General features: G+C 67.9%; 50 protein-coding genes and 1 pseudogene (2 of these 51 running past the window's edge). 20 read left to right on the top strand and 31 right to left on the bottom strand.

Annotated features, from left to right (window positions below; all coding sequences use genetic code 11):
* Positions 1-471, top strand: partial view of a carboxymuconolactone decarboxylase family protein gene (locus tag LRA89_RS07315; RefSeq protein ID WP_230769621.1) — the 3' portion only. It extends 51 nt beyond the left edge of the window; the window shows 471 of its 522 coding nt (coding positions 52-522); its start codon lies beyond the left edge, outside the window; its stop codon occupies positions 469-471.
* 183 nt (positions 472-654) lie between these two features.
* Here the strand turns inward: LRA89_RS07315 and LRA89_RS07310 are convergent, their stop codons facing one another.
* Positions 655-1,416, bottom strand: a complete 762-nt coding sequence (locus LRA89_RS07310; protein WP_055759154.1) for a sulfite exporter TauE/SafE family protein — start codon at positions 1,414-1,416, stop codon at positions 655-657.
* A gap of 151 nt (positions 1,417-1,567) precedes the next feature.
* Between LRA89_RS07310 and epsC the strand changes: the two genes are divergently transcribed.
* Entirely contained in the window at positions 1,568-2,251 is a 684-nt protein-coding gene (gene epsC / locus LRA89_RS07305; protein ID WP_055759157.1) for a serine O-acetyltransferase EpsC, read from the top strand.
* A gap of 269 nt (positions 2,252-2,520) precedes the next feature.
* Complete coding sequence (locus LRA89_RS07300) at positions 2,521-2,862, top strand: DUF2794 domain-containing protein (protein WP_230769620.1); 342 nt, start codon at positions 2,521-2,523, stop codon at positions 2,860-2,862.
* Positions 2,863-2,915: 53 nt separating this feature from the next.
* Here LRA89_RS07300 and LRA89_RS07295 read toward each other — a convergent pair whose 3' ends face one another.
* From LRA89_RS07295 to LRA89_RS07250, 10 genes are all read right to left on the bottom strand, one after another.
* The gene (locus LRA89_RS07295; protein WP_230769619.1) at positions 2,916-3,941 is read right to left on the bottom strand and encodes a hypothetical protein; all 1,026 of its coding nucleotides are present in this window, start codon (positions 3,939-3,941) and stop codon (positions 2,916-2,918) included.
* Positions 3,942-4,028: 87 nt separating this feature from the next.
* On the bottom strand, positions 4,029-4,916 hold the full coding sequence (locus tag LRA89_RS07290; RefSeq protein WP_230769618.1) for an SDR family NAD(P)-dependent oxidoreductase: 888 nt from the start codon (positions 4,914-4,916) through the stop codon (positions 4,029-4,031).
* A gap of 109 nt (positions 4,917-5,025) precedes the next feature.
* A complete protein-coding gene (locus tag LRA89_RS07285) occupies positions 5,026-5,409 on the bottom strand; it encodes a hypothetical protein (RefSeq protein WP_230769617.1) in 384 nt (127 codons plus the stop codon).
* Between the two features lie 79 nt (positions 5,410-5,488).
* Complete coding sequence (phoB, locus tag LRA89_RS07280) at positions 5,489-6,181, bottom strand: phosphate regulon transcriptional regulator PhoB (protein WP_055759173.1); 693 nt, start codon at positions 6,179-6,181, stop codon at positions 5,489-5,491.
* A gap of 2 nt (positions 6,182-6,183) precedes the next feature.
* A complete protein-coding gene (gene phoU, locus LRA89_RS07275; RefSeq protein WP_055759177.1) occupies positions 6,184-6,885 on the bottom strand; it encodes a phosphate signaling complex protein PhoU in 702 nt (233 codons plus the stop codon).
* 10 nt (positions 6,886-6,895) lie between these two features.
* Entirely contained in the window at positions 6,896-7,678 is a 783-nt protein-coding gene (gene pstB, locus LRA89_RS07270; RefSeq protein ID WP_055759180.1) for a phosphate ABC transporter ATP-binding protein PstB, read from the bottom strand.
* On the bottom strand, positions 7,678-8,889 hold the full coding sequence (gene pstA / locus LRA89_RS07265) for a phosphate ABC transporter permease PstA (RefSeq protein WP_230769770.1): 1,212 nt from the start codon (positions 8,887-8,889) through the stop codon (positions 7,678-7,680). Before pstA ends, pstB begins: the two co-directional genes overlap by 1 nt.
* A gap of 82 nt (positions 8,890-8,971) precedes the next feature.
* Positions 8,972-10,354, bottom strand: coding sequence for a phosphate ABC transporter permease subunit PstC (pstC, locus tag LRA89_RS07260; RefSeq protein WP_230769616.1), 1,383 nt, complete (start codon positions 10,352-10,354; stop codon positions 8,972-8,974).
* On the bottom strand, positions 10,354-11,364 hold the full coding sequence (locus tag LRA89_RS07255) for a substrate-binding domain-containing protein (protein WP_230769615.1): 1,011 nt from the start codon (positions 11,362-11,364) through the stop codon (positions 10,354-10,356). The genes pstC and LRA89_RS07255 overlap by 1 nt, the downstream gene beginning before the upstream one ends.
* Positions 11,365-11,449: 85 nt before the next feature.
* On the bottom strand, positions 11,450-12,652 hold the full coding sequence (locus tag LRA89_RS07250; RefSeq protein WP_230769614.1) for an ATP-binding protein: 1,203 nt from the start codon (positions 12,650-12,652) through the stop codon (positions 11,450-11,452).
* Between the two features lie 127 nt (positions 12,653-12,779).
* Here LRA89_RS07250 and LRA89_RS07245 point away from each other — a divergent pair, with 127 nt between their 5' ends.
* The 4 genes from LRA89_RS07245 to LRA89_RS07230 are packed head-to-tail and all read left to right on the top strand — an operon-like array spanning position 12,780 to position 15,323.
* On the top strand, positions 12,780-13,187 hold the full coding sequence (locus LRA89_RS07245) for a hypothetical protein (protein ID WP_055759196.1): 408 nt from the start codon (positions 12,780-12,782) through the stop codon (positions 13,185-13,187).
* A 5-nt stretch (positions 13,188-13,192) separates the two neighbouring features.
* The gene (locus tag LRA89_RS07240) at positions 13,193-13,462 is read left to right on the top strand and encodes an HPr-rel-A system PqqD family peptide chaperone (protein ID WP_230769613.1); all 270 of its coding nucleotides are present in this window, start codon (positions 13,193-13,195) and stop codon (positions 13,460-13,462) included.
* Positions 13,459-14,322, top strand: a complete 864-nt coding sequence (locus tag LRA89_RS07235) for an HprK-related kinase A (RefSeq protein WP_230769612.1) — start codon at positions 13,459-13,461, stop codon at positions 14,320-14,322. The genes LRA89_RS07240 and LRA89_RS07235 overlap by 4 nt, the downstream gene beginning before the upstream one ends.
* Positions 14,319-15,323, top strand: coding sequence for a nucleotidyltransferase domain-containing protein (locus LRA89_RS07230; RefSeq protein ID WP_230769611.1), 1,005 nt, complete (start codon positions 14,319-14,321; stop codon positions 15,321-15,323). The genes LRA89_RS07235 and LRA89_RS07230 overlap by 4 nt, the downstream gene beginning before the upstream one ends.
* 115 nt (positions 15,324-15,438) lie before the next feature.
* Here LRA89_RS07230 and wecC read toward each other — a convergent pair whose 3' ends face one another.
* The 4 genes from wecC to LRA89_RS07210 all read right to left on the bottom strand — a co-directional run bounded on the left by wecC (position 15,439) and on the right by LRA89_RS07210 (position 19,408).
* Complete coding sequence (wecC, locus tag LRA89_RS07225; RefSeq protein WP_443024947.1) at positions 15,439-16,677, bottom strand: UDP-N-acetyl-D-mannosamine dehydrogenase; 1,239 nt, start codon at positions 16,675-16,677, stop codon at positions 15,439-15,441.
* A 7-nt stretch (positions 16,678-16,684) separates the two neighbouring features.
* Positions 16,685-17,809, bottom strand: a complete 1,125-nt coding sequence (gene wecB, locus LRA89_RS07220) for a non-hydrolyzing UDP-N-acetylglucosamine 2-epimerase (protein WP_230769609.1) — start codon at positions 17,807-17,809, stop codon at positions 16,685-16,687.
* 83 nt (positions 17,810-17,892) lie between these two features.
* Positions 17,893-18,678 carry an SDR family NAD(P)-dependent oxidoreductase gene (locus LRA89_RS07215; RefSeq protein ID WP_230769608.1) on the bottom strand — a complete coding sequence of 262 codons (786 nt, stop codon included), beginning with the start codon at positions 18,676-18,678 and terminating at the stop codon, positions 17,893-17,895.
* 13 nt (positions 18,679-18,691) lie between these two features.
* A complete protein-coding gene (locus tag LRA89_RS07210) occupies positions 18,692-19,408 on the bottom strand; it encodes an HAD-IA family hydrolase (RefSeq protein ID WP_230769607.1) in 717 nt (238 codons plus the stop codon).
* Positions 19,409-19,469: 61 nt separating this feature from the next.
* On the opposite strand from LRA89_RS07210, the gene glmU reads away from it, so the two are divergent.
* From glmU to LRA89_RS07195, 3 genes are all read left to right on the top strand, one after another.
* A complete protein-coding gene (gene glmU, locus LRA89_RS07205) occupies positions 19,470-20,834 on the top strand; it encodes a bifunctional UDP-N-acetylglucosamine diphosphorylase/glucosamine-1-phosphate N-acetyltransferase GlmU (RefSeq protein WP_230769606.1) in 1,365 nt (454 codons plus the stop codon).
* Positions 20,835-20,858: 24 nt separating this feature from the next.
* Positions 20,859-22,682, top strand: coding sequence for a glutamine--fructose-6-phosphate transaminase (isomerizing) (glmS, locus tag LRA89_RS07200; protein ID WP_230769605.1), 1,824 nt, complete (start codon positions 20,859-20,861; stop codon positions 22,680-22,682).
* Between the two features lie 127 nt (positions 22,683-22,809).
* Entirely contained in the window at positions 22,810-24,078 is a 1,269-nt protein-coding gene (locus tag LRA89_RS07195; protein ID WP_230769604.1) for a PQQ-dependent sugar dehydrogenase, read from the top strand.
* 1 nt (position 24,079) lies between these two features.
* On the opposite strand, the gene LRA89_RS07190 is transcribed toward LRA89_RS07195, so the two are convergent.
* Together LRA89_RS07190 and LRA89_RS07185 are read right to left on the bottom strand one after the other, a co-directional pair.
* Positions 24,080-24,919, bottom strand: coding sequence for an endonuclease/exonuclease/phosphatase family protein (locus LRA89_RS07190; RefSeq protein WP_230769603.1), 840 nt, complete (start codon positions 24,917-24,919; stop codon positions 24,080-24,082).
* A 25-nt stretch (positions 24,920-24,944) separates the two neighbouring features.
* Positions 24,945-25,700 (bottom strand): DeoR/GlpR family DNA-binding transcription regulator, encoded by a 756-nt coding sequence (locus LRA89_RS07185; protein ID WP_230769602.1) that lies wholly within the window; start codon positions 25,698-25,700, stop codon positions 24,945-24,947.
* Between the two features lie 219 nt (positions 25,701-25,919).
* Here LRA89_RS07185 and LRA89_RS07180 point away from each other — a divergent pair, with 219 nt between their 5' ends.
* The 4 genes from LRA89_RS07180 (at position 25,920) to LRA89_RS07165 (ending at position 31,813) form a co-directional block, all read left to right on the top strand.
* Positions 25,920-28,724, top strand: a complete 2,805-nt coding sequence (locus LRA89_RS07180) for a TonB-dependent receptor (protein WP_230769601.1) — start codon at positions 25,920-25,922, stop codon at positions 28,722-28,724.
* A 56-nt stretch (positions 28,725-28,780) separates the two neighbouring features.
* On the top strand, positions 28,781-29,956 hold the full coding sequence (locus LRA89_RS07175) for a histidine-type phosphatase (protein WP_230769600.1): 1,176 nt from the start codon (positions 28,781-28,783) through the stop codon (positions 29,954-29,956).
* A 13-nt stretch (positions 29,957-29,969) separates the two neighbouring features.
* Positions 29,970-30,494, top strand: coding sequence for a gamma carbonic anhydrase family protein (locus LRA89_RS07170; protein ID WP_230769599.1), 525 nt, complete (start codon positions 29,970-29,972; stop codon positions 30,492-30,494).
* A gap of 188 nt (positions 30,495-30,682) precedes the next feature.
* Complete coding sequence (locus LRA89_RS07165) at positions 30,683-31,813, top strand: acyltransferase family protein (protein WP_268934901.1); 1,131 nt, start codon at positions 30,683-30,685, stop codon at positions 31,811-31,813.
* A gap of 146 nt (positions 31,814-31,959) precedes the next feature.
* On the opposite strand, the gene LRA89_RS07160 is transcribed toward LRA89_RS07165, so the two are convergent.
* On the bottom strand, positions 31,960-33,477 hold the full coding sequence (locus LRA89_RS07160; RefSeq protein ID WP_230769769.1) for a UxaA family hydrolase: 1,518 nt from the start codon (positions 33,475-33,477) through the stop codon (positions 31,960-31,962).
* Positions 33,478-33,545: 68 nt separating this feature from the next.
* Here LRA89_RS07160 and uxaC point away from each other — a divergent pair, with 68 nt between their 5' ends.
* Together uxaC and LRA89_RS07150 are read left to right on the top strand one after the other, a co-directional pair.
* Entirely contained in the window at positions 33,546-34,955 is a 1,410-nt protein-coding gene (uxaC, locus tag LRA89_RS07155) for a glucuronate isomerase (protein WP_230769597.1), read from the top strand.
* Complete coding sequence (locus LRA89_RS07150) at positions 34,952-36,367, top strand: mannitol dehydrogenase family protein (RefSeq protein WP_230769596.1); 1,416 nt, start codon at positions 34,952-34,954, stop codon at positions 36,365-36,367. Before uxaC ends, LRA89_RS07150 begins: the two co-directional genes overlap by 4 nt.
* Before the next feature lie 123 nt (positions 36,368-36,490).
* Here LRA89_RS07150 and LRA89_RS07145 read toward each other — a convergent pair whose 3' ends face one another.
* The 12 genes from LRA89_RS07145 to LRA89_RS07090 form a co-directional block, all read right to left on the bottom strand.
* Entirely contained in the window at positions 36,491-38,344 is a 1,854-nt protein-coding gene (locus tag LRA89_RS07145) for a methyl-accepting chemotaxis protein (protein ID WP_230769595.1), read from the bottom strand.
* Between the two features lie 79 nt (positions 38,345-38,423).
* Entirely contained in the window at positions 38,424-38,669 is a 246-nt protein-coding gene (locus LRA89_RS07140; protein ID WP_230769594.1) for a hypothetical protein, read from the bottom strand.
* A gap of 44 nt (positions 38,670-38,713) precedes the next feature.
* Complete coding sequence (locus tag LRA89_RS07135; protein ID WP_268795719.1) at positions 38,714-39,697, bottom strand: chemotaxis protein CheB; 984 nt, start codon at positions 39,695-39,697, stop codon at positions 38,714-38,716.
* 58 nt (positions 39,698-39,755) lie between these two features.
* Positions 39,756-40,196: a chemotaxis protein CheW gene (locus LRA89_RS07130; RefSeq protein ID WP_055759248.1), complete on the bottom strand. Its 441-nt coding sequence runs from the start codon at positions 40,194-40,196 to the stop codon at positions 39,756-39,758.
* Between the two features lie 21 nt (positions 40,197-40,217).
* Positions 40,218-40,580, bottom strand: a complete 363-nt coding sequence (locus LRA89_RS07125; RefSeq protein ID WP_055759251.1) for a response regulator — start codon at positions 40,578-40,580, stop codon at positions 40,218-40,220.
* Between the two features lie 26 nt (positions 40,581-40,606).
* Positions 40,607-41,161, bottom strand: coding sequence for a chemotaxis protein CheD (locus tag LRA89_RS07120; protein WP_082448227.1), 555 nt, complete (start codon positions 41,159-41,161; stop codon positions 40,607-40,609).
* Positions 41,149-42,168 (bottom strand): protein-glutamate methylesterase/protein-glutamine glutaminase, encoded by a 1,020-nt coding sequence (locus LRA89_RS07115; protein ID WP_056498017.1) that lies wholly within the window; start codon positions 42,166-42,168, stop codon positions 41,149-41,151. The genes LRA89_RS07120 and LRA89_RS07115 overlap by 13 nt, the downstream gene beginning before the upstream one ends.
* Positions 42,165-43,028 (bottom strand): CheR family methyltransferase, encoded by an 864-nt coding sequence (locus LRA89_RS07110; protein WP_230769593.1) that lies wholly within the window; start codon positions 43,026-43,028, stop codon positions 42,165-42,167. The genes LRA89_RS07115 and LRA89_RS07110 overlap by 4 nt, the downstream gene beginning before the upstream one ends.
* A complete protein-coding gene (locus LRA89_RS07105; protein ID WP_230769592.1) occupies positions 43,025-45,112 on the bottom strand; it encodes a chemotaxis protein CheA in 2,088 nt (695 codons plus the stop codon). Before LRA89_RS07105 ends, LRA89_RS07110 begins: the two co-directional genes overlap by 4 nt.
* A 13-nt stretch (positions 45,113-45,125) precedes the next feature.
* The gene (locus LRA89_RS07100; protein ID WP_230769591.1) at positions 45,126-45,392 is read right to left on the bottom strand and encodes an STAS domain-containing protein; all 267 of its coding nucleotides are present in this window, start codon (positions 45,390-45,392) and stop codon (positions 45,126-45,128) included.
* Positions 45,393-45,415: 23 nt separating this feature from the next.
* Positions 45,416-46,846, bottom strand: coding sequence for a methyl-accepting chemotaxis protein (locus tag LRA89_RS07095; RefSeq protein WP_230769590.1), 1,431 nt, complete (start codon positions 46,844-46,846; stop codon positions 45,416-45,418).
* Positions 46,847-47,014: 168 nt separating this feature from the next.
* Complete coding sequence (locus LRA89_RS07090) at positions 47,015-48,295, bottom strand: MFS transporter (RefSeq protein WP_230769589.1); 1,281 nt, start codon at positions 48,293-48,295, stop codon at positions 47,015-47,017.
* 176 nt (positions 48,296-48,471) lie between these two features.
* Between LRA89_RS07090 and LRA89_RS07085 the strand changes: the two genes are divergently transcribed.
* Entirely contained in the window at positions 48,472-51,111 is a 2,640-nt protein-coding gene (locus LRA89_RS07085; RefSeq protein WP_230769588.1) for a TonB-dependent receptor, read from the top strand.
* Positions 51,111-52,208: a Ca2+-dependent phosphoinositide-specific phospholipase C gene (locus LRA89_RS07080; RefSeq protein WP_230769587.1), complete on the top strand. Its 1,098-nt coding sequence runs from the start codon at positions 51,111-51,113 to the stop codon at positions 52,206-52,208. Before LRA89_RS07085 ends, LRA89_RS07080 begins: the two co-directional genes overlap by 1 nt.
* A gap of 96 nt (positions 52,209-52,304) precedes the next feature.
* On the opposite strand, the gene LRA89_RS07075 is transcribed toward LRA89_RS07080, so the two are convergent.
* Positions 52,305-55,148, bottom strand: coding sequence for a TonB-dependent receptor (locus tag LRA89_RS07075; protein ID WP_230769586.1), 2,844 nt, complete (start codon positions 55,146-55,148; stop codon positions 52,305-52,307).
* 231 nt (positions 55,149-55,379) lie between these two features.
* Here LRA89_RS07075 and LRA89_RS07070 point away from each other — a divergent pair, with 231 nt between their 5' ends.
* Together LRA89_RS07070 and LRA89_RS07065 are read left to right on the top strand one after the other, a co-directional pair.
* Positions 55,380-56,759 carry a pectate lyase family protein gene (locus LRA89_RS07070; RefSeq protein WP_230769585.1) on the top strand — a complete coding sequence of 460 codons (1,380 nt, stop codon included), beginning with the start codon at positions 55,380-55,382 and terminating at the stop codon, positions 56,757-56,759.
* Positions 56,657-57,410 (top strand): annotated as a pseudogene (locus LRA89_RS07065) (ThuA domain-containing protein); its annotated part runs 62 nt beyond the window's last position; the annotation flags it as partial. The gene LRA89_RS07070 and the pseudogene LRA89_RS07065, both read left to right, overlap by 103 nt.

Raw genomic sequence — 57,410 nt, 5'->3', positions numbered from 1 at the left:
CGGCTGAACGTCGGATCGCTGCTGAACGAGACGGTGCTCGATCCACAGAAGAAGTTCGGGACGATGCTCGCCTGCGCGCATGCCACCGGGTACAAGCCGCTGGTGGATGCGGCCGAGGCGGAAGTCGCGGACAAGCTTTCGCCCGAGGCCGCCAATGCGGCGCGCGCGGCGGCGGCGGTGATGGCGATGAACAACGTCTATTACCGCTTCGTCCACCTCGCGAAGAACAAGGAATATGGCAATCTTCCCGCCAAGTTGCGGATGAACGTCATTGCCGCGCCGGGGATCGAGAAGGTCGATTTCGAGCTGTTCAGCCTCGCGGTATCGGCGATCAACGGCTGCGGCATGTGCATCGACGCGCATGAGGACGTGCTCAAGAAGCACGGCGTGAAGGCCGAGGTCATTCAGGGCGCGGTGCGGATCGGCGCGGTGTTGCAGGCAGTGGCGTCGGTCCACGCTGCGGTCGCGTAAAGGAAGATTGGTTCACGCGGAGGCGCGGAGACGCGGAGGGGTTGTGGCTTGTGTGACCTGCCACCTCTCCAGGAACGTCACCCCAGCGCAGGCTGGGGTCTTCCGCGGCTCCTGTATCACGCCAGCCGATAGAGACCCCGGCCTGCGCCGCGGTGACGTTTCTTGGGTAGGGCGCTGCTGCCCTTACGCCAGCGCCTTGTACACACTGTAGGCACTGGTGATCGTCAACACGATGCCGACGAGGATCAGCAGCGTGCGCGCCGGCACGCGCTTGGCGATAATCGCGCCGAACGGGGCCGCGAGGATGCCGCCGATCAGCAGGCCGCTGACCGCCGTGGTGAAGGCGGCGACGCCGAGGTGGATCAGGAAGGTCAGCGATACCGACAGCGTCAGGAAGAATTCGACGGTGTTGACCGTGCCGATGGTGGTGCGCGGGGTCGATCCCTGCACCAGCAGGTTGGAGGTGACGACCGGTCCCCAGCCGCCGCCGCCCGCCGCGTCGAGGAACCCGCCGATCAGCCCCAGCGGGGCGATGACCTTGGGTTCCTTCGGGGTCGGCGGATGGCGCAGGCCGCGCCACAGCAGATACACGCCGATCAGCGCGAGATAGGTCATCACGAACGGTCGCGTCACCGATGCGTCGATCGTCGAGAGCAGATACGCCCCGGTCACGCCGCCGGCGATTCCGGGCAGGACCAGCCGCCAGAACAGTTTCCAGTTGACGTTCCGGTGGAGCGCGTGGCTGATCCCCGACACGCCGGTCGTGAAACATTCCACCAGATGGACGCTGGCCGAGGCGGTGGCGGGCGGCACGCCCAGCACGCTGATGAGCAGGGTCGAGGAAATCACGCCAAACGCCATGCCGAGCGCTCCATCGACGATCTGGGCGGCGAAACCGGCGGCGATGAATTCCGCAAGGCGCGCCCAGTCCAGGTTTTCGAGCATCCGGTGTCCTTCAATGTCGGCGTATGCGCGGCCCGTGATGACGGCAAATGGCAATTCCGACAAGATAGCTGGGGTTTGTTACGCCTACAGCATGGCTTGGCGATGGGCGGCAGCGCTCCTACATGACCCTGACGTGAGAAGGGGACTGCCCATGACGGCGCGGCTGTTGCGCTATCTCGATTCGATCAAGGCGCGCGATCCCGCGCCCCGGTCGCGGCTCGAGATTATGACCTATCCCGGCGTCTGGGCGCTCGTGTATCACAAGATCGCCCACCGGCTGTTCAAGCGGCGGTGGTATTTCGCGGCGCGCGCCGTCAACCACTGGTCGCGCTTCCTGACCGCGATCGACATCCATCCCGGCGCCACGATCGGGCGGCATTTCTTCATCGACCACGGCTTCGTCGTGATCGGCGAGACGGCGGAGATCGGCGACGACGTCACCATCTATCAGAATGTGACGCTCGGCGGGACCAGCCCCGACAATGGCGTCGCGGGCAAGCGCCATCCGACGATCAGCGACGGCGCGATCATCGGGTCGGGCGCGCAGGTGCTGGGGCCGATCGTGATCGGGCCGCGCGCGCGCGTCGGCGCCAATGCGGTGGTGACGAAGGACGTGCCCGAGGCGACGACCGTCGTCGGCATCCCGGCACGTCCGACCGTGGTCGAGGGCGGGCAGGCCGGCAATCCGCGCTTCGTGCCCTATGGCACGCCGTGCCGCGAGATGTTCGATCCGCAGACCCAGCGGGTCGAACTGCTGCGCTGCGAACTCGAATCGCTGCGCAAGCGGCTCGACGAGGTACTCGCCGAACAACAGGACCGCCGCGACCGCGCTTAGGGTCTGTCCTGCGGAGATTGAAGCGTCGTGACGGAGCCGATTTTGATCCGGGGCAAGAAGCGAGGAGCGGAGCGATGCCATTGCATCGTGACCGACGAGCGACGCCGTCCCGGATCAAAATCGGCCCGCCGCAAGGCGGTTGCCCTGTCGTGCCCGCCGGCTGCGTCGCAGGACTTGCAGGTAGCGCCGCTACCTGCTGCGGCCCGCTCCTTGCCGGACGAACACGACAGGGCAATCACGACACTTCAATCTCCGCAGGACAGACCCTAATGGGCACCATTACCCCCTTTCCTGCGCAGCGCGCGCCGGGTCAGGTCGGCTTCGAACGCGCCGAGCTGACCCGCATCCTCGACCTGTACGGCCGGATGGTCGCCGCCGGGCACTGGCGCGACTATGCGATCGATCTGGGCAAGGACGCGGCGGTGTTCAGCGCGTTCCGCCGGGCGACCGAACGCCCCGAGTTCCGCATTGAGAAGCGACCCGGCCTGCGCAACAGGCAGGGCATGTGGGCCCTGGTCGGCGAAGCGGGCGCGGTGGTGAAGCGCGGCCATGAGCTGGGACCGGTGCTGGCCCCGGTCGAGCGGCGGCTGATGAAACTGGTCGACGAATAAAAAACGGCCCCGGTCGCCCGGAGCCGTGAGTGGGGCTTCAAGGAACGGGAACGCTACGCCATCGCCACCGGCGGCAGGCGGTTGCCGAGGTCGCCGAGCAGCGACACCACGCCGCGCCGCATCGGCTGCCAGAACACCGAGAGTGTCAGCAGCGCCGATCCGATGACGAAGGCGGTGAACGCCGCCGACAATTCGACCGCGCCGGCCTGCTGGAACAGCGCGTAGAGCGCGTAGAGAACATAGGCGAGGCTGGAGACGAGCAGCGCGCGACGATCGACCGCCAGCGCGACCACGCCGAACACCACGTAGAGCGCGATCACCACCACCGCCATCGGCAGGGTGACGGTCGGCCCGAACACGCCCAGCAACTGGAACAGCGAATGGGCGATTAGCGGTGCGGCGACCAAGTGGAGCCAGAAGGCGACGTCGCTGCGGCGGGTGCGGCGTTCGCGATCGCTCATGTCCCAGCGCATCGCGGTCACGAACACGCCGATGCCGCCGATCAGCGTGACCGGATAGAAATTCTCGGCAAGCTGCGGAAAGGCGACGACGGCGAGCGCCGCGACGACCGCGACCAGCGCCGCTGCCCCCGCCGCGACGGTGATCGGCACCATGAAGCGTTTCCAGTGCGCCCATGCCGCGCCCGATGCGACCAGCGCGATGCCGGCGAAGATCGCCGCCGTCGCGCGCGGCGAGAGATTCTGCGGATCGGCTTCGATGACGATGCCGAACAGCGTGCCCGCGACGCCGCCGACGAAGGCGAGCAGCAGCAGGATGCTGGGCAACGCCATCCGCCGCCGCGCGGTGAAATATTCGGCGAGGAACCACGCCGCCCCCGCAACGCCCAGCCCCCCGAGCGGCGTCAGGATCGAGCCGCCGATCCATGCCAGCGACACCAGCAGCAGCGCGAGCGCGACCGAGACGAAGATGTCGTTGAACCCGGTCAGCAGCCGGAAATGCTCTTCGTCCACCACCGGCGCGCGGCGCGCGGTGGCGACATGGTCGCGCAACGCATCGGCGGCGGCACGCGACAGCGCGCCTGCCTCCACCGCCGCATTCAGGTCACTCTCGCTGTACATGCCATTACCTCCCTGTATTGGGTGAGTATGACACTGGTGTATTGGTTGTGCAATACAGATTGGGTGCAGTTCGCAAGGAGATTTGGTTCAGCCGAGCTGCCGCAAAATGCTGAGCGCCTGTTCCGCGCCCGATCCGGGGACGATCTCGCCGTGCCGGTCGGTGATCGCCGCCCAGTGCGCGGCGACGCCCTCGGCCGACAGCGTGTCGCCGCTCAGGCGGATACCGGGGGTAAGCGTGACATAAGCGGACTGAAACACCCCCGCGCCGGCACCCACGATCGCCCCGGCGGGAGCGTTTTCGGACACGAGAAAGACGGCGGCGGGAACCACGCTTTCCGGGGTCAGCGCGGCGAAGGCCTGCTCGGGCAGAATATCCTGCGTCATCCGCGTGCCGGCGGTGGGGGCGAGGGTGTTGACGCGAATGTCGTATTTCGCCCCCTCGAGATGCAGCGTCCGGGCGAGGCCGACGATGCCGAGTTTCGCCGCGCCATAATTCGCCTGCCCGAAATTGCCGAACAGTCCGCTGGACGAGGCGGTCATCAGGATACGACCATAGCCTTGCGCGCGCATCGTACCCCATACCGCGCGGGTGGCGTTGGCGGTGCCGGTCAGGTGGACCGCGACGACCGCATCGAAATCGGCGGGGGTCATGTTGGCGAAGCTGCGGTCGCGCAGGATGCCGGCGTTGTTGATGAGGATGTCGATCCGCCCGAACCGGTCGAGCGCCAACGCGGCCATCGCCGCCATCGCGTCCATGTCGGTCACGCTGCCATGATCGGCAAGCGCAGTGCCGCCGGCGGCGGCGATCTCGGCAACCACCGCGTCCGCCGCACCCGATCCACCGGCACCATCGCGTGCGCCGCCCGGATCGTTGACGATCACCCTGGCACCGCGCCGCGCCAGTTCGAGCGCATAGGCGCGGCCGAGCCCGCCGCCCGCTCCGGTGACGATGGCGACACGATCGGTGAACTGCATGGGGAGCACTCCGGTTGTTTTCCGCAACCTATCACCCCGGCTCCCCAACGAAAAGCACCCCGCCGGTCGGGGCGGGGCGCTCTTGCATCGGCGAATGCCGCAGACGGGCTTACTTGCCGCCGGGGTTCCGGCAGCTATCGCGCACGGTGCGCGAACAGACCGGATAGCTGTCCTTGGGCGCCGGGGCGGGGGTCGCCATCGGCGGGGCGAACTGCACGTTGCCCGGTGCGGCCATCGGCTGGCCCGGCATCGGCTGGGCCATCGGCGTGCCCGGTGCCATGCCATCCGCCGGTGCAGGCGGCGGGGGCGGCGGGGGCGGCGGGGTGATGCCATCGGCCGGCGGGGGCGGGGCCATCGGTGCGCCGGGCTGCATCGCCGGGTCCGGCGTTCCCGGCTGCATCGTGCTGTCGGGCGTGGTCGGGGGAGTCGGCGTGGTCTGGGCGACGGCGGCGCTGCCGAGCAGCATGGCGGCCATGAAAGCGACGGTCTTCATCGGAAAAACTCCTTAGCGACTAGCTTCGTTGAGGCTGCGGTCCAAACGAGCAAAGTCGAAAAGGTTTCCCCTCAAGTTTTCATCCCGCCGCGTCGAGGGCATATCCCGCCGAACGCACGGTACGGATAATATCCGGCCGGTCGCCGACATTGATCGCTTTGCGTAACCGGCGAATATGTACGTCGACGGTACGCGACTCGATGTCGGAATCATGGCCCCACACCGCATCGAGCAGTCGTTCGCGTGAGAAAACCCAGCCGGGATGTTCGAGGAAGTGTTTGAGAAGGCGGAATTCCGTCGGCCCGAGCGGTACGACCTCACCGCCGCGACGGACGCGGTGGCCAACGGTGTCCATCTCGATGTCGGAATAGCTCAGCGCCTCGCCCGCCAGCGCCGGGCGCACGCGGCGCAGTACCGCGTTGACGCGCGCGACCAGCTCGCGCGGGGAAAACGGTTTGGTGACATAATCGTCGGCACCGGTCTCCAGACCACGGACCCGGTCCTCTTCCTCGCCGCGCGCGGTGAGCATGATGATTGGCACGTTCTGCGTCTCGGCCTGGCGGCGAAGCTGGCGGCAGACCTCGATTCCCGACAGTCCTTCGACCATCCAGTCGAGCAGGACGATGTCGGGCGTCGCCTCGCGCGCGAGCAGCAGCGCTTCCTCGCCTTCGTGGGTGCGGACGACCTCGAAATCCTCGCGCTGGAAATGGAAGGCGATGAGTTCGGCCAGCGCCGCATCGTCTTCCAGCAGCAACATCCGTGCCTTGCCCATGATTATCCTGCCACCCCGAGGGTTTCGCGTTCCGCCAGCGTTTGACCGGTGGCGGCGAAATAGACCATTTCGGCGACGTTGGTCGCATGGTCGCCGATGCGTTCCAGATTCTTGGCGACGAAGAGCAGGTGCGCGACCTGGCTGATGGTCTTGGGATTTTCGACCATGTACGTCACCAGCACCCGGAAGATGCTGTTGTAATAATCGTCCAGCGCATTGTCGCGCTTGCAGATCTCGACCGCCGCCTGCGCGTCGCGCGCCGAAAAGGCGTTGAGCACATCATGGACCATGTCGGCGGCGAGCTGCGCCATCGCCGGCAGGATCGACAGCGGTTCGATGCGTGGATCATGGGTGTCGCCGTGGATCGAGGCGACGCGCTTGGCGATGTTCTTGGCATAGTCGCCGATGCGTTCGATCACCGCCGCGATCTTGAGCGCGGCCACCACCTCGCGCAGATCGTCGGCCATCGGCGCGCGCAGCGCGATGACGCGGACGACCAGCTTTTCCACCTCCGCCTCGATCGCGTCGATCGCCTTGTCCTTGGCGCGGACTTCCCTGGCGAGCGCGGGATCGTTGCGGGCGAGCGCCAGCATCGCGTCGCTGATCGCCTGTTCGGCCAGCCCGCCCATCTGCGAAATCAGCGCGCGCAGATGGCCGATGTCGCGGTCGAATGCCTTGACCGTATGTTCGTGGCCTGTCGCCATATCGTTCCCCTCAACCATAACGCCCCGTGATATAGTCTTTTGTGCGCTCCTGGCGGGGGTTGGTAAAGATGTCGGACGTACGGCCGTATTCGACCAGCGTACCGAGATGAAAGAAGGCGGTCCGCTGCGACACGCGCGCCGCCTGCTGCATGTTGTGGGTAACGATCGCGATGGCGTAGCGGCCGCGCAGCTCGTGGATCAGCTCTTCGATCTTGGCGGTGGCGATCGGGTCGAGCGCGCTGCAGGGCTCGTCCATCAGGATCACTTCGGGATCGACCGCGATGGCGCGGGCGATGCACAGCCGCTGCTGCTGCCCGCCCGACAGCGCGGTGCCGCTGTCGGTCAGCCGGTCCTTCACCTCGTTCCACAGCCCGGCGCGGGTCAGCGAGCGTTCGACGATGCCGTCCATCTCCGACTTGGGGCCAGCGAGGCCATGGATGCGCGGGCCATAGGCGACGTTTTCGTAGATCGATTTGGGGAAGGGGTTCGGCTTCTGGAACACCATGCCGACACGGGCGCGAAGCTGCACCACGTCCATCGCCGGCGAGTAAATATCCTCGCCGTCCAGCCGGATGTCGCCGGTGACGCGCGCCGAGGCAACGGTATCGTTCATCCGGTTCATCGTGCGCAGAAAGGTCGACTTGCCGCAGCCCGACGGACCGATGAAGGCGGTGACATGCTCCATGGCGATGTCGATCGACACGTCCTTGATCGCCTGTTTCTGGCCATAGAAGACGTCGACGCCGCGCGCCGACAGTTTCGGGACGACGTTGGAAAGATGGGTGTCGGTCATTACCAGCGGGTCTCGAAGCGATTGCGGAGATAGATGGCGAGCGCGTTCATCGCGAGGAGGAACGCGAGCAGCACGAGGATCGCGGCGCTGGTCTTCTCAACGAAACCACGGCTGACCTGATCGGACCACAGGAAAATCTGCACCGGCAGCACGGTGGCCGGATCGGCGAAGCCCTGCGGCGCCTGCGAAATGAAGGCGCGCATGCCGATCATCAGCAGCGGCGCGGTTTCGCCCAGCGCACGCGCCATGCCGATGATCGTGCCGGTCAGGATGCCGGGCAGGGCCAGCGGCAGGACATGGTGGAACACCACCTGCACCTTTGATGCACCGATGCCGAGCGCGGCGTCGCGGATCGACGGCGGCACCGCCTTGATCGCGTTGCGCCCGGCGATGACGATGACCGGCATAATCATCAGCGCCAGCGTGAGCCCGCCGACGATCGGCGCCGAGCGCGGCAGATTGAGCGTGCCGAGGAACACCGCCAGACCCAGCAGCCCGAAGATGATCGAGGGCACCGCCGCCAGATTGTTGATCGATACCTCGATCAGATCGGTCCAGCGGTTCCGGGGCGCATATTCCTCGAGGTAGAGTGCCGACAGCGTGCCGACCGGAAAGGCGATGAGCAGTGTGATAAGCATCGTCATCAGCGAGCCCTTGAGCGCGCCCCAGATGCCCACGGCCGTGGGATCGGTCGAATCGGCCGACCGGAAGAAATCGGTGTTGAAGCCGGTCGAGATCGCCTGTTCGCGTTCCAGCCGGGCGACCATCGCTTCGGCCTGCGGCGTGCCGTCGGCCTTCGCGGCTTCCTCTATATCAGGGGCGGCGGGGACGGCGATCGTCACCTTGCGCGACAGGATCGACGGATCGGCCTTGATCGCGTCGCGCACCGTCAGCCACGCGCTGTCGGAGATGACGCGGGTTTCCTCGCCGAAGGTCGCCGCCGCCGCGCCGTCGACGGCGTTCTCGACGCCGGCCCCGGCGAGCGCGAGATCGGCACCGCGCCCCTTCAGTTGTGCCGGCTGAACCTCGATACCCGCCGCCGGGAAATCGATCGGCAGTTGGACGAGCGTGCGCTGGAAGCCGCCCAAGCCACTCATCAACATGGTGACGAGCAGAAAGGCGAGGAATCCGCCCGACAGGACGACGGCGGCGAGGCCGAAGAAGCGGAAGCGGCGTTCGGCGGCATAGCGACGGCGGATGCGCTTCTGCATCACGCCGGTCTTCCAGTCGGTCGGCACGCGTTCCGGCGCGGCGTCGCGTTCGACGGCGGGGCTGCCGGCGACGAGGCTGGGGCTATTCATAGGCTTCCCGATACCGTTTGACGACGCGCAGCGCGACGACGTTCAGGAGGAAGGTGATCGCGAACAGCGTCAGGCCGAGCGCGAAGGCGGCGAGCGTCTTGGGACTGTCGAACTCCGCCTCGCCGGTCAGCAGGTCGACGATCTGCTTGGTCACGGTCGTCGTGCTTTCGAACGGGTTGAGCGTGATCGACGCCGCGCCAGAGGCGGCCATGACCACGATCATCGTCTCGCCGATCGCGCGGGAGACGGCGAGCAGCACGCCAGCGACGACGCCGGGTAGCGCGGCGGGGAGCAGCACTTTGGCGATCGTTTCGCTGGTGGTGGCCCCCATCGCCAGGCTGCCGTCGCGCATCGACTGCGGTACGGCGGCGATCGAATCATCGGCCATCGACGACACGAACGGGATAATCATGACGCCCATCACCAGCCCGGCGGCGAGCGCGCTTTCCGAACTGGCGAACGGCATGCCGAGCATCACCGCCACGTCGCGGATCGCCGGACCGACGGTCAGCGCTGCGAAATAGCCATAGACGACGGTCGGCACGCCCGCGAGGATCTCGAGGATCGGCTTCATCCACTTGCGCACCGCCGGCTTGGCATATTGCGTCAGATAGATCGCGCTCATCAGCCCGAACGGGATGGCGACGATCATCGCGATCACCGCGCCGATGAAGAAGGTGCCCCAGAACAGCGGCACCGCGCCCAATGTCGCGCCCGGATCGGACGCGCGGATCACTTGCGGGCTCCAATGGGTGCCGAGCAGGAAGTCGGTGACGGGCACGATGCGGAAGAAGCGGACGCTTTCGACCACCAGTGACAGGAAGATGCCGAGCGTCGTCAGGATCGCGATCAGCGAGGCGACGAGCAGCGCCAGCATCACCGCGCGCTCCACCTTGGTCCGCGCGCGGAAATCGGGGCGGATGCGGGTGAAGGCATAGGCCCCGCCGGCAAAGGCGAGCAGCAGCGCGAGCGCGGTGCCGATCCAGTCGTAGCGTGCCTGCGCCGCGCCATAGGCGGGGGCGAGGACTTCGGCCTGCGGATTGAACGCGCCATAGGCATCGCCGCTGGCCAGCGCACGCGCTTCGGCAAGGATCGCCGAGCGTTCGAAGCCCGGACCGGGCAGACGGGCGGCGGCGGGCGTCGCCAGCACGCTTTCGCGCACCAGCGCGGGCGACGTCAGGCTCCACGCGGCGAGGAAGACCAGCGCGGGCGCGGCGATCCAGATCGCCATGTGCCAGCCATGCTGGCCGGGCAGCGAATTGGGCCGCTGCGCCGCCGTCACCGGCTTGGCGAAGCGCGCGGCGCGGGCACGCGCGACCATCCAGCCGATGCCGCCGAACCCCAGGACGAGCAGGATCAGCGCGAAACCGTGCATCAGTGCAACCCCGCCGGATCGAGCGCGGTCTGGCTGGCGATCTCTGCCGCTGACTCGGCGCGGACCGCTTGCGGCGCGGCGATCATGCCCCGGCGCGTCAGCGGACCGCCCGGGTTCCACGACCGGGCATAGGCGGCGAGGAAGTCGGTCATGCCGGGCACCGGTTTGATATGCGCCTTCTTCACATAGATGAACAGCGGCCGCGCGCCGGGATAGCTGCCGTCGGCGATGCTGTCGTAGGTCGGCGTGATGCCCTCGATCGGCACGCCGTGCAGCCGGCTCTTGTTTTCCTCGAGATAGGAATAGCCGAAGATGCCGACGGCGTTGGGATTGGTCGACAGGTTCTGCACGATCAGATTGTCGTTCTCGCCCTTGTCGACATAGGCGGCGTCGTCGCGGATGCGGGTACAGATGTCGGCATAGCGATCCTTGTCGCTGTCTTTCAGCGCCTTGACCTGCGGCATCGCCGCCTCGCACGCCGGCACCATCACCAGTTCGACCAGCGCGTCGCGCGTGCCGCTGGTGGCCGGCGGGCCGAACACCTGGATGGGAATCGCGGGCAGCGCGGGGTTCACGTCGCGCCACAGCCGGGCGATGTTGGGCTTGCCGAGCGGATTGGCCGACAGCGCCAGATAGACGTCGCGCTTGGTCAGGCGCAGTTTCGGCCCGGCATTGGATTCGGCCAGTGCCACGCCGTCGACGCCCACCTGCACCTCCATGATGTCCTTCACGCCGTTTTTCAGGCAGGTTTCATATTCCGACTTCTTCAGGCGGCGCGAGGCGTTGAGGATGTCGGGATGCTGTGGCCCCACTCCGGCGCAGAACAGGCTGGCCCCGGCGCCGGTGCCGGTGGATTCGATCACCGGCGCGCGCAGATTGGGGTTGGCGTTGACCAGTCCTTCGGCAACGGCGGTGGTGAAGGGATAGACGGTCGAGGAGCCGACGACCTTGATATGGTCGCGCGACGTCTGCGGCTCGCACGCGGCGAGCGCCAGCGCGAGCGCTACCATGGGCGCGATCCGGCGGTACATGCGACCTCGACTGTTGTGGGATACGCTCATTCGCATCGCTCGTGCGCCCTGTGTTACCGCGGGGTTACGGCTTGATGACAGTGGCGAGCGGCAGGCGGATGGTGACGGTGGTGCCGTCGCCGACCACGCTGCCGATATCCAGCCGCCCGCGATGCCGCTCGACGATATGCTTGACGATGGCAAGGCCGAGCCCGGTGCCGCCCAGCGCCCGGCTTCGCCCTGAATCGACGCGATAAAAGCGTTCGGTCAGCCGCGGGAGATGCTCGATCGCAACCCCCTCGCCATGGTCGCGCACCATCAGCTCGGCCATCGTCGCCCCTTCGCTGACGCGGATTTCGACCGCCGTGCCGGCGCGACCATATTTCATCGCGTTGCCGATGATGTTGTGCAGCAACTGCGACAATTGCGCGCGGTCGCCGATCACCGCGATTCCCGCCGGCGCGTCGCGCACCACGTCGCGACCGCGCGCCGGGTTGGTCGATGCGAGTTCCTCGCAGACCCGCTCCAGCATTGCCGAGAAGTCGACCGCCTGATCGGGCGGGCGGTATTTGTCGGCCTCGATCCGGCTCAGCGAGATCAGATCGTCGATCAGCCGCTGCATCCGCCGCGCTTCGTCGTTCATCACCTTGAGGAAGCGTTCGCGCACGCCCGGGTCCTCGCCCGCCTCGTCGCGCAGCGTTTCGATGAAGCCGAGCAGCGAGGCGAGCGGGGTGCGCAGTTCGTGGGAGGCGTTGGCGACGAAATCGACGCGCATCCGTTCGGTCGCGCGGTTGCCGGTACGGTCGACGAGGTGGACGAGGCGGCGGCCCTCGCCGATCGGGCGCAGGCGCATCTCCCAACTCTGGTCGCGCGCACCGAGGCCGACGAGGCTGACCGGCTCGGCATCGTCGCGCTCGCCGAACAGCCGTTCGGCGGCGGCGGGATGGCGGATGGCGAGGCGGACGTCGCCACCGACGATATGCGCCCCGAGCAGCGCGCGCGCGGCGGGGTTGGCGGCGACCACCGCGCCGCCGGCGACGATCAGGATCGGTTCGTCGACCGCGTCGATCACGTCCTGCGTCGCGGCGGCGGCGTGGCCGCGCGAGGCGTCGGGCTGATCGGGGGTGGTAGTATCGTGCGCCTGCGACGCGGCGACCAGCACCGCGACGATCCCGCCGACCAGCATCACCGCGCTGGCATTCACGCCGGCCCCGAGCAGGAACCCCAGGATGGCGACCGCAATCGTGATGCCGATCGCAAGCGGCAGGCGGGGGGCAAATCCATCCATTCGCCTTCGATTAGGCGCAAGTTCCGGTTCGCGCCAGCCTTTGTCGGGCGGGGTGCCCCGTTGCCGGACGGGCGGGATATGGATTTGCGATTGCATGGGGACGGCGCTTCGGGGCACATGCTGGGCCATGGCCGACGATCCGCTTTCCCCGCCCGACAACAAGCCGGCGGGCACGGTCGCCCGCCGGACGCTGCTGATCGGGGCGGCGAGCGCCTCGGCGGTCGTGTCGATCCGGCCGGCGCTGGCGCAGACGCAGGTATCGGTGATGAACTGCGAGATCCCGGTGCCCGACAAGGCGCGCGCGGGCCGCTATATCGCCGCCGACGGATCGGTCGTGGCGCCCGGCACGCCCGGCGCGGTGCCGCCCGCCAACCGCCCGTTCACCGGCGAGGAAGTGCGCCGCGCCGGTCAGGGCATGAACCTGCCGGGTGCCGATGGCGAGCGCACGCGCGCCTACACCAACTATATCCGTCGCCTGCAATCGGGGACGAGCGGCTTCACCTGCTTCGCATCGATCCAGATGCCGCGCGGCTGACCGCGGTGCCGCGCTACCGCGCCCCGGTGGCGGACGCGCTGCGCATCGTGCCGCTAGACGATCTGAGCGCCGTCTATCACCGCGCATCGGGGCAGACGCATGTCGTCGCCCCGCCGGTGCCCGAGATGCTGGCGCTGCTCGCCGGACGGGCGATGACGGCGCGCGAGGTGCTGGCCGCGCTGGCGGCGGCCTACGACCTGCCCGATGGCGACGAGGCGGCGGTGGTCGCGCGGCTGGACGAACTGGTCGGAACCGGGCTGGTCGAACGGGTATGAGGCATGTCGCGCAGCTCCGCATCGGGCCGGTAGGCTTCCGCATCGGCAGCGACTGGCGGTTGCCGATCGATCAGGTGCGGGACCTGTACCGCGACTATCCCGCGCCCGAGGGCGGCATCGCCGATTTCACCGTGCGGCTGTTCGCGGCGCGGCCGTGGCGGCGGGTGCTGCGCCCCTCGGTGATGATCGGCGGCGATTTCACCATTCCCGACGCCGCGCCGCTGCCGCTCGCGCAAGGGTTGCTGGCGGCGGAGATGGGAATGAATTTGCAGATGGCGCTGGGGCAGCGGCGCTATCTGTTGCTTCATGCCTCGGCCGTCGAGCGGGACGGGCGGGCGCTGCTGATGACCGGGGTGTCGGGGGCGGGCAAGTCGACGCTGGCGGCGCTGCTGATGACGCGCGGCTGGCGGTTGATGGGCGACGAGTTCGTGCTGCTCGATCCACTGAGCGGGCTGGTCCATGGCTTTCCCCGGCTGGTCAGCCTGAAGAACGCCAGCATCGGCGTGCTGGAACGCGCCGCGCCGGCCGCGCTGTTCGGGCCGTTGCTGGCGGGCACGCCCAAGGGGGATATCCGCCATCTGGTGCCTGACGCGCCCGCGCTGGCGGCGATGGACGTGCCGGCCGCTCCGGCGCTGCTGCTGTTCCCGACCTTCGGGGGGCCAGGCGAGGTGCGGCTAGTCGAGCCGGCCGAGACGTTCGTGCGGCTGACCCATGCCTCGACCAACTATGTCCAACTGGGCGAGCGGGGCTTTGCCGCGCTGACCGCGCTGGTGCGGCGCGTGCCGGCGCGGGCGATCGATTATCCCGATACCGGTGCGGCGATCGCGATGGTCGAGACGTTGTGGGAAGCCCTGGCATGAGCGGGGCGCTGGTCGCGCGGACGCTGACCGATCCGGCGAGCGCGCTGACGCTCGATGCCGCCGGGTGGAACGCGCTGATCGCGGCGGCGCGGGCCGAACAGTTGATCGGTAGCGTGGCGGTGCGGCTGGGCGGGCTGGTATTGCCGCCCGCCGCCGAACGGGTGATGGCCGATGCGCGCGCCTCCGCCGAGGCCGGGCGGATAGCAGCGCTATGGGAAGCGGAGGCGGCGCGGCGGGTACTCGCGTCGCTCGATGTACCGGTCGTGTTGCTCAAGGGCACGGCATTCGTCGCCGCCGGGCTGGATGCGGGGCGGGGGCGGTCGATCGGCGATCTCGACATATTGGTGCCGCGCGATGGGCTGGACCGGGTCGAACGCGCGTTGCTGGCCGGGGGGTGGGAATGGGTCAAGCCCGACCCTTACGACGACGCCTATTACCGGCGGTGGATGCACGAACTGCCGCCGCTGGTCCATGCCGCGCGCGACAAGATGATCGACGTGCATCACACGATCCTGCCGCCGACCGCCCGGCCGACGCCCGATGCCGCCGCGCTGATCGCCGATGCGGTGCCGCTGGACAACGGGCTGTCCGTGCTGTCGCGCGAGGACATGGTGGTCCATGCCGCCGCGCACCTGCTGGCCGATGGCGATTTGCAGGGGGGCTTGCGCAACCTGTGGGACATCGACCGGCTGGTGCGCGAGTTTTCGGAGGGCGACGGGACGTTCGTGGCGCGATTGGGTTCGCAGGCGGCGCATCACGGCCTGTCGGCGGCGGTCGAACGGGCGATCCGGTTGGCGAAGCGCATCTACGCGACGCCGGTGGCCGGGTTCGATCCAAGGCCGTCCGACGCGCTGTTCGCCCGGCGGCTGCTGGCGCGCGACGGGTGGGGGCGGTTGCGGCACAAGGAAACCGAGTTCGGCTTCTATGTCCGCTCGCACTGGATGCGGATGCCGCCGGCGATGCTCGCTCGCCATTTGTGGACCAAGTGGCGGCGTACATAGCGATCCGTCATTCCGGCGAAGGCCGGAATCCATTGTGTCGGGTGTTCTCGACTCAGCCGAGCCGTCACCCCATCCATGGATTCCGGCCTTCGCCGGAATGACGGGACGATGCGGTTCAGCGCCACATCCCCCTTGTGTCGTACACCTGCTTGCCCGCGCGGGCTTCGGGTGGGACCGTCCGGAACACGCTATGGTCGACCAGCACGACGAGGATGTCGTTGGCGAGGCCCGCCTCCAGCGGCACCAGCCGTCCGGCGTCCAGCGCGCGCGGCAGGGTGTCGACGAACGGTTCGACCAGATCGATCCGATCGCCATACGCCGCGATCAGCCCCTGCGCGACCTTCACCGCCGGGCTTTCGCGCAGGTCGTCGATGTCGGCCTTGAACGCGAGGCCGAGCAGCGTCGCGCGCGCGCTGGGCGCGGCATCGAGCATCGCCGAGGCGCGGGCGACGACATGGTCGACCTTGCCGTCGTTCACCTCGCGCGCGGTGCGGATCAGCGGGGTTTCGTCGGGTGCGGCATCGACGATGAACCATGGGTCGACCGCGATGCAATGCCCGCCGACGCCGGGGCCGGGCTTCAGGATGTTGACGCGCGGATGGCGGTTGGCGAGGTCGATCACGTCCCAGACGTTCAACTCCATCCGGTCGCACACGATCGACAGTTCGTTGGCGAAGGCGATGGCGACGTCGCGGCTGGTGTTCTCGACCAGCTTGACCATTTCGGCGGTGCGCGCTGTGGTGACGGTACACGCCCCCTCGACGAAGCGGCGGTAGAAGTCGCAGGCGGCTTCGGCACAGGCCGGGGTGATCCCGCCGATCGAGCGTTCGTTCGACACCAGTTCGAGGATGATGCGGCCGGGCAGCACCCGTTCGGGGCAATAGGCGACGCAGATGTCCGGCGTTTCGGACAGGCCGGGCAACGACAGGTCGGGACGCAGGTCGGCGAGCAGGTCGCGGATCTGTTCGGTGGTGCCGACCGGCGAGGTCGATTCGAGGATCACGGTGTTGCCCGGCCGCAGCACCGGCGCGATCGCGCGGGTGGCGTTCAGGACATAGGACAGGTCGGGCGCGTGGCCCGGCCCGAACGGCGTCGGCACGGCGATGACGAACACATCGGCGGGCGCGGGGGCGATGGCGGTCGCGAGGCGGCCGAGCAGCACCACGTCGCGCACCAGCGTGTCGAGATCGGCTTCCTCGATATGGATATGCCCGCGCGCCACCGTGTCGACGACATGCTGGCTGACGTCGATCCCGATCACCCGCGCGCCCGACCGGGCGACGACGGCGGCGGTCGGCAGGCCGATATAGCCCAGCCCCACGACGCAGACGTCGTAGGTGTCGGCGGCGGTGATGCGTTGTTCAAGCACAGAGGGTCTCCACGATGCGGGTCGACGCATGGCCGTCTCCGAAAGGATTGTGCGCGCGCGCCATCGCGGCATAGGCGGCGGGATCGTCGAGCAACGCGCCGACCTCCGCGACGATCCGGTCCTCGTCGGCGCCGATCAGCTTCGCGGTGCCGGCCATCACGCCTTCGGGGCGCTCGGTCGTCTCGCGCATCACCAGCACCGGCTTGCCGAGGCCCGGTGCCTCTTCCTGCACCCCGCCCGAATCGGTCAGCACGAGGTGGCACAGGTCGAGCAGGCGGACGAAATGCGGATAATCCTGCGGGGCGATCATCGCGACGCGCGGATTATCACCAAGGATCGCGTCCATCACCCCCGTCACCTGCGGATTGGGGTGGACCGGAAAGATCACGCCGACATCCTCGCGCGCGGCGATGCGGGCGATGGCGCGGGCGATCGATGCCATGCCCGGCCCGAAATTCTCGCGGCGATGCGTCGTCACCAGCACGACCCGCTTGCCCGCGAAACGGGTGGCGAGGCCGTCCAGTCCTTGCGTGCGCGCCGGATCGGCGGCCAGCCGGTCGCGCGCCATGTGCAGCGCGTCGATCACGGTGTTGCCGGTGACGTGGATGCGCTCCGCCGGCACGTTTTCGGCGCGCAATGCGTCGGCGGCGGTCTGCGTCGGCGCGAAGTGCAGGTCGGCGATCGATCCGACGATCTTGCGATTCACTTCCTCGGGCCATGGCTGGTAGATGTCGTGGCTGCGCAGTCCCGCCTCGACATGGGCGACCGGAATCTTGCGGTAATAGGCGGCGAGCGCGGCGACCATCGCGGTCGCGGTGTCGCCCTGCACGATCACCCGGTCGAACCGCCCGGCGTCGAACACCGGCCCCAACGTGTCGAGCAGCCGCGCGGTCAGCGTGTCGAGCGACTGGCCCGGAGTCATGATGTCCAGGTCGGTGTCGGGCACGATCCCGGCGAAGTCGAGCACCTGATCGAGCATCGCGCGGTGCTGCGCGGTCACGATCACCCGTACCGCGAAACGCGGGTCGGCGCGCATCGCGTGGATCAGCGGGAACAGCTTGATCGCTTCGGGCCGGGTGCCGAAGACGATCGCGACGCGGGATACGGGGTCGGGCATCGGGATCCTGGGGCTGGCCGGTTACACCTGCCGGCCTAGCCCCGAGGACTTAACAATTGATGGGCAAGGCAGCGACGGCGCGATCAGCCGTGATAGCGCGCCGCGACCTTGTCACGCGAGGCATTGGGGGCGATCCTCGCCTCGGCGGCCTCGAGCGCGTCCCAGTCGGCGATGTCGGGCAGCGAAGGGATGCACACCGCCTCGCCCAGTTCCAGCCCGCGCAACGACGCGACGACCAGATCGTCGGCCTCCATCACCCGTTCGGCCGGAAAATCGTCGACGCTGTGCCCGGCGACCGCATGGAAATCGGTGGCGGTGACGCCGGGGATCAGCAACTGGACGCGGATGCCGCTGTCCTTCGCCTCCACCTGCATCACGCGGGTGTAATAGGCGACATAGGCCTTGGTCGCGCCATAGCCGGCATAGCCCGGCAGCTTGGTAAACAGCGTGCCCGACCCGACGTTGATGATCGTGCCCTGACCGGCCCGCTTCATGCCCGCCATCGCCGCATCGGCCAGCCGGCTGAACGCGACGACGTTCAGGAGCAGCATGTCGGTCATGTCCTCGCGGTCGCCCTCGCCCACCTTGCCGAACGCGGCGAAGCCGGCGTTGTTGACGAACAGCGCGACGGGTTCGCCGTCCTGCAACCGTTCCTCAACCAGATCGAGGTCGTCGGGATCGGCCAGATCGGCGACCATCACCTCGATGTCGATCGAATGTTCGGCCGACAGTTCCTCGGCGATCGCGCGCAGCCGGTCCTCGCGACGCGCGACGAGGATCAGGTCGTGGCCGGTGCGCGCCAGATGATGCGCGAAGCTGAGGCCGATGCCGGACGATGCGCCGGTGATGAGGGCGGCAGGACGGGTCATGGTCGTTCCTTTGTTACGGCGTGGCGGCGGAGCGATCGGCGGTAGCGGCCGGTTCCCACGACCGCAGCCGTTCGAGCGTCGGGAGCAGATCCTCATAGCGGTCGATCACCGCGTCCGCGCGCAATTCCTCGACCGGCTGCATCAGGAAACCGAACGACACCGCGATGCCGGGCACCCCGGCACTCCGCGCCGCATCGATATCGAAATGCGAATCGCCGACGAAGGCGGCCCGCCCGCCGCCCAGCCGCTCGATCATCGCATCGATCGGCGCGCGATTGGGCTTGGCCATGCCCGGTCCCAGCGTGTCGCCGCCGAGGATGCAGCCGAACCGGTCGGCGATGCCGAGTTCGCCGAGCAGCTTTTTCGCCAGTCGTTCCAGCTTGTTGGTGACGATCGCGACCTTGACGCCCTGCGCCATGAGCGCGTCGAGCGCCGCCATCGCGCCGGGGAACGGGCGCGAATGCCGCGAAATGTTGTTTTCGTAATAGTCGAGCAACAGCCGGTAGCCGCGATCCAGCGCGGCTTCGTCATGGTCGCCGGTCGCCGCCATGCCCTGTGCCAACATATGGCGCGCGCCGCCGCCGATCATCGGGATCACCGCCTCGCGCGACAGCGGCGCTCGCCCGGCATCGGCCAGCGCATGGTTCACCGAATCGGTCAGGTCGCCGCTGGTATCGACGAACGTCCCGTCGAGATCGAAGCCGACAATATCGAATGAAATCTTGGTCATGTTGTCTGCTTTGCCGCCCGCGATATGGAATTGGCAAGGTTGCTGTGTCAGATGCTCGGCCATGGAACCGAACACCGTCGCCGCCATCGTCCTTGCTGCGGGCCAAGGCACGCGCATGAAGTCCGATCTGCACAAGGTGCTGCACCCCATCGCCGGGCGGCCGATGCTGCTGCATCTGCTGGACAGCGTCGCCGGCCTGTCGCCCGCGCACACCGCCGTCGTCGTCGGCGCGCGGCGCGAGCAGGTGGCAGCCGCGGTCGCGCCGCTGGGCGCGACGATCGTCGCGCAGGAGGAGCAACTGGGCACCGGTCATGCGGTGTTGCAGGCCGCGCCGGCGCTGGCCGGGTTCGCGGGCGACGTGATCGTCCTGTATGGCGACGTGCCGCTGGTCAGCGCCGAGACGATGCGGCGGATGCTCGACCGGCTGCACGGGGACGATGCGCCGGCGGTGGTCGTGCTCGGCTTCCGTCCGGCCGATCCCGGCGCCTATGGCCGGGTGATCGCCGACGATGCCGGGCGGATCGCACGGATGGTCGAATATAAGGACGCATCCGAGGCGGAACGCGCGGTGACATTGTGCAATTCGGGGCTGATGGCGGTGCGCGCCGCCGATCTGTTCGGCCTGCTGGCACGGGTCGGCAACGACAATGCCGCGAGGGAATATTATCTGCCCGACATCGTCATGCTGGCGGCGGCCGACGGGCGCGGATCGGCGGTGATCGAAACCGGCGCTCTCGAGGTGGCGGGCGTCAACAGCCGCGCCGAACTCGCCGCGCTGGAGGGGGAATGGCAGCGTGCCCGCCGCGCGCGGGCGATGACGGAGGGCGCGACACTGATCGCCCCCGACACCGTGTGGTTCGCGCACGACACGGTCATCGGGCGCGACGTGACGATCGAACCGAACGTCGTGTTCGGTCCCGGCGTGACGATCGCCGATCATGTGACGATCCATGCCTTCAGCCATCTGGAGGGCGCGACGGTGGCTTCGCACGCCGATGTCGGCCCCTATGCCCGGCTGCGCCCCGGCGCGGTGCTGAAGGAAAAGAGCCGCGTCGGCAATTTCGTCGAGGTGAAGAACGCGGTGCTGGGCGAGGGGGCGAAGGCCAACCACCTGACCTATCTCGGCGATGCCACCGTCGGCGCGGGGAGCAACATCGGCGCGGGGACGATCACCTGCAACTATGACGGCTTCTTCAAATACCGCACCGAGATCGGCGAGGGCGCGTTCATTGGATCGAACAGCGCGCTCGTCGCCCCGGTCAAGGTGGGCGCGGGCGCGATCGTCGCCGCCGGATCGGTCGTGACCCGCGACGTCGAGGCCGATGCACTCACGCTCGTCCGCGCCGAGCGCACCGATCGCCCCGGCTGGGCGGCGCGCTTCCGAGCCCAGCGCAAGGCGGCCAAGGCCGCCAAGACCGCGAAATAATCACCGACAGTCCCGGAGAATCACATGTGTGGCATCGTAGGAATCATCGGGACCGAAGCGGTGGCCGACCGGCTGCTCGACGGGCTCAAGCGGCTCGAATATCGCGGTTATGACTCGGCGGGCATCGCGACGATCGATGGCAGCGCGATCGAGCGGCGGCGCGCGTCGGGCAAGCTGAAGAACCTCGCGACCGAACTGGCGGCGCATCCGTTGCCGGGCGACGTCGGCATCGCCCATACCCGCTGGGCGACGCATGGCGGTCCGACCACCAACAACGCCCATCCGCATGCCACCGATGAAGTCGCGGTGGTCCACAACGGCATCATCGAGAATTTCAAGCCGCTGCGCGAGGAACTGCAGGCGCGCGGCCGGGTGTTCACCAGCGAAACCGATACCGAGGTCGTCGCGCATCTGGTGAGCGAGCAGGTCGAGGCGGGCCTTGCTCCCTCCGATGCGGTGAAGGTGGTGTTGCCGCGCCTGCACGGCGCGTTCGCGCTCGCGATCCTGTTCCGCCAGCACCCCGACCTGCTGATCGGCGCGCGGCTGGGATCGCCGTTGGTCGTCGGCTATGGCGAGGGCGAGGTGTATCTCGGCTCCGACGCGCTGGCGCTGGCGCCGCTGACGCAGCGGATCGCGTATCTGGAGGAAGGCGACTGGGTCGTCTGCACCCGCGACGGCGCGCAGGTATACGACCGCGACAATGTGGCGGTCGAGCGGCCGGTCACGCTGTCGGGCGTCACCGGCGCGCTGATCGACAAGGGCAACCATCGCCATTTCATGCAGAAGGAGATCTACGAGCAGCCGATCGTCGTCGCGCAGACGCTGCGCGCCTATCTTCACCGGCTGGAGGGCAAGGTCACGCTGCCGATCCCCGATTTCGACCTGTCGGGGATCAAGCGCGTCACGATCGTCGCCTGCGGCACCAGCTTCTATGCCGGGATGGTCGCAAAATACTGGTTCGAGCAGTTCGCGCGGGTTCCCGTCGACCTCGATGTCGCCAGCGAGTTCCGCTATCGCACGCCGGTGATGGAGGATGGCGGGCTGATGATCGTCATCAGCCAGTCGGGGGAGACCGCCGATACGCTGGCGGCGCTGCGCCATGCCCGCGCCGAGGGGCAGGTGATCGCCGCCGTCGTCAACGTGCCGACCAGCACGATGGCGCGCGAGGCCGACCTGTTGCTGCCGACCCATGCCGGCCCCGAGATCGGCGTGGCGTCGACCAAGGCGTTCACCTGCCAGTTGGCGGTGCTGGCGGCGCTGGCGGCCAATCTGGCAAAGGCCAAGGGGCGGTTGAGCGAGGCGGAGGAGCGCGCGCTGGTGCGGCATCTGGCCGAGGCGCCCGCCGCAATCAACGGCGCACTGGCGTATGACGAGTCGATCGAGGCGATGGCCGGGGTGATCGCCGCCGCGCGCGACGTGCTGTATCTCGGGCGCGGCACCGATTATCCGCTGGCGCTGGAAGGCGCGCTCAAGCTCAAGGAAATCAGCTATATCCATGCCGAGGGCTATGCGGCGGGCGAGATGAAGCACGGGCCGATCGCGCTGATCGACGAGCATGTGCCGGTGATCGTCATCGCGCCGTCGGGGCCGCTGTTCGACAAGACCGTCAGCAACATGCAGGAAGTGCAGGCGCGCGGCGGCAAGGTGGTACTGATCTCCGACTATGACGGCATTCAGGCGGCGGGCGACAATTGCATCGCGACGATCACCATGCCCAAGGTCCATCCGCTGATCGCGCCGATCGTCTATGCGGTGCCGGTGCAGTTGCTCGCCTATCACGTCGCGGTCGCCAAGGGCACCGACGTCGACCAGCCGCGCAACCTCGCCAAGTCGGTAACGGTCGAATAGCCGACGCTCCTCCTCCCCGTGGCGCGGGGAGGATGGTTCGCGTACCCAGGCGCATATCTTTTCGTTGCCGGCGGACCCCGCGCCGCCGCCCCCGGTTGTCGCCGCCATGACAATCAGGGGAAATGCGATGAAGCTCCGTATCCTGGGCGCGGCGGTGGCCGCGTTGTGCGCCACCGCTGCGTCCGCGCAGCAAGGGCCGAAAGCCATTCCGGGGCTGAAGGCGCAGCCCGAACCCTATGCGACGAAATCGGTGGTCAACCATCCGGTCACGATCGGCTGGCCCGAAGGCCGCAAGCCCACCGCGCCCGCCGGGTGGCAGGTGGTAAAGTTCGCCGGCGGCCTCGACTATCCGCGTCAGGCGCTGCTGCTGCCCAATGGCGACGTGCTGGTGTCGGAGGCACGGACGCTGCCCAAGCTCGATGCCGACCCCGAAGTTGCGCGCGGGCAGGCGCTGTCGAGGACGACCGGGTTCAGCGCCAACCGCATCACCCTGTTGCGCGACGCCGACCGCGACGGCGTCGCCGAACAGCGGTTCGTGCTGCGCGACGGGCTGAACCAGCCGTTCGGGATGCAATATGCCAATGGCAAGCTGTACGTCGCCAATACCGATGGCGTGGTCGTGTTCCCCTATACGCCGGGCGAGACGCGGATCACCGCGCAGCCGCGGCAGATCGCGACACTGCCGGCGGGCGGATACAACAACCACTGGACGCGCAACCTGCTGCTCAGCCCCGATGCGCGCACGCTGTACGTCTCGGTCGGGTCGGCGTCGAACGTCGGCGAACACGGCATGGACGAGGAGAAGCGGCGCGCTGCGATCCTCGCGATCGATCTGTCCAGCGGGCGCGAGCGGCTCTATGCCTCGGGCCTGCGCAATCCGGTGGGGATGGACTTCGTGCCCGGCACCGCGACGCTGTGGACGGCGGTGAACGAGCGCGACGAAATCGGCGACGACATCAGCCCCGACTATCTGGTCGGCGTGCGCGAGGGTGGCTTCTACGGCTGGCCCTACAGCTATTACGGCAAGCAGGACCCGCGCCACGCCAACGAGAAGCGCGAACTGCTCGCCACCACCTTGCTGCCCGACGTCGCGGTCGGGCCGCACGCCGCCGCGCTCGGCATCGCTTTCGCCAAGCAGGGGGCACCAACCGCCTATGTCGCGCGGCACGGATCGTGGAACCGCGCCGACTTCAGCGGCTATGACGTGCTGAGCGTTCCGTTCGCCAATGGTCGCCCGGCCGGCGATCCGCAGCCGTTCCTGACCGGCTTCGTCGCCGACAAGGCCAAGGGCACCGTCCATGGCCGCCCGGTCAGCGTCCAGACGCGCGCCGATGGGGCGATCTTCGTGGTCGACGACGCGGGCGATACCATCTGGCTGGTCCGCCGGACCGGCTGAGCTACTTCGCCGGGCGCAGCGTCGCCACGACCGGAAAATGGTCGGAGGCGTAGCGCCCGGCGCGGTTGTGGGTCACGACCCGCGCCGATAGCGGCGTGAAGCCGCGCACGAAGATATAGTCGATCCGCCGGTCCGCCGTGCCGGTGAAGGCATGGAAGGTCCGCTCGGGTCCATCACGGGTCGCCGTCCCGGTCCATGCGTCGCGCAGACTGGCGGCGAAGGCGGCATAGGCGGTGCTGTCGGGTGTCGCGTTCATGTCACCGGTGACGATCACGGGCAGTGTGCCGGCGATCGCCGGGATACGCGACAGCAGCAACTCGGCCGACTTGCGCCGCGCGTCGTCGTCGCTGTCGCGGTGCGCGAAATGGGTGTCGAACAGCACGAAGCGGCGGGGTTTGCTTCCAAGCGTCTCGAACATGCCCCAGTTGACCATGCGCGGCAGGTCGACGCCCCAGCTACTGCTGCCGACCTGGTCGGGCGTGTCCGACAGCCAGAAGTCGCCGCTTCGGACCAGCCGCAGCCGGTCGCCGCGGTAGAAGATGCCCATATGCTCGTCGGCATGCGCGCCGCGCCGGTCGCGTCCGAACCAGCGGAAGCGGGGCAGCGCGGCGACGATCGCATCGCCCTGCCGCTGATAGAGTTCCTGCGTGCCGATGAGGTCGGGGTCCTGCGCGCGGATCATGGCGATCGCGATCGGCGCGCGCGTTTCCCACCGGTCGGGGCCGTCGTCGGGACTGGGATAGCGGATGTTGAAACTCATCACCGTCAGGTCGCGCGCATCGGCGGCGGGGGCGATCAGCGCGAGCGCCGGCAACAGGCACAGGGTCAGGCGGGTGAACACGGGGGGAAGGCTCCGGGGCAGGGGGTCAGTCGCAGGTGATCCAGTCGACACCGGCGGCGGCGGCGGCATAGGCCGGATCGATCGGCCGGTCGGTGACGATCCGGTCGATGTCGGCGAAGGTGGCAACGGCGACGACGCTGGTCCGGTCGAATTTCGACGCATCGAGCGCCATGGTGACGAAGCGCGACTGGGCGATCATCTGTCGGCACAGCGCGCCTTCGCCGACGTGATAGTCGGTGAAGCCGGTCGCGGCATCGACCGATTCGGTCGAGACGATCGCGGCGGCGGGCCGGAACTGCGCCAGATAGGCGCGCGCCGTTTCGTCGAAGAACGCGCGGTAGCGATCGTCCAGCTCGCCCGCCGCCAGATACAATCGGTTGCCGCTGCGCCCGCCCAGCTCCGCCGCCACGTCGAGGGCGTTGGTAACGATGGTCAGGTCGCGCTTGCCCTTCAGCGCCTGGGCGACGTGGAACGCGGTCGAGCTGGCATCGAGATAGAGCGAATCGCCATCGGCCACCCCGCGCGCGATGGCGGCGGCGATGCGTTGCTTGGCGGCGGCATTGCGGTGGAGCCGCGCCTCGAACGGGCCTTCCTCGACCGACTTCGCCAGCCGGGCACCGCCATGGATGCGCTCGATCAGCCCATCGCTCTCCAGCAGCCGCAATTCGCGCCGGACCGTCTCGTCGGACACCGCCAGCACCTGCGCCAGCCCGTGGATGCCCATCGCATCGCCCTGCGCGAGCAGGTCGAGGATTTCCTGGCGGCGGTCGCGGCGCTTCATCATCGGTGTCCAGCATATCGCCTACATAGTCGAGCGCAACCGCCATGCGGCAATATCATCAATATATCATCGTCAATCCCCGCCATTCCCACAAATACCGATGGTATTTTTGTATACCAACGCTGTTTCGTCACAAAAACTACGCAAACGAGCGTTAGGCGCGCCATCCAACGGGGAACAGCCCCGGCATCCCAGACATAGTCCCGAGGGGGGAAATCCATGACGTCGTTCCAACCGTCGCCGGTACGCCGGCAGCGCGCCCATGCGCTTGTCCTGTCGACCGGCGTCGCCATCGCCGCGCTGACGCTGCCGGCCGTCGCCTTTGCGCAGGAGGCGTCGCCCGCCACCGCCGAGGCGAGCGCGCAGACCGCCAGCGAATCGCTGACCGACGACATCGTCGTCAACGGCCGTCGCCAGCGCAGCGCGCTGAACGAGGAACAGGCCGCGATCGGCACGATCGACATCGTGACCGCCGGCGACGTCGCGATTCATTCGCAGACCGGTATCGCCGACCTCGCCAAGCAGATGCCCGGCATCTCGGTCAGCCGCGATCAGGGCCGCAACCAGAGCGCGACCGGCGAAGCCCAGTTCGTCACCATTCGCGGCTTCGACACCGGCTACAACGCCTATACCCTCGACGGGCTGCGCTTGCCGCAGACGGCGGGCAGCAGCCGTGCGATCTCGCTCAACCTCTTCTCGCCGTTCGCGATCGGCGGGATCGCCGCCGACAAGACGCCGGGCGCCGCCAAGGATGCCGACAGCATCGCCGGCATCATCGACCTGCGCACCCCGACCGCGTTCGACTTCGCGCAGAGCTTCACCCGCGCCCGCGTGCTGGGCCAGGTTGCCGGCCTCGCGCTCGACCGCGAGCAGGAAGCGTTCGGCGGCGCGATCGGCATCGACGCCGCGCGCCGGTTCGGCACCGACGACCAGTTCGGCGTGTATCTGGCGGGCTATTTCGAGGAGCGCGGCAACGCCGCCGAATCGACGGCAGTGCAGAGCGATTATCAGACAACCAATTTCGATGTCGGCACCGCACGCGACAATCCCAATGCATTGTCGGCCAATGGCGTGCAGTGGAATTTCTACAACAACAAGATCAAGCGCTATGGCGCGACCGGATCGCTCGATTTCCGGAGCGAGGCGATCGAACTGTACGGCCGCGTGAATTATGCGACCTATCTGAACACCAATACGATGAACCAGACCGGCCTGCGCAACGAGACGACCAGCGGCCAGTCGAGCGGCAACCCGTTGCGGACGCTGCGCAACGGCAGCACGACCCGTGCCTATAACGCGGCGGGGATCTACAACCCGCAGGGTATCAATCCGGCCAGCTATTTCCGCACCGAGGATGTCGAGCAGGAACTGTTCTCGGCACAGGTCGGCGCGAAGACGCATTGGGACGGTTTCTTCGCGAACCTCGAAGGGGCCTATGCCGACGGGCGTTTCGATCAGCCGACCCGGATCGAGGCGGCGTTCCGCGGCATCGCGTACAACGGCGCGACCGGAAATACCGGTGCCGCGACCGAAGGCGTCAACGTCGACCTGTCGAACCGCAAGTCGCCGCGTCCGGTGCTGTCGAACGGCGCGATCGCCTATGTCTCCTCGCTCGACCGGCCGACGCAGCTCTATGTCCAGAGCGGCTATGACTATCTGAACGAGGTGAAGAAGACCGCCAAGGCCAGCATCGGCTGGGACGGCGACGGCTTTCTCGGCCATGTCGAGGTCGGCGGGCTGTACGAGGATTCGGACCGCAAGGGCCGCAACCTCGCGCCGGACAATACCCGCTACCGCTTCCTGACGCCGTTGCAGTCGGGCACGGTGCAGGGACCGTCGATCAACCAGTATCTGGGGTATGTGCTCAAGGACTTCCTCGATTATTATCCCGCGCGACCGCTGAAAGTGCTGTCGCGCGCGCAGCTCGACGCGCAGGTGCGCGACTATGTGCCGCTGATCCCGGTGTCGGCCACGACGATCAACCAGGGGCTGCTCGACGGCAACGAGAAGCGCAAGGCGCTCTATGCCACGGCCACGCTGAAACTGGGCGCGCTCGAAGTGATGCCGGGCGTGCGCTATGAGGACAATGGCTTCCGGGCGACCTATTATCTGAACGACGCCGACGGCGCGCGCTTCATCTCGGCCGGTCGTGATTACGACCATGTCGATCCCAGCGTGCTGGCGGCGTGGAAGCCGAACGACCGTATCGTGGTGCGCGGTGCCGCGCGGTCGAGCTATGCTCGGCCATCGTTCGACCTGATCGCCGGTCCGACGCGGATCACCCGCGATCCGGGCCGCAACAACGCGATCATCGCGATCAGCCAGCCCAATCCCGACCTGAAGCCGGTATCGGCATGGAGCTATGACGTCGGCGTCGACTATTACGGCGGCGTCGGCCGTTATTTCCAGCTCGCCGGCTACTATAAGGATCTGTCGAACTTCGTCGTGAACACCGCGACGCGCACGGCGGGCGAAACGATCGACGGCATCACCTATACCCGCCCGATCAACGGCGGCGGCGGCAAGGCCAAAGGCGTCGAGGCATCGGGCCGCTTCACCGTCGGCGACATGGTCGGATCGGCCTTTCTCGGTAATTTCGGCGTGGGCGGCAACGTCACCTATCAGCAGACCGAGGCGTCCTATGTCATCCCGCTGAACGGCGTGCGCACCACGCGCACCAGCGCGCTGCCGCAGGCACCCGACCTGATCTACAATGCCGAGGTGTTCTATGCCGGCGGCGCGTTCCGCACCAACTTGTGGTACAACTACACCGGAAAGATCCTGGCGGCGGTGCAGGACAGCCAGCCCGACATCTATGTCCAGCCGGTGGGCGAGCTGAACTTCGGCGCGGCGTATGAAGTGACCGACAATCTGGAAATCGGCGTGTCGGCGCGCAACCTGCTCGACCAGCACAGCTATTGGGCGACGGTCGGCAAGAGCGAGCGCTATATCTCGAACGACCGCAACGGCGGCTATCTCAAGACCGGCCGGGTGTTCCAGTTCAGCCTGACGATGAAGATGTAAGCCTGTGCGTCCTCCCGGTTCGCGCCGGGAGGACGCAACGAAAAGGAAGTTTCCCGATGCCGTTCCGCTCCGCCGTCGTACTCGGTGCCATGTTGGCGATTGCCCCATCGCCGGTCGCCGCCAAGGGCAGCACGATCGAGCGGGTCGTGCTGCTGATGCGGCACGGCGTCCGCGCGCCGATCGACGGTGAGGCGCCCGCCGACACCCGCGTTGACGGTCGCTGGCCCGGCTGGCCGGTGGCGGCGGAGCATCTGACCCCGCACGGCGCGGCGGCGATCCGCCAGATCGGTCGTCATGACCGGCGCTGGCTGACGACGACCGGCTGCCCTGCGCCCGGCAGCGTGCGCATCTGGACCAATACCGCCGAGCGGACGATCGCCACCGGCCGCGCCTATGCCGAGGGCCTTGCTCCCGGCTGCGCGCTGCCGGTCGGCCATCTGACCGCGCCGCAGGTCGATCCGCTGTTCGAACCGCTGCGTGCCGGGGCCACCGCGTTCGATGCGGGGCAGGCGGTGGCGGCGATCACCGCCTATACCGGCGGCGTGAACGCGCTGACCGCGCGTCATGCCGGCGCGATCCGCGACCTCGACCGCGTGCTTGGCTGCGGTAGCCCCACCGGATGCAGCACGCCCGGCCCGGCGACGCTCAAGCCCAGCGCGAACGGGCGGGGAATCGAGTTCACCGGCCCGATCCGCGCGACCTCGGGCACGGCGCAGGTGATCCTGCTGCAATATGCCGAAGGCATGCCGATCCGCGACGTCGGCTTCGGTCGCGCCGATGCCGCCACGATCCGCCGGATCGGCACGCTCCATGCCGCGCTGTTCGACGTGTTCACCCGCAGCCCGTATATGGCGGCGCATCAGGCCGGGCCGATCGGCGCGCATATGCTGGCGACGCTCGGGGCGTCCAACGGACCCAAGCTGGAGGCACTGATCGGCCACGACACCAACGTCACCGCGCTGGGTGCGGCGCTCGGCGTCGATCTCGACGCGCCGGGGTTCGCGCGCAACGACGTGGCCCCGGGCGGGGCATTGGTGTTCACCCGCCGTCGCGATGCGCGCGGCAGCTTCGTGACGCTGTCGTACCGGGTGCAGCCGCTCGACGTGATCCGCTCGGGCGGAGCAGTCGTCGTCGACCGGCCGTTGCCGATCCCCGGCTGCGCGAAGCGTTGTTCAGTCGAGCGGTTCGACTTGCTGCTGCGCGCGAAGCTCGCCCCGGTGATCGCGCGGTGATAGCATCGCCGCCATGCCTTGCTATGCCCTCGCCGATGCCGTCCCCGATCTCGCCGCCGATGCGTGGGTCGCGCCGTCGGCCGATCTGATCGGCGCGGTGCGACTGGGCGCGCAGGCCAGCGTGTGGTTCGGCGCGACGATCCGCGCCGACAATGGCCCGATCATCGTTGGCGCGCGCAGCAACGTGCAGGACGGCGCGGTGCTGCACGGCGATCCCGGCGCGCCCCTGACGTTGGGCGAGGATTGCACCATCGGCCACCGCGCGATCCTGCATGGCTGCACCATCGGCGACCGCGTGCTGATCGGCATGGGCGCGACGATCCTGAACCATGCGGTGATCGCCGACGATTGCGTGGTGGGGGCCGGCGCGCTGGTAACGGAGGGTAAGAGCTTTCCGCCCGGCAGCCTGATCGTAGGCAGCCCGGCACGGGCGGTACGGACGCTGACCGACGAACAGCTTGCCGGGTTGAGGCTGTCGGCGGCGGTCTATGTGGCTAAGGCAAAACACTATCGCGACGTATTGAAAACCAACTGCTGAACATTAGGGAAGCGGAATCCACGGTATGAACAAAATGTACCGACTTATGCGGTAGCGGTCCAAACCAAGCTATCGCAGGGTCGAGCGCTGGCCGGTTGTCGACAGGACCGTATTGCCGCCCGCACAAATTATTCGTGGAGCAAAGTGGCTTGATGTATATCCCCTTCCTGAAATTCTGGGGGGAATAGGTGCAAGCCGAGCTACGCGATACCTATGGCAGACGCATACCCGCGCTTGATTCGATCCGAGGGATAGCGGCGTTGGCCGTCTGCATGCATCATATCGCCTATCTTTGGGCCGATATAGGACAAGTGCAGGGAGCTCAACTGAAGGCGCTTCGTGCATTCATCATGTGGGGGCACCCCGCAGTACTGGTATTTTTTGCGTTGAGCGGTTTTGTTCTGTTCGTATCGCATCGGCCCGATCAGCCGAAACCCTATGGTCGTTACTTGGTTGGCCGGGTCTTTCGGATATATCCGGCGTACATTGCCGTCTATCTGGCGGTCTTGGCGTTGACGCTTCTTGTTTCGATGGATGCGGCTCAATGGACGGCATCATGGGCCAAGCAAGTTCCACCGCGTGCCGATCTATCAGCACCATCCATCTTTCGAACCGTTTCTTTGATATTCGCGGTCGAAGGCGACACGCGCTTTAATGTGGTGTCGTGGAGCCTGGTTCATGAGATGCGGTTCTCTCTTGTATTTCCGCTAATGGCGTTGCTGTTGTGCCGTTTCCCACGAAGTTTTGTTGGGCTGTCCGCAGTCATGTATGCAATATCGCTCGCGATATTGCCCGCGCTTGGGTTGAAGCCGGACTATCTGATCGCCGGGTATCTGGGTGCGGATATATTCATAACGCTGCATTATCTGCCCTGTTTCGGCGCTGGGATGTTGGCGGCCCTGTTCGTGATGCGCAACCGTACGATCCGGGTGCCGACCATCGCAGTGGTCCTGCTACTGATCCTGTCGATGGCGGTACCGCGGTACGTTCATGATGACCTCGCGCTGGCGATCTGGGGCTCACTGATTATCATCGCCAGTATCGCGAACGCCCGTTTCGCTGCTGTGCTTGACGGGAAAATCTTGCAGTATCTCGGCCGGATTTCGTACAGCTTGTATCTGGTTCATCTGCCGGTCGCGTGGTTGACCTTCTTCCTGCTCGACGATCGACTGCCATTGGCTGTCGTCGCTATGGTCAGCCTTCTTGCCAGCGCGATCTTTGCGACGGTACTGGAACGCTTCGTGGAACGGACCGGGGTGCAGGTCGGAAAAGTCCTGCTGAAGCAGCAGAACCCGCCGCGCGAGCGGGTGCCGGCGTAGGAATGGCGGGGGCATCATCGACGAGCCGCATAGGTTTGACGCCGTGACGCCGGATCAAAGGTTGCGGCGGGGTACGGCGCCGCTGGAGCAAGCGACCTTGGAATTGTCCCGCCATAGCGGGCAGACCATCAGCGTGGACCGGCCACCTAAAGCGTAACCCCCGACTTCCAGATGCCGATCGCGCGTTCGTCGTTCGTCTCGTTGCGCGCGGGTTCGCCCGAGGCGACCGCGACGATCCGGGCGAGCAGCGCGTCGGCGGCCGCGTCCTGCCCGTCGTCGAGCACGGTGGCGGCGTCGAAATCGATCCAGCCCGACTTGCGCGTCGCCAGATCATGGTTGGTCGCGATCTTCATCGTCGGCACCGGCGAGCCGAGCGGCGTGCCGCGTCCGGTCGAGAACAGCGTGATCGTCGCCCCCGCCGCCGCCAGCGCGGTGGTCGACACCGCATCATTGCCCGGTGCATCGACCACCGACAACCCCGGGCGGCGCACCGCCTCACCATAATCGAGCACGTCGCTTACCCGTGCGACGCCGCCCTTCTGCACCGCGCCCAGCGATTTTTCCTCCAGCGTGGTGATGCCGCCCGCGATGTTGCCGGGGCTGGGGTTTTCCGACACCGGTTCGCCGTGATCGAGGAAATAGCGTTTGAAGCGGTTCGTCACCTCGACCAGCCGATCGAACACGCCTTCGTCGGTGCAGCGCGCCATCAGCAACCGCTCCGCGCCGAAGATTTCGGGGATTTCGGTCATCAGGACGGTGCCGCCGGCGGCCGCCACCCGGTCGGTCATCCGCCCGATCAGCGGATTGGCGGTCAGGCCGCTCATCGAATCCGATCCACCGCACTTCACCCCCAGCCGCAGCGCCGACAGCGGCACCGGCTGGCGCTCGCACGCCGCCGCCTCGACCAGCGTGTCGACCGCCGCCAGCCCCTCGGCGAATTCGTCGCCGCTCGCCTGTGCGCGGACATGGGCGACCTTGGCGCGTACCGTGTCGGGCATCCGCGCCAGCATCGCGTCGAGCTGGTTCGATTCGCAACCTAGCCCCAGCAGCAACACGCCCCCGGCATTGGGGTTGGCCGCCAGCGCCGCGAGGATCGCCCCGGTGCGGTTGAGATCGTCACCCAATTGCGAACAGCCGAACGGGTGGTTGAACGCATGGACGCCATCGATCCGCCCGGCATGGCGCGGCCCGGCCGCTGCCGCGATCCGCTCGCCCAGCCGGCCGACGCAGCCGACCGTCGGCAGGATCCAGATTTCGTTGCGGGTGGCGACGCTGCCATCGGCGCGGACATAGCCCATGAACCCCGGCTCGCGGCGCGCCGGCACCGCTTCTGCCGCGACCGGTTCGTAGCGATAGGCGTCCTCGCCGCTCAGCGCGGTGCGGACATTGTGGACATGGACATGTTCGCCGACCGCGATCGGTTGGCGGGCAAGGCCGATCGGCGCGCGATAGCGGCGCACCGGTGCCCCTTGTGCCACGGCGCGCACCGCGATCTTGTGCCCGGCGGGGATCGCGTCGCGGGCGATAACGATAATATCGTCGACCGCCACCGTATTGCCCGCCTCGACCGGAGCGAGCAGGACGGCGACGTCGTCATCGCCATCGACCCGGACCGATCGGACGGGGGCAGGGCGGGAATCGGCGGTGGACAGGATTTCGAGCATGGGGCTGAAATAGTCTGTTGCCACCGTTGGCACAATGCCGCATCGGGCATCGGCAAAAGGAGAGTGTGATGCCTGCCCTGCTGCTCGACCCCGATCGCCTGTTCCCCGCCGATCCGACGACGCGGGGCCTCGCACGCGAACTCTACGCCGAAATCCGCGACCTGCCGATCGTCAGCCCGCACGGTCATACCGACCCGTCGTGGTTCGCGACCGACCGGCCGTGGCGCGATGCGACCGAGCTGCTGCTGTCGCCCGACCATTATATCTTTCGTATGCTCTACAGCCAGGGCGTGGCGCTGGACGACGTCGCGGTGCCGCGCCGCGACGGCAGCATCACCGCCGATCCGCGCGCGGCGTGGCGCGTATTCGCCGCGCACCAGCATCTGTTCCGCGGCACGCCGTCGCGGCTGTGGCTCGACCATGTGTTCGGCGAGGTGTTCGGCTTCGACGAAGCGCTGACCACCGCCAATGCCGACACCTATTTCGACCGGATCGGCGACCTGCTCGCCAGCGACGCCTATCGCCCGCGGGCATTGTTCGACCGGTTCGGCATCGAACTGATCGCGACGACTGAAGGCGCGGACGACCCGCTGCTCCACCACCGCGCCATTCGGGAAAGCGGCTGGGGCGGGCGTGTCGTCACCGCCTATCGCCCCGATGCGGTGATCGATTGCGAGCATGAGGCATTCCGCCCCGCGCTGCTGAAGTTCGCCGATCTTACGGGCGAGGACGTCCACGACTGGCAGGGCTATCTGGCCGCGCATCGCAAGCGCCGGCAGGATTTCATCGCCGCCGGCGCGACCTCGACCGACCACGGCCATCCGACCGCGCGTACCGCCAACCTGTCGACCGTGGAAGCCGAAGCCCTGTTCGCCAAGGTGATCGGCGGCACCGCCGACGCCGCCGACGCCGAGCTGTTCCGCGCGCAGATGCTGACCGAAATGGCGCGCATGTCGATCGACGACGGGCTGGTGATGCAGATCCACCCCGGATCGTTCCGCAACCATAATCGCGGACTGTTCGACGCCTATGGCCGCGACAAGGGCGCCGACATCCCGACGCGGACCGATTATGTCGCGGCGTTGAAGCCGATGCTCGACGTGGTCGGCACCAGCACCGAACTGACGATCATCCTCTTCACCCTCGACGAAACGACCTATGCCCGCGAACTGGCGCCGCTGGCAGGCCATTATCCGTGCCTGCGGCTGGGGCCGGCGTGGTGGTTCCACGACAGTCCCGAGGGCATGCGCCGTTTCCGCGAGATGACGACCGAGACGGCGGGTTTCTATAACACCGTCGGTTTCAACGACGATACGCGCGCCTTCCTGTCGATCCCGGCGCGGCACGACGTCGCCCGTCGCGTCGATTGCGCGTTCCTTGCCCGGCTGGTCGCCGAACACCGGCTGGCGCTCGACGAGGCGCATGCGGTCGCGCACGATCTGACCTATGCCCTCGTCAAACAGGCGTACAAGCTGTGAAACTGTCGAACGCCACGCTGGCGCAGGCCGCGCCGATGGTCGCGCGGCCGGACTATGACCGGACCGCGCTGACGCCCGGTATCGTCCACATCGGCCCCGGCGCATTCCACCGCGCGCATCAGGCGGCCTATGTCGATGCGATCCTCAAGGCCGATCCGCGCTGGGCAATCAGCGCGGTCGCGCTGAACTCGACCAGCGTCGCCGAAGCGCTCGGGCCGCAGGACGGGCTCTACACGCTGGCGCTGCTCGACAGCGACACGCGGTTCCGCGTCATCGGATCGATCACGGAACTGCTGACCGCGCATCGCCGCGACGCGCTGCTCTCGCGGCTCGCCGCGCCGACAACGCGGCTGGTGACGACGACCGTGACCGAAAAGGGCTATCACCTGACCGGCGATGGCGCGCTCGACCTCGACGCGCCGGCGATCGTTCGCGAACTCGATGGGGCGGAGCCATCGACGCTGTCGGGCTGGCTCGTTGCCGGCCTCGCCGCGCGGCGGGCGAGCGGCGGGGGCGCGATCACGCTGCTGTCGTGCGACAATCTGGCGGACAACGGCCACCGCTTCCGCCGGTCGGTGCGCGATCTCGCCGCCGCGCGCGATCCCGATCTGGCGTTGTGGATCGACGACAGCGTCCGCTTTCCCTGCGCGATGGTCGATTCGATCACCCCTGCGACCGACGATGCCCTGCGCGACACCGTCCGCGCCGCGACGGGCCTCGACGATGCGTGGCCGATCCAGCGCGAGGCGTTCGCGCAATGGGTGATCGAGGATGATTTCGCCGGCGACCGGCCGCCGTTCGACCTAGCCGGCGTCCAGTTCACCCGCGACGTTCGCGGTTTCGAGAATGCGAAGCTGCGGCTGCTGAACGGGGCGCATTCGACGCTCGCCTATGTCGGATTGCTGCTCGGCCTCGGCACGGTGCGCGATGCGATGCGCGACACGGCGCTTGCCGGGTTCGTCGAGCGGCTGATGCGCGAGGATATTGCGCCATCGATCGTGCCGCCCGCCGAAATGGACCTGTCGGCCTATATCGCGGCGGTGCTCGGGCGGTTCGCCAATCCTGCGATCGCGCACCAACTGGCGCAGATCGCATGGGATGGATCGCAGAAGCTGCCCTATCGCCTGCTCGACACGGTGCGCGATGCCCGTGCGGCGGGGCGTAGCGTCACGCGGCTGGCGGTGCCGATCGCGGCGTGGTTCCGTTTCCTCGAACTGCGCAAGGCCAGCGGCGAGACGCTGGTCGATCCGCGCGGCGATGCGTTGCTCGCACGCGCCGGCGATGTCGATGCGCTGCTGGCGATGCGCGACATCTTCGGCGATCTGGGCGACGATACGGCGTTCGCCGACGCGGTACGGCAGGCGTATGCCGCGCTGGCACCGGGCGGGAACGTGCGCGGCGCGTTGATCTGATCGGAAACGAGCCGGGGCGGAGCGCCCCGGCTCGTCAATCCGTTACCATTAATTCGACTGCATCGAAACGTCGCCCGAGCGAAGGCTGGGATGACGTCTGTTCCAATGCGGATGGATCCACCGTCAGAAGCTGCTCCAGTCGTCCTCGTCGGCCTTGATCGCCGTGTTGCCGCGCACCGGCCGGGCCACGCGCTTTGGCGGCGGCGGCGGTGCCATCGGCCGTGTCGCCCGCAGCGGGACGACCTGCGCGACGGGGGCCGCCGGGGCGGGGGCGTCGTCGACCACGAAGCGGCCGACCTGCGCGTCGAGCGTCGCGGTTTCGTCACCCAGCGCGCCGACCGCCGCGTTGATCTCCTCGATCATCGCCGCGTTCGACTGGGTCACGCTGTCCATCTCGCCGATCGCGGTGTTGATCTGCTGGATGGTCGCCGCCTGTTCCGACGCGCTGCCGGCGATGGCGGTGACGAAGGTCGCGATCTGGTTGATGTCGGTGGCGATGCCGCGCAGCGATTCGTCGGTCTGCCGGGCGAGGTCGACGCCGTTGCGCACCCGCCCGACCGTCGCGGTGATCCGCTGGTTGATGTCGCGCGCCGCATCGGCCGATCGCTCGGCCAGCGCGCGCACTTCGGACGCGACGACCGCAAAGCCCTTGCCGGCGTCGCCCGCGCGGGCCGCCTCGACCCCGGCGTTCAGCGCTAGCAGGTTGGTCTGGAACGACAGCCCGTCGATTAGCGAGATGATCTCGGCGATCTCGTTCGACGACCGTTCGATGTCGCCGATCGCGGCGACGGTGCGGCGGACGATCTCCTCGCTTTCCTTCACATCCTCGCGCGCCTTGCCGGCCACGTCCTGCGCGCTGCGGGCCTGCACCGCATTCTCGCGCACCGTGTCCGACATCTCGTTGATCGCGGCGGATGTTTCCTCAAGGCTCGCGGCCTGTTGCTCGGCACGGCGGGCGAGGTCGTCGGTCGCCGCCTGCATCTCGGCAGTGTTCTCGACGATGCCGCTGGTGCCGTCGCGCACGCTGGCGATCGCCTGGCCGAGCTGTGCGACCGATGCGTTGAAGTCGCGCTCCAGCGTGGCATAGGCCGGCGGGAAGCCGTGCAACCGCGCGCGCAGGTCGAAGGCGGAAAGGCGGGCGAGTGCCGCGCCGACCCGGTCGACGACCAGTTGCTGTTCGGCGTCGGCCTGCGCCTTGGCGACGGCGGCGTCGCGGAATACCAGCACCGCGCGCGACATCGCGCCGATCTCGTCGCCGCGCGTGGCATCGGCCACCGCGACGCCGTGATCGCCGGTCGCCAGTGCCTCCATCTCGTCGGTCAGCCGCACGATCGGCCGGGCGAGCGAGCGCGCCAGCAGGATCGACAGCACGATCGTCGCCGCGACCAGCGCGATGCCGCCGACCAGCAGCGTGAGCATGCCGGTGTGCATCGCTTCGGTACGGGCCAGGCGGACCTGCTGCATCGTCGCGCCCTGCGCGTCGCGTACCGCGTGCAGCGGCGGGGTGACGGTGTCCACCCAGAAGCGCACCGCCCATTCGTTGCGGCCGAGCAGCAGGCGCCGCCCCGCTTCGCTGTCGGTGCGGGCGAGCGCGATCACCGGATCGATCAACTGCCGCCGCCATTCGTCCATCCGCTGCCGGGTTTCGACGATGTCGCGCTGTGCCGTGGCGTCCCCCGCCAGCAACTGGCCGAGCGCGTCGGCGGCCTTGCGCTCGCGGTCGACCGCCTCGCGGTAATCGGCGATATTCTGCGGATCGCCGGCGATGATGAAGCCGCGCATCTGGCTGTTCTGTGCGAGCATCGCGGCTTCCATCGCCTGCGCCTCGCTATGGATGTCCTGGGCGCGGACGCTGTCGGCGCTGGTCGTCCCGATCCGGTCGAGCGCCCACCACAGGATGCCGATCATCAAAAGGACGCTGAGCGTCAGGACGCCGAACGCGCCGGCGATGCGCTTGCCGATGGGTAACGATTGCATTTGGATGGTGGCCCCCGGTGTAAAAACCCCTCGATTCTTCCCCGGCGTAGCGCGTCAATCTTCACAGCGGGTTAAACGGTCAGCCGCCGACACCGTCCATCCGCCGCAACAATCGCTGCCGCATCTCGTCCAGCGTCACCGCGTTCACCGCCGCCGGCGCGTCCGGCCCGGCGCGCAGCAGGTCGGCGATCGCCAACTGCATCTGCGTCACCCGGTCGACTTCCTGCAGGCTGGTCAGGTGGCGACGCAGCGTCACCTCGTCGCTGGCAAGATCATAGGCGAGGTCGGCCAGCCGCTGCGAGGCGAGCAGCAGTTCGTCGGCCATGGCCAGCGCCAGCGTGTCCCGCTCGCAGCGGGGGGCGGGGGGCGTTATCGCGAGCATAGTTTGAGCACCGCCTGCGCCAGCGCATCGCGCGCCACCGGTTGCGACACCATGCCGCGCGCGAGGACATGGCCGCCGCCCGCCGCCGGCGCGATGGTGTAGCCGCCCGCCGCCGTCATCGCCTTCACCCCGCCGCCACCGTCCTCGCTGCCGTCGATCAGCAGCGTACCGACCACGTCGGTGCCCGCCGCCTTGGCGGCGGAGGCGAACAGCAGCGAGATCGACGGCCGCTCGCCCGCCACCGGATCGCGCGCGAGCAGTCGGACGCGCCCGTTCGGCCACGCATCGACGATCAGGTGATGATCGCCCGGCGGCGCGAAATAGAGCGTGCCCTGCTCGATCGCCATGCCATCGGCGGCGACCGTCACCTTGGGCGCGATCTGCTGTCCCAGCTTGGCGACCATGCTGTCGAGCAGGCCGGGCGCCAGATGCTGGACGATCAGCACCGGCGGGCAGTTCGCCGGAAAGGCGGTGAACATCTCGAACATCGCGGCGGTGCTCGACGCATCGCCGCCGACCACGACCAGCCGGCCGTTCCAGTCGATCGGCGCGACCTTCGTCACCGCGGCGGCCGGACGGACGGCCTTGAGCTCCATGTTGCGCGCCTGTTTGATCCGCTTGCCGAGCCGCGCGATGATCGCGTCCAGTTCGGCCGGCGCGGCGACGCGCGGCTTGGGAAAACAGTCGATCGCGCCCAGCCGGAGCGCCTCGATCGATTCGGACGCACCGTCGGTGGTGCGGGTCGAGAACATGATGACCGGCATCGGCCGCCGCTCCATCACTTCGGCCAGATAGTCGATCCCGCTCATTCCCGGCATCTCGACGTCCAGCGTCATGACGTGGGGGCGTAAGCTCTCCATCATCTCGCGTGCCTCCGCTGCGCCGTCGGCCAGTCCGACGACCTCCACTCCGGCGATCCTCTCCAGCGCCCCGGCGATCAGGGCGCGCATGGTCAGTGAATCATCGACCACGATTACTTTGGTTGTTACGGGCACAGGCCGAACCTTCGGCGAAAGAGGAATGACGGGGTCAGGCGGCGTCCGCCATCGCCACCGGCTCGACCAGCCGGTCGAGTGCGAGTACCAGGATCATGCGGTCGTCGATCGTCGCCAGCCCTTCGAGGAAGCGCGACGCTTCGGTATCGCCCATGTCGGGAAGCGGTTGCATCGCTTCGGGCGCGACGGTGACGATGTCGTTCACCGCATCGACGATCACCCCCTGCAACTGCTGGCCGATGCGGACCACGATGATGACGTGGCGTGCGGTCGGATCGGTCGTGCCCCATCCCAGCCGGCACCGCAGGTCGAGTACCGGCAGCACCACCCCGCGCAGGTTCACCACGCCGCGCACATGCGCCGGCACGTTGGGCAGCGGCGTCGCCGGCGACCATGCGCGGATTTCGCGGATCGCCATGATGTCGACGCCGAGAATCTGCTCGCCGAGCTGGAAGGTGATGAGTTGACGGGACATGGCGGACCTCGCGGGGTTGGATCAGTGCAGCACGCGGCGGATCGCCGCGGCCAGCTTGTCGGGGTTGAACGGCTTGACGATCCATCCGGTCGCGCCGGCGGCACGCGCGCGCGCCTTCTTGTCGTCGGAGCTTTCGGTGGTCAGCACCAGGATGGGCAGGCTGCTGCGGCCCTGTCCACGCACCTCGGCGATCAGGCCGAAGCCGTCCATCCGCGGCATGTTGATGTCGGTGATGAGCAGATCGGGTTCGACCCCGCCCAGCGTTTCGAGCGCATGGACGCCGTCCTCCGCCTCGATCACGCGATAGCCGAGATCGGTCAGCGCGATACGTAGCAGCATGCGCATACTGGGGGAATCATCAACGGTCATAATGGTCTTGTTCATTGTGCAACTCCCTGAATAGACATGGATCAGTTAAAAAATTCGACATCGCCGCCCAATGCCGCGATCGGTACGGCCGCGCGCACGGGACGCAGCGGCGCCATCACGTCGATCACCGACCGGCACCGGGCGAGGCCGAGCGCGGCGCGGAACTCGACCCGGCGGGCGCACGCCCCGCCGACGTCCTCGCCGACCAGCGGGATATTCTCGGCCCGCAGGAATTCGCGGGCGAAGGTGACGTTGGCCGCGCCGAAATCGCGAAATCCCTGCCGCATCATCGCTCCGCCGAAGATCCGCGCCTTCAGCCGGTGCCGCGCCGCGCCGACCGCCAGCATCGCGTTGATGAGCACCTCCATCGCATAGACGCCGTACCGCTGCATCGACGCGGTGTCGGTCGCGCTGCCGTCGGCCAGCAGATAATGGTTGATGCCGCCGACCTGCGCGACCGGATCGTAGAAGCACGCCGCCACGCAACTGCCGAGCACGGTCGTCAGCACCACGTCGGGCGCGCGGCTCACCTGCGTCTCGCCCTGCGCGACGGTGATGCGGCGGAACGGGAAATCGGGCGTGTTCATGCGGCGCATGCCGCCAGCAGGCGCGGGCCGATGCGGCGCAGGGGAAGTTGTTCGACCACGGCACCGATCCGGTGCGCGACCGCCGGCATGCCATAGACGATACTGGTCGCCGCATCCTGTCCGATCGTCATCGCCCCCGCCATTCGCATCGTCCTCAACCCTTCGGCACCATCGCCACCCATCCCGGTCAGGATCGCTCCTGCCGCATCCGCGCCGGCGTGACGCGCGATCGAATGAAACAGCCGGTCGACCGAGGGGCGGTGCCCGTTGGTCTTGTCCGCTTCGATCAGGCGACAGTGTCGCCGCTCGCCGCTGCCGCCGATCTCCAGATGCCGCTCGCCGCCCGGCGCTACATGGACCGTACCGACCGACAGGACCGCGCCGGCGCGTGCTTCGGCGACGGTCGGCGCGCACATCCGGTTCAGCCGCGCGGCGAAACTGGTGGTGAAGCTGGCGGGCATGTGCTGGACGATGACGGTCGGCGGGCAATTGGCCGGAAAACTCGACAGCAGTTCGATCAGCGCCTCGACGCCGCCGGTGGATGCGCCGATCGCGATCATCGCACCGCCACGCGGCGTATAGCCCTTGGTCGCGGTGCCGGGTGCGGCGGCCCCGCGCGCCTGCGGCCGGGTGGCGGCGGCGGCGCGGACCAGTTCGGCCAGATCGACGCTGCCCGCCTGTCGCGTCTGCAACCCTGCCTTGTCGAAACAGTCGAACGCGCCCAGTTCCAGCGCGGCCAGCGTGGTATCGGCGCGTTCCGAGGTCAGCGACGACACCATCACCACCGGCATCGGCCGCAGCCGCATCAGCCGTTCGAGGAAATCGAGCCCGTTCATCCCCGGCATCTCGATGTCGAGCGTTACGACATCGGGGTCGAGCGCCTTGATCTGCGCGCGCGCCTCGTCGGCGCTGGCGGCGGTGCCGATCACCTCGATCGATGGATCGGCGGCGAGCCGCTGGCGGATCAGCGCCTGCATCGTGCGCGAATCGTCGATGACGAGGGTACGGACGCTCATGCCGCGACCTTCAGATAGGCGGTGCGCCCGACCAGTTCGAACCGGCGCGCGACCGGCCCGATCAGCCGTTCGGAATGGCCGATATAGAGCATGCCGCCGACCTCGAGATGATCGGCCAGCCGGCTGAGCAGCCGTTCCTTGGTCGGTTCGTCGAAATAGATCATGACGTTGCGGCACAGGATCGCGTCGAACCGCCGCCTGAGCGGCCAGTCGCCGAGCAGGTTGAGCGATTTGAACGCGATCGCGTCGCGCAGCAGCGGATCGACCGTCAGCATGTCGCCGCGCCCCTGCGTCCAGACGCTGCGCAGCGTCGCGGGTACATTGGCCAGCGCGTCGCGCGGATAGCTGCCGGCGCGGGCGGTCGCCAGCACGCTCGGCGAGATGTCGGTGGCGAGCATGCGGAAGTCGCGGCGCAGCAGGTGCGCGGCGTTCGCGCGGTCCTCGCCCAGCGCGGCCATCAGCCAGCTATAGGGTTCCTCGCCCGAGGAGCAGGCCGACGACCACAGCCGGACCGGATCGCCGGCGGTCAGCCGCGCCGCCAGCGTCGGCCACAGCCGCTGCGCGAAATCCTCGAAATGATGTGGTTCGCGAAAGAAGCTGGTGTGGTTGGTCGTCAGCGCGTCGAGCGCGCGGGCGCGCTCGGCGGGATCGCGGCCGATCAGCGCGATATAGTCGCCGACGCTGGTCAGCCCGCAGGCACGCACGCGCGGCGCCAGTCGGCCATAGACAAGCTGCGCCTTGCCCTCGGGCAGCAGGATGCCGACCTCGGCATGGGCGATCGCGGCGATCGCCTCGTGATCGGCCTTGCAGAAGCCGAACTCGCGGGTGCGGGGCGCAGGCTGGGCGGCAGGGGCGTTCATGCGGCACGGGCCAGCGGCGCGCGGATGCCGGCGCGGCTGTGCGCGGTCAGCGCATCGACGTCGAGGATCAGCGCGACCCGCCCGTCGCCGAGGATCGTCGCCCCCGACACGCCGTCGATCGCCCGGTAATTCGCCTCGAGGCTTTTGACGACCACCTGCCGCTGGTCCTGGATCGAATCGACCAGCAGCGCCGCCTGCCCCTGATCGCCCTCGACCACGATCAGCACCGCCTGTGTCGCGTCGCGTTCGGCCCCGCCGATGTCCAGATGCCGTGCGACCGGCAGCACCGGCACATAGGCGCCGCGCACGTCGAGCAGCGCGGCGTCGGGACCGAAGCGGTTGAGCATCGCCTCGGTCGGGCGCAGGCTCTCGACGATCGCGCCCAGCGGGATGACGAAGGTCTGGCTGCCGACCGTCACGATCATCCCGTCGAGTACCGCCAGCGTCAGCGGCAGGCTGAGCGAGAAGCTGGAGCCATGGCCCTCGCGCGACTGGATGCCGATCCGCCCGCCCAGCGCCTGGATATTGCGGCGGACCACGTCCATTCCCACGCCGCGCCCGGAAATGTTGGACACGGCGGCGGCGGTCGAAAAGCCCGGTGCGAAGATCAGATTGTCGATCTCGTCGTCGCTCAGCGCAGCGTCGGGCAGGACGATGCCGCGCTCGATCGCCTTGGCCAGCACCGCCCGCCGGTCGATGCCGCGTCCATCGTCGGTGACGGTGATGACGATCCGCCCCGAATGATGCGCGGCCGACAGCCGCACCAGCCCCTCGGCCGGCTTGCCGGCGGCGGCGCGCACGTCGGGCGTCTCCAGCCCATGGTCGACGGCATTGCGGATGAGGTGGGTGAGCGGCTCGCCGATGCGTTCGACCACGGTCTTGTCGACCTCGGTCATCTCGCCCTCGACCTCCAACCGGACGCGCTTGCCCGTTTCGCCCTCCAGCTCGCGGATGATGCGCGGCACGCGGCTGAACACCGTCTTCATCGGCTGCGCGCGGATCGCCATCGTCGATTCCTGCAACTCGCGCGTCAGATGTTCGAGGTCGCTCAGTTCCGATATGTCGCCCAGACGGTGTTCGGTCAGGCGCTGCGCCAGCATCGCCTGGGTAATCACCAGTTCGCCGACCAGATTGACCAGCCGGTCGAGCCGGTCGAGGTCGACGCGGATCGTCTGACCGCCGGTCGCCACCGCCTTGGCCAGTGGTTCGTCGCTGACGACCGGCGGTGCGACCGCCTCTACGACGATGTCGGGTTCGGGGGTGGGCAGGGGTTCCGGATCGGCCAGCATCGCCAGCAGATCGTCGATGTCGGGATCGTCCGCCGCCACCGCCGCCGCCGCATCGGCGCGCGCCAGCGTTACTTCGCAGGCATCGACGAAATCGAACACCGCGCGGATGTCGTCCTCGTCCAGCGTGCCGGGCAACGCCACCTGCCAGCCGAGATACGGCGTCGCGGGATCGAGTTCAGCCAGTGCCGGCAGCGCCGACCGGTCGCAGGACAGGATCGTGCCGCCGAGCAGCGCCAGTTCGCGCAGCAGCAGCAGCGGTTCGGAACCATGGTCGAACGCGCCGGGCGTCGGCCGGCAGGTAAGCGACCAGTCCGCCACGACCGGTTCGGCCGGGACGACATCGTCCAGCATCGCCATCAGATCGTCGAACCCGTCGTCGAACGCGGGCGCCGTCGGGGCCGGAGTCGGGGCCGGCGCATCGCCCTTCGCCGCCGCCGTCAGCCGCGCGAGCATCGCCGCGTCGTCGGGCAGGCGGCCGCCGTCGCGGGCCACCGCCACATGATCGGCAAGCACATCGAACGCGCGCATCGTCAGGTCGAGCAGGTCCGGCCCCAGCGCCAGCGTGCCGTTGCGGATCAGGTCGAGCAGCGTTTCATATTCATGGGTATAGGCTTGCAGCCGCTCATGGCCGAACGCCCCTGCGCCCCCCTTGATCGAATGGACGCAGCGGAACACGGCGTTGATCGTTTCGGGATCGCGGTCCCCCTCGCGCAGCAGGGCGAAGTTCGCCTCCATGCCGGCGAGTCCTTCGTCGCATTCCTGAAAGAAAATCTGCTGGATGGCGTCGAGATCCACGGGCGCGCTCCGTTCAGGCGGCGAGAAGAGGGGAAAGACCGGCGAGCGCGGTCATGTCGGCCAGCGCGGGGCTGGGGGCGTCGATCGCGAAGGTCACGCCGGCGGCCCGCGCCGCCGTTTCCGCCGCGATCAGCACCTGCAGACACGCCTGCCCGATCCGTTCGACCCCCGATCCGTCGAGCAGCAGCGGTTCGCCCGCCGACAGGCGCTCCACGAGCAGGTCGCGTAGCGCCGGGGCGGCGGCGGTATCGAGCACGGCGGACAGGGGAAGGGGGGTCATGCGATGCTCCCGGATCGACGCGATCAGAATTCGGACCAGTCGTCACCGGCCACGGCGGCGCTGCCGATGCTGGTGGCGACGCTGCGGCGACGCGCGGTGCGGGCGATCTCGCGTCCCGCCTGCGCGGCGCGGGCCTGTAGCCGGTGGACGGCGGGCGCTTCCGGTGCGAGCGGAGCCCGATCGTCGAGTTTGAAGCGCGCTACCTGCACGGCCAGCGCATGGGCTTCTTCGGCAAGGCTGCGGGCGGCGGCGGTCGCTTCCTCGACCATCGCCGCATTCTGCTGCGTCACGCTGTCCATCGCGCCGACAGCGATGTTGACCTGTTGCAGCCCGTTCGCCTGATGCTCGGCGGCGGTGGCGATGGTTGCCACCAGCGTGCTGATCTCGCCGATGCGGCCGATGATCCGTTGCAGCGCGTCGCCGGTTTCGCTGACCAGCGCGACTCCGGTCGCCACCTGATCCGACGAGGCGGTGATGCGCGCCTTCACGTCCTTGGCGGCGTCGGCCGATCGCTGCGCCAGCGCCCGTACTTCGGACGCGACGACCGCGAAACCGCGACCGGCATCGCCGGCGCGTGCCGCCTCGACCCCGGCGTTCAGCGCCAGCAGATTGGTCTGGAACGCGATCCCGTCGATCACGCTGATGATCGCGCCGATCTCGGACGAGGCGCGCTCGATTCCCTGCATCGCCGCCACCGCCCGGCGCACGACGTCGCCCGACTGTTCGGCTTCGCTGCGGGTGTCGCGGACGACGCTGTTGGTGCGCACGGCTCCGGCGGCGGTTTCGCGCACGGTCGAGGTGATTTCCTCCATCGCGGCGGCGGTCTGTTCCAGGTTCGCGGCCTGTTGCTCGGTGCGCTGCGATAGGTCGTCGGAGGCCTGGCGGACGTCGTCGGCACCGTTGTTGATGCCATAGCTGGCGGAACTGACCGCACGCAGCATGTCGGCGATCGACTCCATCGCCGCGTTGAAATCGATGCGGAGCCGGTCATAATCGTTCGCGAACGGATCGGTCACGCGGTGGGTGACGTCGCCTGCCGCCAGCCGCGACAGGCCGTTGCCCAGCGCGGTGACGACCTGTTGCTGCGCGACGTTGGCGGCCCGAACCGCTTCGCCATGCGCCCGGAACACATCCATCGCCTGGGTCATCCGCCCGACGCAGTCGGTGTGGTCGGTGAACAGTACCGGCGAATCGAGGTCGCCCGCGGCCATCCCCTCCATGCGGACCACGGTGGTGACATAGGGATCGCAGACCAGCCGCTTGGCGGTCAGCATCACGACGGCGACCGCCGTCAGCGCGGCCAGCGCGATCCCGATCAGCACGCCCGGCGGATCGTCGCGTGACATCGCGATCCACGTCGTCCCGACCGGCACGGCGGCCAGCCCGACCATGACGACCAGCATCAAGTCGAACTTGCGACGGATCGGTGCCGTCGCCCGAAACCAGTGAAGCATCCTTCCATTCCCCCCGCATCGATCGCGCCGTGTTGCGCGTTGATGCTGGTTAGGACGGCGCGGGATAAATACCGGTTAACGCAAACCGGATGGTATACCCGCCGAAGGTATGAACCAGTGGATCGGTGCGGAGCGGACCAATCGGCGTCCGGTCGGCGGAATCAGATGCTATCGCGCAGGCAGCACCGGCCGGGTTTCGCGCAGGCCGATCAGCACCGGCGCGACCGCCAGCGCCACCACCGCGATCATGATGCCCGGGACCATCGGCCATCCGGTCCGCTCCAGCAGCAATTGCGACACGAGCGGCGCCAAGCCGCCGAACAGCGCGGTCGCGGCGGTCGCACCCAGCGCGAGGCCGCTGAGGCGACCTTCGCCGGGGAATTGTTCGGCAGTCGCCACCGCGCCGACCGCGCTCATCGCCCCGCCCAGTGCCGCCAGCACCAGCGCGCCGCCGAGCGCCACCACCGGCCCGCCGTTCGCCATCACCGCGAACATCGTCGCGGGCAGCAGCGCGGCGGCGGCGCAGATGCCCAGCAGCACCGGCTTGCGCCCGATCCGGTCGGACAGGACGCCGACGAACGGCGTCACCGCGATCACCATTACCGCCGCGGCGGTCGACAGCCACAGCGCCGCGCCTTCGCCCATCGCCCCGACGCTGGTCAGGAAGGCGGGAACATAGACGATGCCGACATAATAGGTGATCGACCCCAGCGCCGAGATCGCGAAGCCGCGCAGGATCGCGGGGCGGTGATGCGTCAGCACCTGTCGCAGCGGCGCATCGGGAATGGTGCCGGCCGCGCGTTGCTGTTCGAACTCGGGCGATTCCTGCAACGTCGACCGGGCGAGCGCGACCGCGCCGGCCAGTCCCGCACCCAGGAAGAACGGGATGCGCCAGCCCCATGCCGCCAGCGCCTCGGCGCTCATCAGGCTGACCGTCGCCGCCGACACGCCGACCGCGAGCAATCCACCGACCTCGCTCGCCGCCGAGGCGGACGAGGTGACGAGTCCGCGCCGGTCGGGAGCGGCCCCCTCGAACAGATAGGCGACGACTCCGGTATATTCGCCACCGACCGAGAAGGCCATGACACAGCGCAGCGCCAGCAGCAGCCATCCCGCCGCCGGGCCGATCGTCTCGCGGGTGGGGAGCAGCGCGATGCCGAGCATCGCCACCGTCATCAGCGCCATCGACGCCAGCATCATCGCGCGGCGGCCGTGCCGGTCGCCGATCCGCCCGAACACGATCGCACCCAGCGGCCGCATCAGATAGGCGACGGCGAACCCGCCCAGCGTCAGCGCGAGCGACGCGGTGCCCCCGCCATAGAAAACGCGCGACAGCACCGTCGCGAGGTAGAGGTACAGCGTGAAATCATACCATTCGACCACGGTCGAAAAGGCGGCGATCGCCATCGAACGGCGCGGGATGCCATGGGTGGTCGACCGGCGGGACATGGCGGCTTCTCCAATGCGCCCGTGCCCCATGCGGCGATCATCCCTTCGATGCAAGTCGCGCCGGCCGGCGGACAATTCGTAAAATTGTAATCGTAATTGCGCCGGTTTGTCATCCTGTCCTCCTACCCGCCGCCGCCTGACGTCGCGCGGTTCGCGCGAGGGGGAGATTTCCAACCATGAAGACCATGTCCCGCGCGCTTGGCGCGACCTTGCCGTTCACGCTCGCCGCGCTGGCGGTGGCCGTGCCGGCGCATGCGCAACAGGCGACCGAGGCCGCCACCGCCGATCAGGAGGGCGACGATATTGTCGTCACCGGCTCCTACGCCCGCAGCCTCGCCACCGCGACGCAGACCAAGCGGCAGGCGGCGTATGGCGTCGATTCGATCGCCTCGACCGACATCGGCAAATTCCCCGCGCAGAACGTCGCCGAGGCGCTGCAACTGGTCAGCGGCGTCGCGATTACCCGTCCGCGCGGCGAAGGGCTGTATGTCAGCGTGCGCGGGCTGGGGCCGCAGTTTCAGAACACGTTGCTGAACGGCCGGTCGCTCGCACTCAACGACCTGATCGAGAATGGCGGCGCGCAGGGCCGCTCGTTCCGATTCGAGATGCTGCCCGCCGAGTTCGTCGCGCGGATCGACGTGGTCAAGACGCCGACCGCCGACATGACCGAAGGCGCGCTGGGCGGCAACATCGACGTCACGACCTTCCGCCCGCTCGACATCGGCAACAAGACCACGCTGAACCTGCGCGGCACCTATACCGGGCAGACGCACCGCGTCCGCCCCAATGCCACGGTGCTGCACAGCGCGACCACCGCCGACGGCACCTTCGGCGTGCTGGCGGGCGTGCAATACTGGGGCAAGGAAGTGCGCAACGACCGCTTCCTGAACTTCGGCTGGAACCTCAACCGGTTCAGTGGCGTGCTGGGCAACGGCTTCTACACGCCGACCCGCACCCGCCCGACGATCGAAACCGAGAAGCGTGACCGCGTGTCGGGGATCGTCTCCGCGCAGTGGCGGCCGGGCGCCGACCTCGAAACCACGCTCGACGTGATCGCGACGCGGCTGGACGTCGCCTATGACGAATATGGCATCGACATCTATCCCGACGACACCAGTGTCGCCGGCCATCGTCCGGTGCTGGTCGCCGGATCGCAGAAGATCGAGGGCAATACCGTCGCCGCCGCGACGATCAACGACGTGCGCTTCATGGCGTCGCGCGAATACAGCCTCAACCGCCACGACCTGCTGACCATCGGGTTGAAGCAGGCGTGGACCCCGGATCGCTGGCATGTGTCGGCCACCGCCAACTGGTCGGCGGCGCACAGCTTCCACCCCAGCTTCCGCGAGGGCACGGTGCGCAGCCGCGCGATGTTCTTCGCGCCGTTCAGCTACGACGCCTCGAGCGGGTACAAGGTGCTGCCGACGATCACCACGACGCGCAGCCTGACCGATCCGACCAATTTCGTCGTGCAGACGTTCAACATCGCGCCCAAGGACAGCAAGGACTGGGACGCCTATACCCGTATCGATGTCGCCCGCGACTTCGACGGGTTCGTCACCAAGCTGGCGGCCGGCGGCGAATATCACTGGCGTAAGCGCGACTATTTCCGCCGCGACTTCAACATCAATACGCTGACCGGCCAGCCGGTATCGGCGCTCGGCAACGGCGCGCTGCTGCCGCTGCCCTATGACGATTTCCTGAAGGACGTCGACGGCAACACACCGCGTAACTGGCTGGTGCCCGACACCGGCACGTTCTTCGACCGGCTGTTCACCCCGGCCATCGCCGCCGCGCCGCTGACGGCGGGCGACCTGCGGTCGTCGTTCGTGACGCGCGAAAAGATCACGGCGGGCTATGTCCGCGCCGACTATGGCTTTCCGATCGGCGACGTCGCCGTCACCGGCAATGTCGGCGCGCGCTATGTCCATACCGATCAGGTTGCGAACGGCACGCTGACGCTGGGGTCCACGCCGCGCGCGGTCAGCTTCCCCAGGACGTTCGACAACATCCTGCCGAGCGCCAACCTGCGCGCCGAGATCACGCCGACGCTGGTCGGCCGCCTCGCCGCCAGCCGGGTGCTGACCCGCCCCAACGTCACCGACAGCGCGCCGCGCATCACCGTGTCGACCGACGCCCCGACCGCCAGCGGCGGCAACCCGGAACTGAAGCCGTTCCTCGCGACGCAGTTCGACGGATCGCTCGAATGGTATTTCGCCCCCACCGGCGCGCTGACCGGTGCGGTGTTCTACAAGGCGATGGACGACTACATCACCGCGCAGAACGTCAACATCGACATTCCGGGGCGCGGCACCGTGCTGCTGAGCACACAGGTCAACGGCGGCGATGCCAAGGTGTACGGCGTGGAGGCGGCCTATAATCAGGTCTTCACCTTCCTCCCCGCGCCGTTCGACGGGCTGGGCGTGCAGGCGTCCTATACCCACACCTCGGTCAAGGCGAACTATACGGCGGGCGCGCGCGCGATCGTCGACCAGTTGATCGGCCTGTCGAAGAACAGCTTCAACCTCGTCGGCTTCTACGACAAGGGGCCGGTGTCGACCCGGCTGTCCTATGTCTGGCGCGACGCCTATCTGGCGGGCACCGGCAGCACGACGCAGGCACCCAATTATGTCGCGCCGTTCGGGTCGCTCGACGGCAACTTCTCGTACCGGCTGACGCCGCGTATCTTGGCGAGCATCGAGGCGATCAACATCGCCGGCGCGCGGGCATACAGCTATCAGGACAGCAAGCTGCGGTTCGGCGAGATCAACTATTACGGGCGCACATTGCTGTTCGGCGTGCGGGCGGAGTTCTGATGCGCAAACTTCTGTTTCCGGTGTTGATGGGGGCGGCCGTCGCGGCCGCTCCCGCAACGCGTCCGACGATGGCCGATGTGCAGGTCGTCGGGTCGCACAACAGCTTCAAGGCGCGCATTCCGGCGTCGGTGCTGCGGACGATCCGCGCGCGTGACGCCCGCATGGCCGATGCGCTCGATTATTATCATCCCTCGCTCACCGCGCAGCTCGACCGGGGTGTGCGGCAGTTGGAGATCGACATCTTCGCCGATCCGAACGGCGGCCGCTATGCCGATCCCAAGGGTGAGGTGATCGCCCGCGCCGCCGGCGAGACGACCGGCTTCGACCGCGCGGCGATGCTGCGGCCGGGGTACAAGGTGTTCCACATCCCCGACGTCGATTATCTGAGCACCTGCCCGACGCTGGCCGGGTGTCTGGGCGAAGTGGCGGCATGGTCGCGCCGTCATCCGCGCCACCTGCCGATCATGCTGACGATCAACGCCGCCGACACGCCGTCGACCCGGCCGGAGATCGCCGCGCCGCTGCCGCTCGACGATGCGGCGCTGCTGAATGCGCTCGATGGCGAGATTCGCGCGGCGCTGGGCACGCGGCTGCTCACGCCCGACATGGTGCGCGGGAATGCGGCGACCTTGGCCGAAGCGGTGCGCACGCGCGGCTGGCCCTCGCTGGAGGCGGCACGCGGCAAGATCTACGTGCTGTTCGACGTCCGCGCCGCGGTGTCGGACGCCTATCGTGCGGGTCATCGCTCGCTGAACGGCCGGGCGATGTTCGGCTGGTATCCGGCGGGTGAGGCGGAAAGCGCGGTGCAGATCGTGCAGGACCCGCTGGTCGACGGCGCGCGCATCCGCGACTGGATAAGGGCCGGGGTGATCGTGCGCACGCGGACCGATGCGAACATCGTGGAAGCGCGGGCGAACGATCATGCCAAGGCGAATGCGGCGGCGGCGAGCGGCGCGCAGGCGATCAGCACCGACTATTATCCCGGCGCACCCGATCCGCTGGGGCTGCGCTTCACCGTGACGCTGCCCGGCGGTGCGATGGCGCGGTGCAATCCGGTACGGGTCAGCGCCTGTCGCGTGCGCGACCTGCGCGAATAGAATCAAGACCGATCGATATTCGGCCATTCACGGTGTCGCTCTTGCGGAGAAGGGCCTTAAGCCGCCGTACCTGCGGACAGGTACGGCGGCCCTCGCTCATATCTTGACGCGCGCGCCGACCAGCAGCGTGCGGCCGAAGTGATTGTTTTCGTAATTGCGGCGCGCATCGACGTCGACGAAGCGGCGACGATAGGCGTCGGTCAGGTTGGTCCCCTCCAGCGACAGTTCGAGATAATCGGTCAGCTTGTAGCGGATCGACGCATCGACGTTGGCGATCGAATCATAGCCCTCGAAGATGTTGCCGGTGCCCGACCCGGCATCGACATAGGGGCCGCGATACGCGACCGAGGTGCGCGCACTGAAGCGGGCATCCTCGTAATAGAGCGTCGCGTTGAACTGACGCTTCGACACATTGTAGAGCGTTTCGGTGCGCGTGACGGTGGGCAGCGTGCCGCCGGGCACCGTCGCCGGACCTTGCTGCGTATAGTCTGCCTCCGATCGCACGAACGTCGCGTTCACGATGCCGCCGAAGTTGCGCAGTACGCCCGGCAGGAAGCGGAACGGCGCCTGGAGCGCGATCTCGATCCCTTCCAGTGATGCGCCGGCACCGTTGCCGGTCGTCGCGATCGTCCAGATGTCCTGCGTCTGCAACGCCGGGTTGAGCGCGGCGGGCGAGGAGGAGACGAGGACGTTCGGCGACAGGCCGGTTTCGGTGAAGGTGCCGCTGCGGCTGATCGCTACGGGGAAGCTGGCGATGTCCTTGCGGAACAGCGCGACCGAAAAAGCCGATTGCGGGGCGAAATACCATTCGGCCGCCAGATCGTAATTGGTCGCGCGGAACGGTTCGAGGAACGGATTGCCGCTGGTCACGCGGAAGTTGAAGCCGTCGGCCGATCCGCCCGGCGTCAGATTGCCGAGCGACGGGCGGGTGATGACCTTGGCGATCGCGCCGCGCAGGATGATGTCGGGCGTGGGATAGAGCGCGATATTCATCGAGGGCAGCCAGTCCTCGTAATCGCGCTTCACGGTGACGGCTACGCCGCTGTTGATGCCATAGGATGACTGGTCGGTGCGGACGTAGCGGATGCCGCCGTTCGCGGCATAGTCGAGGCCGAGGATCGTGCCCTTGGCGTCGAACTGGAGATAGCCGCCCTTAGTTTCCTCGGTCACGCCGCGATTGTTGCCGACGTCGAGCGCCAGCGGGCGGTTGTAGAGCCCGGTGAACGCGGTCGCGGCATCGAGGTTGGGGATCAGCCACTGGGTGGTGGTGCCCGACGGTGCGTTCGATCCCTTGAGCGTGAACAGCTCCGACAGCGCGTTCGTCGCCTGGAAACCATAGATCGCGGTCGGCCCAAAGGCGGTCGTCGCCGAACAGGTGATCGTGCCGAGCACAAGATCGCGCCCGCCGTTGCCGCACACCGCCGTGTCGCGGGTGAAGGCGGTGATGTCATAGTCGTAGCGCCGCCACATGCCGCCGGCCTTGACCTGAAACCCCTCGGCCACGTCCCATTCGGTGCGCAGTTGCGCGGTCTTGAACTGGTTGACCACGTCGGACGGGCGATCGCGGATTTCGGCGAGCTGGAAATTGGCGGGATCGGTGACGCTGGTGCCGAAGGTCAGCACCGGGGCGTCCTTGTCGCTATAGTCGTAGCGATAGCCCTGCGCGTCGCGATCATCGAACACCAGCGTCGTTTCCACCGGCACGCTGGCATCCGATTTCGAATAGCCGCCGAGCAGGGTGAAGCGGACCTTGTCCGACAGGTCCTGATCCCAGGTGCCGCCGATCTGGTAGAATTCGGTCTGCGACTGGCGGAAATAATGTTCAGTGCGGACCCACGCATCGTTCAGCGTGGCCGACACCATGTTGTTGCTGTCGTCATAGGTCGGGCCGACGACGTCGATCTGCCGCTCGTTCGAGCGCAGCAGCACCTCGCCCCATTTCTCGCGGCGATCGGCGCGGAAGCGCGAATACAGGCCGTCGATCGACACCTTGGTCGCATCGCCCGGCGACCATTGCACGCTGCCGGTGAGGCCCAGCCGCTCGCGGCTATGCGTCACCTCGCCATAGCGCGGGATGCGCGGGTGGAACGACAGCGCGGCACGGTCGCACGCCGCGCCCGCGATATAGGTGCCGCCGCGATTGGGCGCGGTCCAGCAGCGGGTGCCGTCGACCGAATCGAACCGCGCCTGTGCCCAGCGGACGGTATTGTTGCCGATCTCCTTGGTGACGGTGTCCTGATAGGCGGCGGATACCGAAACGCCGAAGGTGCCGTCGGGCGACTTCCACCCGATCAGCCCGGCGAAGCGCGGCCCGACCGTTTCGGACAGGTCGTTATAGTTGGCGACCGCCGAGGCGGCGACGGTGAAGCCCGCCTTGCCCGCCAGCGGGTTGCCGGTGTTGAGATCGACGACCGCGCCCAGCGACCCTTCGTCCAGATCGGCCGAGGCGGTCTTGTGGACGACGATCGAACTGAACAGCTCGGAGGCGAAGACGTTGAAATCGAACGATCGGTCGCGGTTGGCCGAGGCCCCGTCGCTCGACGTGGTGACGGTTTCGAGGCCGTTGACGCGGACGCGGGTGAACTGCGCCCCCAGACCCCGCACAGTGATCGCGCGGCCCTCGCCGCCGTCGCGCTGGATGGCGATGCCGGGGATGCGTTGCAGCGATTCGGCGAGATTCTGGTCGGGAAACTTGGCAATATCCTCGGCGACGATCGCGTCGACCGCGCCGACCGACTGGCGCTTCACGTTCAGCGCGGCGTTCAGCGACGCGCGAAAGCCGGTGACGATGATGTCTTCCTCGACATTGTCACCTTCGGCGGGCTGGCTGGCGCCCGGCTGTTCCGGCGCGTCCTGCGCCTGGGCGATGCCGGTAAAGGCGGTCAGTGCGGTCGCGGCGAGCAGCACCGCGAGCGTGCGTCGATGGTCGTGATAGCGCATGGTCAATCCTCTCCCTGCTGCGATGACACCGGGCGCATCGATGTGCCCGTAATATCGATCACCCTGCCGACGGGCACAGGCCATACCGCCTGTTTCGCCCGTGGGACGGTCCGTAACGGCCGTTGCCGCCACAGATTGCCGGTTTTGCCTTTTTGGCTTGAGAAACCGGTGTCAAAGCGACATTGTGCGTTCCGCACGAAGCTGTCAAGAACCGCTCGGAGAGGAATGAAGATGAACGGATTTGCCCGTCTGGTCCTGTGCGGCCTGTTGCCCGCCGCCATGGCCGCGCCGGTCGCACTGGCGCAGGGGACGACCGCGACGCCGGCCACTACCGCCTTTCCGGGGGCGCAGGGATGGGCCGCGGTGACGCCCGGCGGACGCGGCGGTCGCATCCTGCGCGTGACGACGCTGGCGGCCGATGGCCCCGGATCGTTCAAGGCCGCGCTGGAGGCGAAGGGACCGCGCATCGTGGTGTTCGAGGTCGGCGGCGTGATCGATCTCGCCCGCACGACGATCACGATCAAGGAACCGTTTCTGACGATCGCCGGACAGACCGCGCCGTCGCCCGGCATCACGCTGATCCGCGGCGGCATCGACATTCGCGCGCACGACGTGATCGTCCGCCACCTCCGGGTACGTCCCGGCCTCGACGGACAGGCCAAGCGCTCGGGCTGGGAGGTCGATGCGATGAATACGGTGGCCGCGACCAACGTGATCGTCGACCATTGCACCATGACATGGGCGCTCGACGAGAATCTCTCGGCCTCCGGTCCGCGCTTCGAGGGGGCGACCCCCGACGAATGGCGCCGGAACACCAGCCACAACATCACCTTCAGCTACAATCTGCTGGCCGAGGGGCTGGCCGACGCCAGCCACCCCAAGGGCGAGCATAGCAAGGGGTCGCTGATCCACGACAATGCCAGCGGCATCCTGATCTGGCGCAACGTCTATGCCCATAATGTCGAGCGCAGCCCGCTGCTGAAGGGCGGGGTGCACGCGGCGATGGTCAACAACCTGATCTACGATCCCGCCAAGCGCGCGGTGCATTACAACCTGATGGCGCTCGAATGGGCGGGCCATGCCTATCAGGAAGGGCAGTTGTCGGCGGTGGGCAACGTGATGCGCGGCGGCCCGTCGACCGACGAGCGGCTGCCGTTCCTCATGCTCGGCGGCGACGGCGACCTGCGCTATCACGGGCGCGACAATGTCGCGGTCGACCGGCATGGCGAACCGTTGCCAATGTTCGGGCGCTACGGCGTCACCCGCGCGAAGCTGATCGAGGTGAAGACCCCGCCGGTCTGGCCGACCGGCCTGCCGGTGCTGCCGTCGCCGGATGTCGAGACGCATGTGCTGGCCAACGCCGGTGCGCGGCCGTGGGACCGGGATGCCGACGACATCCGCGTGCTGTTCTTCGTCGCCGAGGGGCGCGGAAAGGTGATCGACGACGAGCGCGAAGTGAGCGAATATCCCCATCCGGTGCAGACCGGCGCGCCGTTCGTCGACGCCGAATGGGATTTGACCACGATGGAACCGAAATCGGGCCGCTATCCCGGGCAGAAGGGACCAGTCCAAGAGTCGCTGTCGGCACGCGACCGGGCGATGCGCCAATGATCGCGCGGCCGATCGCGCGGCTGGTCGTCGCCGGCGCGCTGCTGTTTGGCGCGGTGCCGGCCGCCGCCGCCCCGCGCGTGCTGATCTTCCACCGCGCGACCGGCTTCGTCCACGACTCGATCCCGCAAGGCGTCGCGGCGGTTGAGGCGATGGCACGCGCGCAGGGGCTGGAACCGGTGGCGAGCGACGATCCGGCGGTGTTCGATACGCCGCTCACCGATGTCGCGGCGGTCGTATTGGTGTCGACGACCACCGACTCCAAACGGCCCGAAAGCGAATGGTTCACCGGCACGCGGCGGACCGTCCTGCAACGCTATGTCGAGGAGGGCGGCGGGGTGGTGGCGATCCATGCCGCCGCCGATTCGCATTATGGCTGGCCATGGTATGCCCGGCTGATCGGCGGTCGCTTCGCGCGCCATCCGCAGGGCACGCCCGAGGCGGCGGTGTCTCGCACCGCACACCGTCACGCCGCGACCGCGACGCTGCCGCCAGCGTTCCGCATCGCCGACGAATGGTATTGGTTCAACGACCTGTCGCCCGACCTCGATCATCTGCTGACGGTCGACCCGCAATCGATCGGTTCGAGCGAGGTGAATCCCAAACCGCTCGCGTGGGCGCACCGCGTCTGCAAGGGGCGGGTATTCTATACCG

Origin of the sequence: Sphingomonas sp. Leaf4, from assembly GCF_920939515.1 — a bacterium.
Classification (GTDB): Bacteria; Pseudomonadota; Alphaproteobacteria; order Sphingomonadales; family Sphingomonadaceae; genus Sphingomonas.
This window is presented reverse-complemented; position numbering and strand designations above follow the sequence as displayed.

Excerpts from the sequence above, each read along its gene's own strand:
- pstC (WP_230769616.1), bottom strand. The coding sequence starts at position 10,354 with ATGCACGGTTTCGCGCTGATCCTGCTCGTCCTGGGGTTCGGCGGCATC.
- LRA89_RS07290 (WP_230769618.1), bottom strand. The coding sequence starts at position 4,916 with ATGCAGTTCACCGATCGTGTCGCCATCGTCACCGGAGCGGGCGGCGGG.
- LRA89_RS07120 (WP_082448227.1), bottom strand. The coding sequence starts at position 41,161 with ATGCGCCGCATGAACACGCCCGATTTCCCGTTCCGCCGCATCACCGTC.
- uxaC (WP_230769597.1), top strand. The coding sequence starts at position 33,546 with ATGCCTGCCCTGCTGCTCGACCCCGATCGCCTGTTCCCCGCCGATCCG.
- LRA89_RS07250 (WP_230769614.1), bottom strand. The coding sequence starts at position 12,652 with ATGGATGGATTTGCCCCCCGCCTGCCGCTTGCGATCGGCATCACGATT.
- LRA89_RS07285 (WP_230769617.1), bottom strand. The coding sequence starts at position 5,409 with ATGAAGACCGTCGCTTTCATGGCCGCCATGCTGCTCGGCAGCGCCGCC.
- LRA89_RS07180 (WP_230769601.1), top strand. The coding sequence starts at position 25,920 with ATGACGTCGTTCCAACCGTCGCCGGTACGCCGGCAGCGCGCCCATGCG.
- LRA89_RS07075 (WP_230769586.1), bottom strand. The coding sequence starts at position 55,148 with ATGCGCTATCACGACCATCGACGCACGCTCGCGGTGCTGCTCGCCGCG.
- phoB (WP_055759173.1), bottom strand. The coding sequence starts at position 6,181 with ATGGGCAAGGCACGGATGTTGCTGCTGGAAGACGATGCGGCGCTGGCC.
- LRA89_RS07170 (WP_230769599.1), top strand. The coding sequence starts at position 29,970 with ATGCCTTGCTATGCCCTCGCCGATGCCGTCCCCGATCTCGCCGCCGAT.
- LRA89_RS07160 (WP_230769769.1), bottom strand. The coding sequence starts at position 33,477 with ATGCTCGAAATCCTGTCCACCGCCGATTCCCGCCCTGCCCCCGTCCGA.
- LRA89_RS07255 (WP_230769615.1), bottom strand. The coding sequence starts at position 11,364 with ATGGTAGCGCTCGCGCTGGCGCTCGCCGCGTGCGAGCCGCAGACGTCG.
- LRA89_RS07130 (WP_055759248.1), bottom strand. The coding sequence starts at position 40,196 with ATGTCCCGTCAACTCATCACCTTCCAGCTCGGCGAGCAGATTCTCGGC.
- LRA89_RS07210 (WP_230769607.1), bottom strand. The coding sequence starts at position 19,408 with ATGACCAAGATTTCATTCGATATTGTCGGCTTCGATCTCGACGGGACG.
- LRA89_RS07110 (WP_230769593.1), bottom strand. The coding sequence starts at position 43,028 with ATGAACGCCCCTGCCGCCCAGCCTGCGCCCCGCACCCGCGAGTTCGGC.
- LRA89_RS07195 (WP_230769604.1), top strand. The coding sequence starts at position 22,810 with ATGAAGCTCCGTATCCTGGGCGCGGCGGTGGCCGCGTTGTGCGCCACC.
- LRA89_RS07080 (WP_230769587.1), top strand. The coding sequence starts at position 51,111 with ATGCGCAAACTTCTGTTTCCGGTGTTGATGGGGGCGGCCGTCGCGGCC.
- epsC (WP_055759157.1), top strand. The coding sequence starts at position 1,568 with ATGACGGCGCGGCTGTTGCGCTATCTCGATTCGATCAAGGCGCGCGAT.
- LRA89_RS07175 (WP_230769600.1), top strand. The coding sequence starts at position 28,781 with ATGCCGTTCCGCTCCGCCGTCGTACTCGGTGCCATGTTGGCGATTGCC.
- LRA89_RS07300 (WP_230769620.1), top strand. The coding sequence starts at position 2,521 with ATGGGCACCATTACCCCCTTTCCTGCGCAGCGCGCGCCGGGTCAGGTC.
- LRA89_RS07215 (WP_230769608.1), bottom strand. The coding sequence starts at position 18,678 with ATGACCCGTCCTGCCGCCCTCATCACCGGCGCATCGTCCGGCATCGGC.
- LRA89_RS07230 (WP_230769611.1), top strand. The coding sequence starts at position 14,319 with ATGAGCGGGGCGCTGGTCGCGCGGACGCTGACCGATCCGGCGAGCGCG.
- LRA89_RS07090 (WP_230769589.1), bottom strand. The coding sequence starts at position 48,295 with ATGTCCCGCCGGTCGACCACCCATGGCATCCCGCGCCGTTCGATGGCG.
- pstB (WP_055759180.1), bottom strand. The coding sequence starts at position 7,678 with ATGACCGACACCCATCTTTCCAACGTCGTCCCGAAACTGTCGGCGCGC.
- LRA89_RS07115 (WP_056498017.1), bottom strand. The coding sequence starts at position 42,168 with ATGAGCGTCCGTACCCTCGTCATCGACGATTCGCGCACGATGCAGGCG.
- LRA89_RS07100 (WP_230769591.1), bottom strand. The coding sequence starts at position 45,392 with ATGACCCCCCTTCCCCTGTCCGCCGTGCTCGATACCGCCGCCGCCCCG.
- LRA89_RS07295 (WP_230769619.1), bottom strand. The coding sequence starts at position 3,941 with ATGTACAGCGAGAGTGACCTGAATGCGGCGGTGGAGGCAGGCGCGCTG.
- LRA89_RS07140 (WP_230769594.1), bottom strand. The coding sequence starts at position 38,669 with ATGGCCGACGAACTGCTGCTCGCCTCGCAGCGGCTGGCCGACCTCGCC.
- pstA (WP_230769770.1), bottom strand. The coding sequence starts at position 8,889 with ATGCAGAAGCGCATCCGCCGTCGCTATGCCGCCGAACGCCGCTTCCGC.
- LRA89_RS07125 (WP_055759251.1), bottom strand. The coding sequence starts at position 40,580 with ATGAACAAGACCATTATGACCGTTGATGATTCCCCCAGTATGCGCATG.
- LRA89_RS07085 (WP_230769588.1), top strand. The coding sequence starts at position 48,472 with ATGAAGACCATGTCCCGCGCGCTTGGCGCGACCTTGCCGTTCACGCTC.
- LRA89_RS07145 (WP_230769595.1), bottom strand. The coding sequence starts at position 38,344 with ATGCAATCGTTACCCATCGGCAAGCGCATCGCCGGCGCGTTCGGCGTC.
- LRA89_RS07235 (WP_230769612.1), top strand. The coding sequence starts at position 13,459 with ATGAGGCATGTCGCGCAGCTCCGCATCGGGCCGGTAGGCTTCCGCATC.
- LRA89_RS07245 (WP_055759196.1), top strand. The coding sequence starts at position 12,780 with ATGGCCGACGATCCGCTTTCCCCGCCCGACAACAAGCCGGCGGGCACG.
- LRA89_RS07070 (WP_230769585.1), top strand. The coding sequence starts at position 55,380 with ATGAACGGATTTGCCCGTCTGGTCCTGTGCGGCCTGTTGCCCGCCGCC.
- wecB (WP_230769609.1), bottom strand. The coding sequence starts at position 17,809 with ATGCCCGACCCCGTATCCCGCGTCGCGATCGTCTTCGGCACCCGGCCC.
- LRA89_RS07095 (WP_230769590.1), bottom strand. The coding sequence starts at position 46,846 with ATGCTTCACTGGTTTCGGGCGACGGCACCGATCCGTCGCAAGTTCGAC.
- LRA89_RS07310 (WP_055759154.1), bottom strand. The coding sequence starts at position 1,416 with ATGCTCGAAAACCTGGACTGGGCGCGCCTTGCGGAATTCATCGCCGCC.
- LRA89_RS07185 (WP_230769602.1), bottom strand. The coding sequence starts at position 25,700 with ATGAAGCGCCGCGACCGCCGCCAGGAAATCCTCGACCTGCTCGCGCAG.
- glmU (WP_230769606.1), top strand. The coding sequence starts at position 19,470 with ATGGAACCGAACACCGTCGCCGCCATCGTCCTTGCTGCGGGCCAAGGC.
- phoU (WP_055759177.1), bottom strand. The coding sequence starts at position 6,885 with ATGGCGACAGGCCACGAACATACGGTCAAGGCATTCGACCGCGACATC.
- glmS (WP_230769605.1), top strand. The coding sequence starts at position 20,859 with ATGTGTGGCATCGTAGGAATCATCGGGACCGAAGCGGTGGCCGACCGG.